Origin of the sequence: Clostridium acetobutylicum ATCC 824 (assembly GCF_000008765.1) — a bacterium.
Classification (GTDB): domain Bacteria; phylum Bacillota; class Clostridia; order Clostridiales; family Clostridiaceae; genus Clostridium_S; species Clostridium_S acetobutylicum.
Window position 1 is genome coordinate 115,343 of the sequence record NC_001988.2, and the last position, 57,671, is coordinate 173,013.

Consider the following 57,671-nt stretch of genomic DNA (forward strand, 5'->3'; position numbering starts at 1 on the left):
GGTCTTGCTGCTGCTAGTGGACCAACACTTGGTGGTATATTAACACAATTTTTTAATTGGAGATATATCTTCTTTATTAATGTACCTATAGGATGCCTTTGCATATTTTTAACTATTAAATTCATAAAAGAATCTTATGATCAGGCTGCAAGCAAAAGTATAGACTTTGGAGGAAACATAACAATCTCAGCTGCTATGTTTTTCTTAACCTTTGCACTAATAAAGGTTAATGAAAAAGGCTGGACTTCAAGCTTTACACTCTCTTTATTTGCTGCTTCAGCTATAACTCTTATAATATTTATAATTATCGAGCTAAAAGTTAATGAGCCTATGCTTTCTCTTAGTCTATTTAAATCTTTACAATTTACAAACGGATCTATTTCTCTATTTTTACTTGGGCTTGGTATGATGTGTGGCTCCTATTTTTTGTCCTTTTTTCTAACGCAGATTAAAGGATTAAATGAACTGTCAGCAGGCCTTATCATTTCAACTATGTCCCTAAGTTCAATGTTTTTTTCAATAGTAGCTGCTATCTTAACAAAAAAGGTTGGAAAGCGATTTATTAGCGCATTTGGCATTTTTCTTTTATGCTTCTCTTGCTACTTAAATAGCTCTCTTACTCAAAACTCTTCAAATATAGATGTCATTTTAAGATTAATTATTACTGGTGCTGGTACAGGCTTAAGTATGGCTACACTATTAAGTTCTACAATTGCTAATGTCCCTATAAATAAAATAGGAATAGCTTCTGGAATAGATAACATGACACGAACACTTGGAACTGTGCTTGGAGTTGCACTATTTTTGACTATATTTACATCAAATATGGCTATTCAGATAACTGATGCAAAAAAAGCTGTTATCCAAACAATACATAGTGACACTGTTTTTGATGATAAAACCAAGCTTAAGATGATTTCTTCGATAAAAGTATCTAGTGAACAAACCGTTAGTCTTTTAAAAATATTAAACACAATTGACAAAAAAGAAACCTCTGTATTAGCATCTTCTCCTTCCATGTATAAAGATAAAATCAAGGCAGGTTTTGAAACTCAAAAGAAAGAAATAAAAAAAGTAGTTCCTACTATACAGCATGTTTTTTTATCGTATACTGTTAAAGCTTTTAGTTTTACATTTGAAGCTGGAGCTATAATTCTTTTCCCAGGTGTACTTTTTGCATTGTTCAGTGATAAAAGAAGAGAAAAAAGTAATTAATATTATGAAATCCGTGCATGATTATTTGATGCACGGAAAATCACAATATGTAAGCTTGTGCATGTTCTACACTATCGAAGCCGTGAGTTACTTGTAAATATATATATATAACCTTATAATAGTGTTACATTTGTTTAAGGTATTGTGCTTTATATATTAATAAAATGTGATTACAAATAAGAAAAGGGGTGTGTTTTTATGAAAATTACTTATACAGAGGAAAAAAAATTCACGCAGAAAGAAATTCAGAATTTATTCTTATCTGTTGGCTGGGTGTCTGGCAATTATCCAAGTCGATTGTATAAAGCCTTGATAAATTCTTCTACTGTTTTAACCGCTTGGGATGGAGATAAGCTTGTGGGTCTTGTACGAGTACTGGATGACAGTGAAATGGTAGCCTTCCTGCATTATGTTTTGGTTAACCCTAACTATCAAGGGCAGAGAATTGCTGGGACAATGATTGAGATTATTAAAGAAAAATATAAAGATTATCTGTACCTTGAAATTATGCCTGAGGAAAGTAAAAATGCAGCCTTTTATGAAAAATTCGGATTTAAAATAATGCCAGATGGTGTAGCAATGCAGCTTTGCAATTTTAATAATCAAAACTAATAAATACATAAAAGATTAGTCTTAAATTTTTTGCTCCCTTAATATATTTAAACAAAAGGAGATTAACATAATGAATATTAAAATAAGAAAAGTATCCATAGAGGATTTAAATAAAGTAATAGAAGTTGAAGCAAGGTGTTTTCCAGAAGCAGAAGCTGCTAAAAAAGCATCATTAGAACAAAGAATTAAGACATTTCCTGAAAGCTTTCTTTTAGCAGAAATTGATGGAGAAGTAATTGGTTTTATAAATGGCTGTATAATTAATGAAACCACTATTTATGATGAATTATTTAATAACGCTGCACTCCATATTCCAAATGGAGATTATCAAACTATCTTTGGACTTGATGTAATACCAGAATATCGTAACCAAGGAATTGCAGCCGAGTTAATGAATCATTTTATAGAGATATCAAGATTATCTGGCCGCAAGGGTGTTATTTTAACCTGCAAGGAAAAGCTCATTCACTACTACTCAAAGTTTGGCTTTGAAAATAAAGGTATTTCAGAATCTAAGCACGGTGGTTCTGAATGGTATGATATGCTTTTAGAGTTTTAAAATATTATTCTATAATCAATCAAAGCCTTTTTTACTGAAATTTTTGAAGAATATAAAAACTTTTGATTGCCGTAATGATAACCAAAAGCACTCGCTGTAAATAGCAAGTGCTTTTTAGCCCATAAGAATAGTCCTATCAAACTATTATGGAAATATTATCGATAATTGCATGTGTTTAGCAAAAATGTCCTGAACCATAAACATAGAAGTATTTACCTTGAACAAATACATAGTACCATCCATTTCCGTAATACTGATACGATACCTCTGTCTTTTGAGCTACACTTCCAGCATATGTATCAGAATATGGCTGGTAGTATAACTCAGTATCGGCATAGATATGACCATTATGCCAGCTATCTCTTGGAGATACTGAAAGTTTAGTTGTTTTAGTGTTATTAATTTTAGCAGCTGATGAATTTACTGCTGGTATTAAAGTTAATGCAATAGCTCCTGTCATTACCAGACTTAATAACTTTTTACGCATGTTATCATCCCTCCTCAAATTTAGCTTGTACTATTTTAAACGCAACAAGCCTTATGTAATATTTTACATAAAATTATAGTTTTTTTCCTAATTCATCCTGCTGCCATATTATGGTAATATCCGTAATTAATTGCCATTTAAAGCGTTTAATTGTTATATGTATATTTTTGTAATTAATTACTTTAATTTACTCGCGTTTTTGCCTTTTATAACAATAATTATTCATAAAATTGTCTTAGCCCGATTTAATAAGTCAAATAAATTTAAAAATATTATGTACTAAGTCACTAACTATATAGGCTTTTCATCATTATTATAATCCTTAATTAAGTAAAACCGTCTATTTTATTAAATACCCTTATGACTAAAACCACCCATCCCCTTATATCCTTAAACTAATCTATTACTACTGATTTATTGTTAATATCAAGAGTTGAAATTTTGCAGTTTCCACCCAAATTATCCTGTACTGTTTTTGCTAAAGTATCTAGAGCATCTTCAAATTCCTTTACTCTTGTTTCATCAATTAGCTCAATGCATAAAAATGCGTTCTTTGTATTTTCCGTAAGCATTGTCCTTACTGATTCACGCCAATTAAAACACCTGCAAATTGCTCCCTCATTATCCTTATATACTATTTCACCTTCATACGGTGGCTCATTTTTATCTGTTCCTAATGTAACAAAACTTTCGTTTCCTACTGCCTTAGTTAATCTTATATCTCCAGCAAAGGCATCTATATCTTCTCCTCCGCAAGGCATGGCGTATCTTAAAGAAATAGAATTATAAATATCAACTAATGGATTAATGGTTCCTATATGATTTCCTTTATGGACCCTTTTTAATAATGCCTCAATAGAAGATCTTGCACCTTTCTTTGTTTTGAATTTTTGAAAAGCTTCTCTCCACACTTTTATGACTTCATTACTGCTAAACTCTTCATTTTTTAAATATGATAAAGCTTCTTCTTCCGAATTGGAAATCATGTCTTTATACTGATTTTCATCTTTTATAGAGTTATCTATGCTGTGGCAAATAACAACTCCAATCTTTGCGTTAGGAAATAAGCTCCAAAACTCATCCTCAATTACAAAACTTTTCATTTAAAAAACCTCCTTAAAATTATAATATCTTATTCAACTATTATACTCCATAAATGAGCAATAAACCCATTATATATAATAAAACACCTAAAAAATTTATGGTAGCTGTTAAGTCAATTATATATTTTAGCTCTAAATTAGCATATTAAAAGTCACATATTAGAAGGCAATTCCAATATGTGACCTCTTTATCTATGCTATCTTAATTATATCCTAAAGCAGATAAGTTTACTAAAATGAACTAAACTTGAAATAATCAAAGTCTGCATAACCACTGGTATCAGAACCTGTAGTGTAATTGAATAAAGCAAATCTATACCCTACAAACCATAATTTATAAAAGAAATCCATTTTTAAAGTGCTTCCAAGCTGTGTCCAGCTGTTACCATTGTAACTATAATAGAATTTTGCAGTTTGCGCATTACAATCAGTACTTACCTTAAGATACACTATATTATTAGTAAGATTAATAGCAGTTTCTGATCCTGTAACATTGTATTGAACAAGCTTCTTTGTTCCATTATCGTTTCTAACTCCTATATATCCATATTTACTATGGAAAGCAGATAATCCTGAAATCTGACCAGGTTTGATGTTAGTTGTATCTAGCTTAACCCAACCTGAAGAAGCTGGTCCTTGTATCCTCTGTGTAAGAGTATTTCTTGCTTGAAGAAAATCCTTAGAATAGCTTGTTTTAAGTCTCATCCAACCTGGACGTTCAGAGGTAGTCCATTTTGAATTATCTGGATTGTGATTCCACTGCCACTGAGAAAGTACATACCCCTGAGAGGTAAAGTCATCATCAGTTCCAGGCGATTTTATCCCATTTCCTGCTGCAGGTTTATTATATATATTTGGTACTGTGGCACTTCCATTTACACCTATCATAGGCCAATTGTTTACCCAAGTAACTGGAGCAAGCTTTGGTATACGACCAACTGCCCCTTTATCCTCAAATAACATTGCCCAATTGTAGCTGCCATCATCAACCACACAAACTTGATGATTTGCACCATCATCTAAAATTATAGTTTGCTCATAAGGGCCTGTAAGACTTTTTGATCTCCAAGCCTTTTCTATACGCTGATAAGCTCCATTTCCCTTTATAGGTGTTGAAAGTATATAATAGTATCCATTTTTCTTAAAAATTCTATTTCCATCATGACTAGGACCACCATCAAAAATTTTCTGATTTATTCCTCCATATTTAACAGACTTACAATCTGGAGTTAGTTCTGTTACATTACACCCTCCATTTATAAGATATACTCTTCCATCAGTATCAAAGAAAAGATCTGCATCATGAGCATAGCCTATACCTGAAATTGCTGTAAAAGTCCAACCACCAAAGCCCATTGGACCAGTTTTTGTACATACAAATGTTTTTCCTAAATCAAGAGAGGCAAATGTAGCGTAAAAAGTACCGTTATGATACTTTAAACTTGGAGCCCAACAGCCTTTTGAGTATACGTTTTCTCCACCTACTAAATTGTAGGCATCTGCATGTGTTTTATCAATTCCACTCATTCCTGTATCTATACGATCAAAGGCATAAGAACAAATTTCCCAGTTTACAAGATCCTGTGATTTTAGAATAGGCAGGCCTGGCATATAATTTATACTAGAACATGCCATATAATAGGTTGAACCTACTTTAATAACAGAATTATCTGGATAATCTGCATACATAACAGGATTTTGATAAGTTCCATTGCCTAAATCTGAAGTGTAGGCTTTAGCTAAAAATGATTTTGCTGCTACTGCCATACATATTAATACTGCTATACAACCTAATTTCTTAAATGAAAATTTTCTTTTTTTTAACATAATAATCTACTCACTCTCCTTTAAAAATAAAAGCTCATACTCAAAGTATTCTTATCTAGTTGATACAGTTTTTGTACCATTAAACTTCCACCAATTAACATTAAATAAATAACCATTTCCTCCAGTAAATTTTAGATATAAATCATGTATACCTTTCGCTCCGCTTACATTACAAGAATTAGTAACCCAAGATTGCCAACCACCAGTACTATTAACATGGCAAGTTCCAATAAGTGTTCCTGATGGACTATCAAGATGAAGTTCAATGTTTCCTCCATTAGTTGCTGAAGCTACTCTTGCATTAAAGGAAGCTGCACCAGAATCAAAGTTTACACCTTTTACTTTTATCCAGCTGTTATTTTGTATATTACATACATCCATTCCACCTTCACTGCACTTTTCAGTCTTAACATTTGATTCCCAGCAAATTGTTTCAGCTTCATTTTGGGTGTATGGATTTAAATTACCAATACCAGAAACACCTGTAGTCGTCATATTTATTGTAGGAAACGTACCATCGGCATTATATTTAAATTGCTCAATACACACTGAACGTGTAAATCCACTACCTCCAGGCAAAGCACCATTATGATAAAAGAAATAAGAATTCCCTTTAAAATCGATTACACCTGGATGATTTGTAAAACTGCGACCCTGAGAAGGCATAATTACTCCTTTATAATACCATGGTCCAGTAGGACTTTTGCTTGTGGAATAAGAAATATATTCAGGTATACCGCCAGCTGCATACACCATATAGTACATTCCATTTCGCTTATAAAACCATGGACCTTCTTCATATAAAGTTGGCCTACTAGAATTTCCTTTACGCACTCCAAAGCCTGCTGTAGTTAAAGGCACTTGTACAATCTTTCCTGAATATGAAATCATATCTTGATTTAGTTTAACATAATAAAGATTAGGGTTGCCCCAATATAAATAAGCTTGACCATCATTATCTATAAACACTGTAGGATCAATATCTCCTGTACCAGTATAAGCTAAAGGATGTCCAAGAGCATCAACAAAAGGTCCAGTAGGACTATTTGATACTGCAACACCTATTGCCATTCCACCACTTTTTTGAGTTACCGGAACATAATAGTAGAACTTTCCATTCCTAGGAATACACTGACCAGCCCATGCATCACCTTTTGCCCAGCTAAATGTATTGTAAGCTAATGGTGAGCCATTATCCGTCCAATTAACCATGTCTGTTGAGGAATAACATCGCCAATCTTTCATAGTGTACCAAGTTGACCCATCTTCATCATGACCAGTGTACAAATAACAAGTACCGTTATATACCATTGGAGCAGGATCAGTAGTATAAAGAGTTTGCACTACTGGGTTATCTGCATGACATGCTACTGGAGAAACTAGAGCGAAAGCAAGTGAAAAGGCCATTATATAAGACGCTTTTTTCATATAATTCCCTCCTTAAAGTTTTACTTATACATTAAGGGGTACAAAGTTTAAAAAAACAATGACCCCTTAATTTCATAACATTACTTTATATTGTATATTGATTAATGACTAGCTAAATAAGATCTTAACCATTTAAGAGCTGGACGTTCAGTACCATTTGAATTAACTAAATAAGTACCACTATTCCAAGTTTGACCTTGCATATATCCCCATATAGTTACACCTTTTACATTAGGGTTTTGATATAAAACAGGGAATTTTTGTTGATATCTAGCAAGCTGAGTAGCATCATTACCTGTCATATCAAGTTCTGATACGTATATTGGTAAACCTGTTTTAGATAAAGTGCTTAAAACAGAGTTCATTGTACCTACAGAAACGTTATCCATATTGAAGTAATGACATTGAATTCCTATTCCATCAATTAAACCTTTGCTTTTAAGAACATTTATGATTTTAACATAATTAGCTGCTGCATTAGGATCGCCTATTATGCCATATTCATTAATTAAAAGTTTTGAATGAGGGAAGGCTTTTCTTGCCTGCTGATAAGACCATACAATCCAGTCATAACCAGTAGAACCACTTCCGCCTAAGGCATTTTTATAAGAAGGTTGAGTGTGCAGTGGTTCATTTACAACATCAACAAAAGCTGAACCAGAATATCTTTTACCTGCAGCTGCAATCCATTTTGATACTTCAGATCTTTGATCTTGAGGTGAAAGATTTGACATCCAATTAGGCTGCTGACTTCCCCATACTAAATTATGAAATTTGAATGGCATGTTTTTACTTCTGGCATAATTATAAATAAGATCTGCACTTCCCCAGTTATAATTGCCACGACTATATTCAATTGCACCCCACTTAGTTGCATTTTCTGGTGTAACCTGGTTCCAGTAGTTACTAAAATTATTTGGAACATTACCTGCTATAATATTTCCTACAAATTTGCTGTGTGACATTGCAGCTTTAGCAGTTCCCACACCTGAAATTGAAAGGGCAAGACCTAAAGCTAAGACTCCTGTACATATTTTTGCTAACTTTGATTTTAACATATTATCACTCCTTAACATTTTTTTAATTTTAAATATTACACGGCTGTTAGAAAGTCTAAGCCGCCTGCGTTACTAAGTGTTAACGTGATACATAAACACGATATCCACTGGTATTGTTTGTTCCTGGTATTGATACGTTAATGGTTCCATTAGATACAGTATATCTTTTTGAGAAAACTGTATTTGTACCATTTACAGGAGTATCCTTACCATTCCAATCTACCTTTTCTACTTTGACAGTGGCACTAGAACCAATAAAGGCTGGGATATTTTTAATATTTACATTAACAGTTCCATCATTAACTCCACCTAAAAGTACGCTTATATATTTCGCATTTGAATCAACACAAGCAAAACCATCTGCTAGATTGCTATTATCATTTTGAGGTATTACATTAACCATGTTACCTGTCATATCACCATACCATTTATAAAACCACCATCCAGCACCCTTTTGAGTGTCAGATGCCATAAGACTTCCAAGTCTTCCCGGTGCATTTGTCCACCACCAAGAAATGCAAGCAGAATCTACTTTGTTACGTTCGAATTTTGCAATAAAAGGTGCTGATGCGCCTGGTTGTCCTTCTGCATAATGATTGCTATCAGAATATTCATTTATTGCAATCTTCCTTTCTGGTATTCCTAGTGATCTTTCTAATGTTTTCAAATCTCTAATGTTCCCAGAAATATTTTGACTTCCTCCAAGTTCATGCCAGCAAATTACATCGGGGAGGCAGTTATTTGCTCTGCAGAAATTAAGAAAAGCATTCATATTATAATGATTATAGTAAGAATAAGATGGTCCTATAATCTGAGAGTTCGGATCTAAACGGCGTATTAATTTATAAGTTTGAAGCCACATATCATTAAAGCTAACATTATTATTTTTAAAGGTACCATCTGGTTCGTTCCATATTTCATAGCCATAAAAATTCGAATATCCGGAAGCCTTTTTTTGATTGATTACACTAGTAACTTTACCAAGCCAATCATTCATATTTGTAAAACCATACGGCCACCTAGGAAATATATCTGCTAACCTAATCATAACTTTTCCGGTGGTATTTTTAAGTCTTCCAGCTGTAGGAATAGCAGCACCAATAGGTTGCTGATGGTTAAAACCTGCCAAAGCTGGATTTGTGAAAACATTTGGTTTTAGTGGTGCAACAAATTGGTTAATATCAAATGGCTTACTTTCTGTAACTCCATAAAGAGAACCACTAGCACAATGTGTTACCCCTCTAAGCGTAGCCCTACAATCCACAGTCAAAGTAGTTGCTGCAAATGCTTTAGATTGAAACGCTCCGCTTAATGATAAAATAGTTGTTAAGATTAATGTACTACTAATAAATCTTTTTTTCATAATTAAACCTTCTCCTTCTGCTTGTGAATGGTAAATAATCATAGAAAATGCAACTACAGATAAAACTATTTTTTTAATCTTTAAGCCACCTTAGTTGTTAGTAGGCTCAAATACCCATAATTGATTAGCATTTCCTCCATAAGTCCACTGACATACATTAGTGCCATCAGCAGTTCCAAAGTTATAATCATCTAATACCTTAGATCCATTACTACTCTTAGTTGCAACAGAATATTGACCATTTTTAGAAGAAGCTTTTACAGCAAATTTTTGTGAATCTCCGCTGTATGCATTAAAAATTTGAATATTACTTCCATCCTTATTTTCACCATAGCTAACATCCAGCATATAGTTACCTAAAGCATTTTTTAAAGTAATATAACCATCTCCTGTATTTGTTAAATACCATTTTTGTCCAGCAACTCCTGAACCTGAACCAAGCTCAACATTTTGTCCTGCTTTTCCTGTATTATTTGCAACTTGAAGGTATTTTTGAGCATTAATATTTTTAATGTAGTACCATCCATTATTTAAAGTTACAGTACTTCCAGGAGTAGGATTAGTTGTAGGGTTAGTTGTAGGCTTAGTAGAATTTAAATCTGCTACAAATGTAGTTACACTTTGAGCTGGAAGTGATGCATTGAATCTTCCATTAGCTGCATTTATATTAGAATTTGTTTTAGCCATATTTAATGTTCCTGAAGTTACCCATGAAGACACATTAGATACCGTACTATTTTGTATATTAAAGCTTTGATTTACTGGATATGTTCCTTTGTTTATTGCAACAATAACCACTTTATTATTTCCTGTGTAGGCTGACACATAAACATTACCTACTGGATTTTTTGTTGCATCAACTCTTACATATCCAGGACGAACAAACTTGGAGAAATGGGCCATCATGTAGCCACGTTTACTTATAGCACCATTCTCTTTGATCAATCCATAGGATCTTCTTATATACCACCATACATACGCTTGGAAATCGCCTTCTACCATAGCATTGTTTATATGATTTGCAACCTCTAACGCTTCAGGCCAGCGATCTGCTGAATTAGCATCACTGTTTGGAACATACACTTCTGTCATCCAAAGATCTTTTCCTGCTGCTTTTTGTTTAAAAAGTGGATAAGGAAAATCTTTAACTTGAGTACCATAAGTGTGAGTCCCAAGGATATCCATGTTCGCAAGAGCTTTTGGATCATTTAATATAGGATCGTACATGTTTTTTTGATAAGAAAATGACTCAGGTGACATTACCCTGCAGTTAATACTTCCTGCATAGTCTCTCATAAAACGAAGTACTTCCTGTGGTGTCCACCAAGTCCAATCGCGCCCATAATCAGGCTCATTTTGTACAGAAATAGCATACAAATTAACACCATTATTCTTCATATATGATACAAAATCATTAAGATATTTAGCATAGTCACCATATTTATCATATCTAAGGCGTTTTGCTTTTTCACCATTTCTATTAAAGGTTTCTGTCATAGAACTTGGAGGGTTCCAAGGCGTAGCAAAGACTATCGATCCATGTGCAATAGCACTTTTAGCTGTTGGTAACTCTTTATACCAATTGTTCTTATTATCATCTACAAATATTCTTACTACAGAAAGACCTAGTTGATTATTTCCATTTCCAAAGGCTGTTTCTCTTTGAGCTGCTGTCAAATCACCAGCCCAAGCTACAGAATTCATTCCTCCAAAACCACGAATTACTTGCTTTTTTGAGGCTAAATTAACCATAACATTTGAAGCTGCTTTAATGGATGTAAATCCATCTGTAAATGGTAAACAAATCATAGAAAATGTAACTACAGATAAAACTATTTTTTTTATTTTGTTTTTCAAGCTTTAAGCCCTCCCTTTAGTTGTTAGTAGGCTCAAATGCCCATAATTGATTAGCATTTCCTCCATAAGTCCACTGACATACATTAGTGCCATCAGCAGTTCCAAAGTTATAGTCATCTAATACCTTAGTTCCATTACTGCTCTTAGTTGAAACAAAATATTGACCATCTTTAGAAGAAGCTTTTACAGAAAATTTTTGTGCATCTCCGCTGTATGCATTAAAGATTTGAATATTACTTCCATCCTTATTTTCACCATAGCTAACATCAAGCATATAGTTACCTAAAGCACTTTTTAAAGTAACATAACCATCTCCTGTATTTGTTAAATACCATTTTTGTCCAGCAGCTCCTGAACCTGAACCAAGCTCAACATTTTGTCCTGCTTTTCCTGTATTACTTGCAACTTGAAGATATTTTTGTGCATTAATATTTTTAATGTAGTACCATCCATTATTTAAAGTTACAGTACTTCCAGGAGTAGGATTAGTTGTAGGGTCAGTTGTAGGATTAGTAGAATTTAAATCTGCTACAAATGTAGTTACACTTTGAGCTGGAAGTGATGCATTGAATCTTCCATTAGCTGCACTTATATTAGAATTTGTTTTAGCCATATTTAATGTTCCTGAACTTACCCATGAAGACACGTTAGACACTGTACTATTTTGTACATTAAAGCTTTGATTTACTGGGTATGTTCCTTGATTTATTGCAACGATAACTACTTTATTATTTCCTGTATATGCTGATACATAGACATTTGATTGAGGACTATTTGTAGCATCAACTCTAGAGTAACCATTTCCGATGAATTTTGAGAACTGACCCATTACATATGTTTTCTTATAAGTCTCATTAGTTCTAGTATTATATAATCCATTTTGATCTCCAGATATCCACCAATATACATAAGCATTCATATTTCCAATTGTCATGCAATCATGAATTTCTTTAGCTAATTTTACACATGTACCTGGATCATTGCCTTCAAGATAGTGTTCAGTCATCCAGATGTCTTTTCCCTTATTACGTGCTAAAGGGTAATCTCTAATAGGAGATCCATATAGATGTCCTCCAATGATTGAAACATACTGAGCAGTAGTAGGATCATTAAGAGTTGGATCTGACATTGCTGGGTTAAAACCTAATGATTCAGGCATAATTATTTTAATAGTACTAGATAAGCTAGCTCCATATTGTTTAAGGAAATCATGGAACTGTTGTGCTGTCCAAGTACAAGCATCATAATCAGGTGCCCAATCTGGCTCATTTTGAAGAGATAATGCATATAAAGGTGCTCCATTATCAGACATATATTTCACGAAAGTTTTTAAATAAGCTGCATAAGCTGCATAGGAAGAAGGCTTTAAGGATCCTTTATTAGCACCTGTTGTTGTATTATTAGTCTTCATTGAAGCTGGTGGTGTCCATGGAGTTGCAAAAACAATACCTCCTCTTGCACGTACTTTTTTTGCATTAGAAAGCTCATCAGCCCATGCCCTATAATCTCCTCTGTTCCAGCCTTCATTTGGAGCAATACGTACTCTCAAAATATCGAGACCTGCATTTTTATAAAGGGTATCCATGCAAGTATCGCTAAGAGCTCCGCACCATGCACTTGATGCACCAAATCCTCTAATAGTTTGATGTTTAGCTGCTACATTTATTGTTGCATCATTTGATGCTGCTTTAACAGAAGAGCCTGTACCTACAAAAGGCAAGCATGTCATAGAAAAAGCCACCAAAGATATTAACGTTCTTTTTAATTTAATATTCATTTTTAATCCTCCGTATTTTAATTATTAGTAGGTTCAAATACCCACATTTGATTGTTATTTCCTCCATAAGTCCACTGACATACATTAGTACCATCAGCAGTTCCAAAGTTGTAATCATCTAATACCTTAGATCCATTACTACTCTTAGTTGCAACAGAATATTGACCATTTTTAGAAGAAGCTTTTACAGAAAATTTTTGTGAATCTCCGCTGTATGCATTAAAAATTTGAATATTGCTTCCATCCTTATTTTCACCATAGCTAACGTCTAGCATATAGTTACCTAAGGCACTTTTTAAAGTAACATACCCATCTTCTGTATTTGTTAAATACCACTTTTGTCCGGCAGCTCCCGAGCCTGAACCAAGCTCAACATTTTGTCTTGCCTTTCCTGTATTGCTTGCAACTTGAAGATACTTTTGAGCATTTACATTTTTAATGTAATACCAGCCATTATTTAAAGTTACAGTACTTCCAGGCGTAGGATTAGTTGTAGGGTCAGTTGTAGGATTAGTAGGATTAGTACCATTAGCGCTAAACTGCCAATAGTCAAAATTAAATAAATTTTTACTACTATTTCCTGTAAACTTAAAGAAGATATTGTGAACACCGCTAACGCTCTTTACGTTACATTGCATCTCTTTCCACTGCTGCTCCCCACCTGTAGGGCTTACGTTGAGTGTACCAATGAGTTGTCCATCCGCACTATCTAGATGTATTTCTATCTTACCTCCTACAGTTGATGCAACATTTGCTTTAAAGGATGCGGCTCCACTTCCAAAATCAGCTTTTGATACAGCAAGCCAATCTCCATTGTTTATACTTGTAACATCAAGATTATTACTGCTCACCATACTTCCTGGTGCAGTACATTTTTGAGTCGAAATACCTCCATTCCAACCAATTGTTTCTGCTTCAGTTCTCTTATATGGATTAAGATTAGCCACTTGAGCTACACCCTGCATATCCTCTATAACGTTATTCATAAGCCCATTTGGAGAATATGAAACTTTGTTAATCATAGGAGAACGATATCCTTTTGTAATTCCCATAGCTTTTCCAAGAGTTTGAGCATGGTACACTACATACCACTGATTGTTAAATTGGAAAACAGCATGATGATTATTACCACCTACTCCAAAGTAAGTTCCTGGGTTCTTAAGAAAAGTACCCTTATAAGTAAATGGTCCCATAGGACTGTTACTTGTCATGTAAGCAATATCACCTTGAGGTGGAGTTCCATTTGGATGATTTCCTGAGAAATTAGAACAATAGGAATAATAGTATTTACCATTGTATTTATGGATACCCGAATCTTCAAACATAAATGGAGAATCGATTGTAGCTGCACTTCCAGTAGTATGAATCATATCACCATTTAATTTCATAACTCTAGCTGTTTTAGGATTTGCAATTTGGCCCTGTGATGGATTATTACCTCCTGGTATACCTCCACCAAAATACAAGTATCCTGTTCCATCGTCGTCTACTAGTACTGCAGGATCAAATAGCCAAGCAACACCGTTAACTCCAGGGGTACTTCCTGTGATCATAGGTTTGCCAAGAGGATCTATCCATGGTCCTACTGGACTGTCTGCTGTTAAGACACCAATACTTCCTGCATTGTTTGCAAAATAAAGGAAGAACTTATCTCTACCATTTATAACCTTATGTGTAACTGATGGCGCCCAAGAATTAGTTGCCCATTTTGCCGCACCATTTGGACCTGCTACTGGGATTTCACCATTATCAGTCCAGTTAACCATATCATCAGAAGATATAACACTTATTGTCTTAATATTGCTATAGTCATTGTTAATTATATTTCCTCTGTTATCATACTCAAAGGCGTCACTTGACATATAAACATATACCCTGCCGTTATAAACCATAGCAAATGGATCTGCTCCAAACTTCTGTGTAATAAGTGGATTAGAATATCCCGGAACCTTTGCAAGAGCATTTGTAACACCAGTTGATTGGGCTAAAACATCATTTACATTGAAATTTAGTAGATTCGATTTTGTGTGTGCTCCATTTGTTTTAATTACACTTGCATATACATTAGACTTAGCAAATCCAATACCGCAAATTAGTGCAAACGTTAACAGAAATGCATTTGACTTTTTAAACATTATTTTTTCCCCCTTTTATAAATTAATGTTTTATGAAGTCTACCTAAAAGACTTGTAATTATAATCATAGTTATCAATAAATTTTCATCTTTCGGTTTTTATTTCAAGTATTTCTCATATTATGATATCTTTACTTAAAAAATTTCTTTTACCATTTTTTTGTGTTATTATATATGTTAACCATGATTATATATATTATGTTAAATCTAAAAGGTTTCAATCGCAATGTGCATGTACTTAAACTAAAACTTTTAATATTTATGCATGTGCACAAAAGTATAAAGAACAATTATTATGAATTGTTAAAACAGGAGGTAACCTATGGGTATATTAATTAATAGCATTATAGATAAACTCAAACAATATAAACCCAAAAGTTATATTAACAACAAAAATATAACAACTATTGAATCTGTAAAATATCTAGATAACAATATTAAGTATTTTCACTCAAACACACTGTATGTTGGTGAATTATCAAAGTTCGCAGTAAGTAATCTAATCTTGCACCAAACTAATTTCTTAATTATTTCTAAACTTCAAATGCCATTTCCTATTAAAACCAATAAGAACATAAACATAGTTCTTATAAATGAAGATTTTACATTATCTATGTTCAACAAGATTCTAGATATTTTTTTTCAATATCAAAATATAGATACTAATTCTTTAAGACTACTAGAGGTACTTTCCAAAAACACTGGTTTACAAAACATTATTAATAGTGCCTCAAAGCTTCTTGGAAATCCTGCTTATATCAGCAACACAAACTTTAAAATTCTATCATTTACAGAAGGCATTAAATTAGATCACCCCTTATGGCAAGACGTTGCATTAAAGGGCTATCAGCAATATGAAAGTTTGCAAAGTCTTCTAACTGATGCAATATTAGATGCAAAAATACCAATTTATTTTAAATCAACAAACAATAAAAATAGATATACTATTGATTATAGTAATAATAGAGAAGGTAAGTTAAGACCAAATTCTAAATCTATTATATATAAAGAAAATAATAAATTTACTATATCTCGAATATGGTCAAACATATATGCGGGCAACAAGCTTTTAGGTCAATTTATAGTACTTGAAGCCTTTAAGCCATTTACAGAGAGTGATATAAGGTTAATCAAACTTTTAAGTAATGCAATTTCAATAGAACTTCAAAAACATAAATACTATGAGAGCACAAATATAACCAATGAAGAATTGCTACTATTACAACTACTTGATGGTAAAATAGTTAACCGTGAAGCTCTTGATGAAAACATTAAATTTGCACATTGTACCTTTAAATATCCTCTTAACCTTATAGGAATCATTAATAAAAATTCTATCTCATACATTCAGTTCAGCTACATAAAAACCTTTTTTAAAAAGATATTTCATGATTCTATCTGTGTTTTGTATAAAGGAAATATAGTTATAGTCGCTAGCTATGTCCAGGATAAAACCTTGTATGAGACTTGCTTTAAAAAATTAAATAAGGTTTTAAAAGATCTAGACATGCTTTGTGGAATTAGTCGTCCATTCTATAATTTACTTGACATTAATAAATACTATAATCAGTCACTTAAATCAATAGAACTCGGACGTCATTTAACTAATAATAAATTTATTTTTTTCTATGATTCCTATATTTTGCAGCATATCTTTTCTCTATGCTCCAGTGAAGAATCCCTTAAAGATTTTTGTCACCCTTCAATCTTTAAACTTATCACCTATGATAGTGTGTATAAAACAGATTACCTAAAGAACCTATATTTATATGTAATGAATTTTAAAAACCAGTCAAAGCTTGCAGAATTAATGCATGTACATAGAAATACTCTACACTACAGAATTTCTAAAATAGAAGAAATAATGAATGTGGACTTAAATAATGTAGATGAATTTTTTAGCATTTATTTATCCCTAAAGATACTAGAATACCTTGGTGAATGCTTAATATGAGTTGAATAACAAAAATAGTGCCCTCTAATTAAGAAGGCACTATTCTTCAGTAACATTTTATTACATTACTTTTTCTATAAAAACCTTTAATGCATCTTTCCAATACCTCATATCATCTCCAACTGCTAAACTTAAATTTTTATTTTCTAAAGATGAATAGGATGGTCTTTTAGCTTGTCTTTTATATTCATTTGAAGAGCATGGCTTTATAACACTAGGTATATTACTTAATTTTATTATTTCACATGCAAAATCGTACCATGAACACTCTCCATGCCCCGAACAATTGTAAACTCCATACTTATCTGTAACTATCAATTTTAATATATGATAAACTATATCCTCAACATTTGTTGGATTTCCTCTTTGATCATTCACAACAGTTACAACTTCTTTTTCTTTCGCCAGCTCCATTATTGTGTACACAAAATTTTTACCCTTATACCCATATACCCAAGCTGGCCTTACTATGAAATATTTTGAAGAAAACTCTTTTACAAAATCATCACCCATTTTTTTACTTTTACCATAGACACTTTGAGGCGATGCTTTGTCCTCATCCTTAAAAGGTGTATTTCCTTCACCGCTGAAAACATAATCTGATGAAATATGTACTAATTTAGCTCCTATCTCTTCTGCTGCAATAGCCAAATTTTTAGCTCCAAAAGCATTTACCTCAAACGCTTTCTTTTCGTTTGTTTCACAGGCATCTACATTTGTGTAGGCAGCAGCATTTACAACTACGTCAGGTCTAATTTTACTTATAACACTTTTTACCACATAAAAAATACTAAAACAAATATAAGCACCTAAAGATTCACTTTTAATACTTACAAATAATGGTTAATTACAATTCATTATTCAATAACATATTTATATTACAACCTTTTCAATGTAAAATTAATACCCTCATTACATAATTGACCTATTATTACATTTAATGTACTATTTATATAACAAATAACTTACTTTGGAGGATTATATAATGAAAATACATTTAAAACGATTAATACCTATAATTTGTTTTTTTATAATATGCTTGGTAATATTTTTAAAATTTATTTATAGTAATTCACCCGAAAAAGCAGTATCCCTTTATAATAAAAAATACAATTATAACAACAATAAAATCCTAAAAAAATCAACTATAAATGAACATTCAAAATTATTTATTTCAATTGATAATACAACTATATACATAGATATTATAAATAGTAATTTTTTAAATCATTGGAAGGTAACTACTAGATTCAGCATTAATGATATATATAATCATCAAATTAACAGATGTGAATGGGATACATTAAGATACAGTCCTCAAGTAGGATATAAAGGAATTTACTTTGGTATAATTAATGATAATCATGTAAAGAGGGTGACTATAAACAATAAGAACTGTACAGTAGAAAAATTAAAGCCTAATTTATATTTATGGTATCGCTTTGATAATCCTACTGGTTTCAAACTTAAAATTACAAATTAATACTATGTATACAAAAAGTACACAGCCATTTAAGTAGCTATGTACTTTTGAAATTTTCAAATTAATTTGATTTAACAGTTGTTCCGCTTTTAGTAATGTTATATTTAAGTACTATATCAAGTTAAATCACTGTATATTAGAAATATAATTTATTATTTAACAATAATACCTTACATATTAACCGAGAATATAAATGTACTAAAACCCTACAATATTAATTAAGCTTTATCTTTAATGTAATAAGACTAATTACTACTATAAAACTAGCAAAAACAATCCAAATGGCCTCATAACCATCTATAGAAAGTAGCCAACCGGAAAATAAGCTGCCAAGACCTCCACCTCCAAAAAGCCCCAAGCCTATTAAACCTGATGGTAAACCAGTATTTTCTGGATTAACATCAAAAGCCAAGGTAGCTAGAGTAGACTGAATACATATATACCCAAATCCAAGAAAAACCGTTGCAACTAAGGCAATTTCCCAATAATGAAAAAAGTATAAGGATAATGCTGTTATAAGTGCAAAACCTTCTCCTAAAAGTATTATGTTTTTTTTGCCATATCTCTTACTAAGCTTTCCTACCTTTGTTCCTCCAATAAGACAAGCAAATCCATAAAACATTATTAATACTCCACACTCTAAATAATCTAAATGCATAACATCATGCAGAAATGACCCTAAATAGGAATATAGTCCAAGTAGTAAAAATCCTGATATTAAGGCTAAGGGAAATATTTTCCTTCCTGCAGGTGTGCATATTGCAATTTTAGTTTGAAGAAAAAAGTTATTCTGTTTGCAATTAAATGATATCTTCTTTGAATCACTAGATAAGCCTTTTATTAAAATTATATCCGAAATAGCTGCAACCACAGCAAAAAAAACGAATGCACCTCGCCAACTAATGTATTTAGTTATTAATCCGCCTAAACCTGCGCTCAAGCCTTGTCCTAAAAAAACAATTCCCATAAATCTTCCCACATATATTTGTCTCTCTAGTTTTGGAATTGTATCTCCAATTAGACCTAAAGATACTGCAATAATGCCTGCAGCAAAAAAGCCTGTTATTATACGGAATAAGCATAACAGTGGTAGGGCCCTAACAAACGCACTTCCCGCAGTTCCTATAGCTAATCCTCCTACTATAATTTTCAGCACACTTGCCTTGCTCCATCTGTCACTAAAAAATCCATAAACCGGTTGCATAACTCCATAAGGAATCATATACGAAGTCAATATAATTCCAGCAGTGGAAACTGATATGCTTAATTCTGATGCAATTGGTTGAAGCGCTGGTGAAACAAACCAATTATCAGCAGCTGATACAAACCCTGCAAGCCCCAATATTAAAATCAAATTATTGTACTTTAGATTACTGTTGTTTATAGTTGTATTCATTTTAAAACTCCCTTTTAAATTTATATACATTTAAACAAGTAACTTCAATTACCATTATGGTATCACATTCTATATAAATAGAACAATATTTAACTCTATTAAAACAACCATATAAAAGGAGCTGTAGCACTAAAAATTAGTACCACAGCCCCTTTTATATTAAAAATCCGTATAATCATCATCCATATCTTCTTTTGAAATATGACTTTCAACTTCTTTGAAATCAACAATCTTACCCTCTTTTAAAAGATCATCTTCACTATCTAAAGATTCTTTTACTAACTTAATATTATCTAATTTGGATAATATTAAGTTAACATTATCTGATAGTAAGTCTAATTTAGATACAATTTTTTGGTTACTTAAATCCTTTTTTACAAGTTCAATAATATATGGCGTAAGCCTTCTGGATTTAGCCTTTTCATTTAATAAATCATATATTTCCTTTGGCATTGCTTCGGCATTTAATACCATACGTGGTTTTCTTTTATCATTACTCATTTTTTTCACTAGATTTATTTTTAGTAACTTCTGAAATAGAAAGAAGTTCTAATGCTGTAAGATTAATTGTTCTAGAGGTAGGTTTAAATACTTCTGAAGTATCATTTTCAAGCAAATCATCTAGAAATATATGGTTCTCTTCTGCCACTTTTTCGGTAACAAATTTTAGTAGTGTTTTTTTAATATATGGCTTTAATACCGGTGACTCTCCTCCAAAATACACAAACTTTAAAAGTCTATCAGTTTCTTTAAATGTATTAAATATTACTGGTACAAGTTTATCCGAGTAATCTTGAAGCATTTCAGTAAACTTCGAAGTAAAATCATAACTTTTTCCTGTATTAGGATCTTCTAAAATGTATTTTTGTTTTTTATAATTGTTTATTAAAAATTTTTCAATTTGCTTAATACTATAAAAATATTGCAAAACCTTCTCTTTTCTAAAAGTTTCAAGCCAACCTAAGAATGGTTCTATATCGATAACCTTAAAACTATCCCTCGCTTTAGGAGGCGTAAGTCCTTCACCTAGTTTAACACAGTCAATTGAACCTCCTCCAAAATCACAAAGGACAGTCTCGCATTTTGTAAATTTATCACTCAAATTAGCTCTAGGCAATATTTTTATAATCTTATCTTCTTGAACCATCTTATACTTTATAGCATATCGAGCAACTTCACTCTCAATTTTACATACAGAATTATTAACTTTAATTTTAATAATTCTTTCCATTCCCATGGTAAGTACTTTTACTGTATGTTCACCCAAAAAACGTGCTGCCATTTGGTTTTGTGCTACACTAAATTTAGATGCTTTTTTTAGAATCCAAATAGGAAGCATCATTTTCATGTTGTCTATTTCAACATTTATTTCTTTTTCTTCACTAGGATTTTTTAAAATAGCATAGTATGCCACAGCTCCAAGAAAATTGGCATATGGAATTATACTTGTTAATTTATCATTCATTTGATTTACATGAGTTTTAATTTCATGACCTTGGGCAAATTCTCCTACAAGATAAAATTTCTCATTTTCCTTTTCGCCAGTAGAAATCATAAGTCTATCTAGTAATTCATTTTTTTCTGTTATTGGAGAAACAAACATACCTTCAGCTTTTTTCGAAGAAATTTCAACTATATTTGTAGGAATTTCAAAGTAATATCCATCTATTAAAAAGTTTCCAGTACTATTTCCAAAATCCGCATTAAATCTTTTTATATTCATAAACTAACTCCTTTATATTGAAATAAGTTATACTTAAGTATCAGTTAATTTAATATTATCATAGTTTTTAGTAAACGTAAATAAAATTACTCTTATTAAGTGTTACTTAAGTAACATTTAATAATGATATATAAAAAAAGAGCATCGCTCATGATTAAATTTTGATTAATTTTAATCATGATTAGCACCCTCTTATAATCTATATTGTAATCTCTATTCCATTTAAAATTACCATAAGAAACTTTGAAAAAGAACTTTCGAAATCTTTAACATTAGATGGAATTCCACTTAATTCACTGGCCTTTTTTTGCACATCGTTAATAATTGTTGCTGGATACACTCCAACTGCATATTTCATTTGATATTCTATAAAAAACTTCAATTGCTCTTTACTCATAAAAGGGAAAAACCTTTTAACTACTTTTTTGGTTCTCGTAAAATCTTTATGTATTTGCTTTTTAAATGCTGCTAATTTTTCTGCTGACACGTTCCTTGCAATTATGGTATTTAAAATACAAAAAAGTTCTATTATTCTTTTGTGCCTATATAAAAGCTCTGACCAAAGCTTACAAAACTCCTCAGCACTTAATGCATCATACTTATCGAAAAACTTCACTACTTCCTTAGACCAGTTTTCTATATCTCCTGAAATTATTAATAAAAAAATTTCTTCTTTTGTAGACACGTATTTATATAAATTAGCACGACTAAAGCTTAGCTGTTTAGCTATTAATGCGAGTGTAATTTTATCATATTGAAGGCTTTCATATAAATTTATTGTAGCATTTACGATTTCACTCATTCTGATATTCTTTTGCTTATCGCTGCGTGCACGTTGAAATTGCATATTATGCTCCTCACTTTTATTTTTTTATTAAATATATCAAATTTATGTTATATTGACAAGTGACACAGTGTAATTTATAATAAAATAAGTTGCGCTGTGTTACTTATTTTTTAATTTAATATTCTAACTACAGTCATAGTAATGGATTTATTAGAGTTACTATGTTTTTTTAACGCAAAAAATGAATGGAGGATAATGGATGGAAGAAACAAACAAAACTTCGTACTGGCCAATGATGATTGCAATATTTCTAGGATCTTTTTTAGTTAGTTTAGGTACTAGTACTATTAACCTAGCTTTACCGTTTTTAATGAAATCTTTTAGCGCAAACTTAGATACTGTAAAATGGACACTTACTGGCTTCATGCTAGCTATGGGAACTATGGCTCCCCTGACCGCCTATTTAGGAGAGCGTTTTAGCTATAAAAGAGTTTATTTAACTTCTATTGTTGGTTTCATACTCGCTTCAATACTATGTATATTTTCAATAAATATAACAACACTTATTATTTCACGTATTATTCAAGGCGCTTTTAGTGGTGTGATTGTGCCTGCAACCATGGCTATAATCTATCAAGCTGTTCCAAAGAAAAGACAAGTATCTGCAACCAGTCTTTGGAGTATGGCATCAATGCTTGCACCCGCTATCGGCCCTACTTTAAGTGGTTTTTTAATACAATATTTTAGTTGGCAGTCAATATTTATAATAAACATACCTATAGGACTTATTATTTTAATTTTAGGTTTAAAATATATACCATACTTCAAGTTAAATGTTCCAGAGTCTTTTGATTTCAAAGGTTTTGGCTTTATTGTTTTAGGAAGCTTGGCTCTTCTAATAGCCTTTAGTGAAGGTGGTGTTTTGGGCTGGACATCGTTACCTATAATATTTTCCTTAGCTATTGGAGTAATACTTCTTGGAATCTTTGTTTATAGATCATTATCCATGGATTCCTCAATTCTTGATTTATGTGTATTTAAATATAAAAAGTATAGTTTTAGTGTAGTTGTATATTCAATTGTAATGATGAGCCTTTATGCTGGAACTCTTTTAACACCTATTTTCTTGCAAAATCTTCAGCACATGTCTGCTTTAGATTCAGGAATAATTTTGCTTCCAGCATCTTTGTGTATGGCACTGGCAATGCCTATTGTAGGAAAATTATATAATAAAATAAATTCACGTATAATAATTATGACTGGAATATTATTAATAGCTCTAGGCTCCTTTGAACTTACACATTTGACAGTTACTACTTCTAAAGCCTTTATAATAGTTTGGATGATAGTTAGAAACGTGGGAATCTCATTTTGTACAATGCCTGTGACCTATTCAGGAATGACAGTACTTCCAAAGGCCATATCTGGACATGGTTCTTCAGTTAACAATTGGCTAGCCAGACTTGTGAGTTCACTTTCTATGGCAATATTTGCTTCCCTGCTTACCTCAAGAGCTTCCATGCACGTTACCTCACTTATAAAATCAGGTAAAGCACATATAGTAGCTCAAAGTACGGGGTACGTAATGGGAATAAACGATGTGTACTTTGTTTCTTTTATAATAATACTTATTGCATTACCTTTTAGCTATTTTTTAAATAATAGAAAAGTAAAAACTAGAGAAACTAGTAAAGAAGTAGCTTAAAGTTTAAAACCACATTTCTAAAGTAAGTTAACAACTTTAGAAATGTGGTTTTGTTAAATTCAGGGTATCCTTTAATTTACATAAAAAATAAAAGATAGACCACATTTTATATATGATCTATCTTTTATTTTTTTAAAAGTTAACAGTATAGTTGGAGCCAAAGTTGTTATCCCAATATTGTACTCCATTTACCTCATATACCACAGCAAATTGAACTTGCTTTGTACCTTGTGGTACCGGTTGACTTATGCCAAATTCAGTTTTTTCGTTATTATGATTAGCAACTACATCAGTATAGGTTTTCCAATTATCTGTAGTATAACGTACCTTTACTACTCTATCACCATCAATATTTTTCACATCTACATTTGTTGCAAAATAATTGTTGCTGCTATTGATATTTCTGTAGGTTTTTACATCATGCACATAAACAGATGATAGTCCATAAGCACCATCAACATAGTTCTTTCCATTATTATTATCCCAATATGTTTGTCCATTTACTTCGTATTTAAAACAATATGTTATAGGTGGTCCAAACGATTCAGAACTTGAAGGAGTTTTAAATTTCCAAACCTCGTAGTTATCACTCGGATTTGTTTTTACATAAGCGGCAGGAGAATCACTCCAGTTTTTACCACCATCAAGAGAATAGTGCACGTACACATTTTTTTCAAAAGCTAAATTTCGAACTGCAAGATAACCCTCAACATGACCTATGGAATACTCGTCATCTGTAATTCGCTGAGAATAATAAAGTTGGATTGGATTAGTATCAGCTTTTGCGTTAGGCACTACACCAATATTAATGATGAAAAAGGCAGCAACAAAAGCAATAAGAGTAATAATTTTTCCTGCTGATTTGTTTAACTTCATAGCATAACCTCCTAAAATTTATTATAGGTGTCTGCAACTATTTTAACCGTTGATTCACCTATAGTCTCATGTTCAAATACAGTATGACACTACACAAAATCATTTTCAATTTACATAATAAACCAAATCTCCCAATGTAAAGGTGTACATTTACATTTTTTTAGTTTTATGTATTTTTTTCACATCACTATTTACGACTTTAAAACTCAATACTACATAAAAATCCCCCATAGAAGGAGGCTTGTTCTATAGGGGAAAGCATTGTTCTATAACTTATTAATCTTGTTCTACATCTTGTCCATTGGAATTACTAGATGAACTCCAAAGGATTATATCATAGGTGTATCCAAACGCAACCAAATGAGCATATAACTTTAAAGCATTGATGTCAAAAATTATTGAAGCTCCAACAATTTGATCAATACTAGCTTCTAATCTAGTATTATTTTTATCTATTCTTCCATTAATTATATCAACACTGCCTACAAATGGTATTTGAACACTAACTCTTAGCTGAAAATAGGAGTTCAATATAGTTTGAGGATCAATATAGAAACTAACTTCTATTTTAAAAGGACCTATATCTATACTTTGTTTTACAGGATTGCTTGTCCAATTGGTAGAATATATATCCTCTAAAAAATCCTCATTAGCTAGGTTATACAAACTTGATACGTTTTTAGAAATAGCGTACTCCATAATAAATCTCCTTTTATCCTTAGTGAATAGTATATAGCTTGTACACTACATACCCAATACATATACTATTCTAATTGCCTGCAATATGTGAACAAAATATATTAATAATTAAGTTATAGTAAAATTGTAGAAGAAATAATAAAGTGGATATAAAAGTTTCAATTGGTGTTTTCTTTTATGGTTCTCTGTGTTAACATAATAGTATTTGCATTAATTAAGAAGGCAGGTGACACAAATGAATTCTAGAAAGAAAAGCATTATTGCCTCACTAATGGTTGCCATGTTCTTAGGTGCTATTGAGGGAACGGTCGTAACAACAGCTATGCCAACCATTGTTAGGGATTTAAATGGTTTTGATAAAATCAGTTTGGTATTTTCTGTGTATTTATTAACTTCAGCAATTTCTACGCCAATCTACGGCAAAATAGCTGACTTATATGGACGAAAAAGAGCTTTATCTACAGGAATTATAATATTTTTACTTGGAAGTGCTTTATGTGGTATTTCCTCAAATATGTACGAGCTTATTTTATTCAGAGCTCTTCAAGGTATAGGTGCAGGTTCTATATTTACTGTTTCATATACAATAGTTGGAGATGTGTTTTCCTTAGAAGAAAGAGGAAAAGTTCAAGGCTGGATAAGTTCCGTATGGGGTATTGCAAGTTTACTTGGTCCTTTCATAGGAGGCTTTTTTATTGACTATATGTCTTGGAACTGGATATTCTACATAAACCTTCCTTTTGGCATATTTTCTTTAGTACTTCTTGAAAAAAATCTAAAGGAAAAAGTTGAAAAAAAGAAAACCCCTATGGATTATCTTGGTATAGTGACCTTAACTTTAACCATAGTAATATTTTTACTCACTATTTTAGGTATAAATGAAAATACAAAAATTTCTTCAGCTAAAATAATATTACCTATGCTTGTTACTGTTCTTTTATTGTTTGTATTTTACTTTATTGAAAAAAGAGCTAAGGAACCACTAATTCCTTTTGACATATTTTCTAAGCAGAGTAATATTGTAAATATAATAAGCTTTCTCGTGTCTGGAATCCTTATAGGAACAGATGTATATTTACCTATATACATACAGAACGTTTTGGGCTATAGTGCTACAATTTCAGGGCTTTCCCTTGCATCAATGTCTATATCCTGGATACTATCTTCTTTTGTGCTTTCAAAAGCCATCCAAAAGTATGGAGAACGTCCTGTGGTATTTATTTCAACCCTCATTACCTTAGTAAGTACAGTACTTTTTTACACGTTAACTGGTAATTCTCCTCTTATTTTAGTCATTATATACGGCTTTATAATTGGCTTTGGCTATGGAGGAACCTTAACCACTCTCACAATAGTAATTCAGGAAGCTGTTTCTAAGGATAAGAGAGGTGCTGCAACAGGGGCAAATTCACTGTTGAGAACCATGGGTCAGACTATTGGTGTAGCAATTTTCGGAGTTATTTTTAACTTGAATATTGCAAAATATTTATACAAACTTGGAATTAGAGGAATAAACGTAAACAGCCTATACGGCTCAGGAAACGTACATACCGGTATTCCATTGGATAAAGTTAAGGCATCTCTTAATTTTGGAGTCCATACCCTATTTTTTATACTGATACTAATATCGGTTATATGTACTATTATGTCTGTGATGCTTTCAAACTCACTAAATAAGAAGAAAAATATGAGGTGATTTTATGTTTAAGGACAATAGATTTGTGGGTACTGTTTTAACCTGCATTCTAATAGCCTTTTTGCTCTCTATTACAATTAAAAGATTCTTTATAACTAAAGATCCTCTTACGTTTTTTTACATAGGAGTTTTACTCGTAGTACTTACAGCTAATATTCTTTACTATAAATGTGATGTATAAAAAACTGCTTTATAAGGTATTGTATCTTATAAAGCAGTTTTTTTATCATAGCCTTATATTTTATTTAAAAACTCACTGATGACTTCATTAACTCTCTCTGGTTTATCCTGATTTGAATTATGAGCTGCATTAGCTATAATCTTCAAAGTACAATTACTATCTTCTCTTTCCCACTTTCTCATAATCTTTTTAATGTTCCCAAGCCTATCATCTTCTCCGCAAATTAAAAGCACAGGAACACTCATCTTAAACTTGCAATCTTCATGAAGACACTTAATAAGTTCTGTCATAATATCAATAAATTGCCCTTTACTAATATTTTTAAAGCATTCCACAATATAATCTTTTGTAGACGCCTCATTGCCAGATGCTAAAGAACTTGCTTTTATAAGTAGTTTCCATGGGTATAATTTAAATAAGATTCCAGAAGTCTTCAAAGACAATTTTTCTATAGTTTTTAGCTTTGCTGTATTTTGACTACAATCAATTAATATAAGACCATACACCATATTAGGATAACGATAAACTATTTCCTGAGCGAGATTTCCTCCCATTGATTGTCCTATGAGAATCGCCTTATCAATATTGTTAACCTCATACAATTTTTTAACATCACTAATCACATCCTCCATTACAAACTTTCTTCCGTTTTTTAACTTGGAGGCACCGTGACCACGTACATCTAAAAGTATTACGTTATAACTAGCTGGTACTACTTTAAGCTGAGCCTTAAACATATTATGATCAAGCCCTGCACCATGAAAAAATATTACCCACTTATTTTCTTGCCCTTGTATATACCAGTAATGAACTCCACAATCCAAATTGTAAAATGTCAACTCTTTCATTATTTATCTCCTAGATTTAAATTTATAAATTAAATTCACTTTATCATTTTAAATAAGTCTTTTAGTCTATACATTCCGTTTTAGCTTAAAATTATTCGTACTTACAAAAAACACTGCTAATACTTAAAGATTTAAAATCTTCCCCTAATGCAATTAAAGATATTTTATCACCTTCCATAAACTTAGCTGAATTAATCATATCCTTTAAGTTACGTATAGTATCAACATCTTCTATATGACCACCATAATAGTTTTTATATAGTGTTCCCAGATTACCTAAATACTCTTTTTCAAGTTTCTCATTAACACTCTGGCCTATTATAAATTTTGAATTTTTAAACCATGGTTCATATTTCTTAAAGTGTTTAATTAGTTGATTAAAAGACTTATACATAATTAAACGTATTTTCATTTCATCATATTTATTTCTTTTAGCTTTATTAAAGTTTTCATAACAATACCAACTAGTATATCCTCCAGAGATTGAAAAAGTATCAACTATTTTAAATCCCTCCCCCTTATTGTCGTCACCTATCAGCATTATAGCTGCTCCATCTCCAACTATAGTAAAGCCAGTATACCTATCTTTACTTTTATCTAAAAAGGCTGGAGAAATAATAAGAGAGTATGCTCCTTTTTCAGTTCTATTTATACAATCTGCCATTCTTATAGCTTGAAGCGTACTAGCACATTGTTGGTTCAAAACCATTACAGCTGCATTAGATAACTTATATTTTTCTTGTAAGTAATACGGTACACTAACATAATCATTATAATTGTAATTGTCATAACTTGTATAGAAAATATTTCTTATCTTGCAAGGGGCTACATCTATTTTTTCAAACATCTTAGAAAGCATAGCTGAAAATATATTTATAATATCATAATCTTTTTCAACAGCAATTTCACTCAACTTAGTATCCCTTATATATTTATTTGCAGCTTCAATAACATCTGATGAGGAATTTTCTAATAAGAAACTCTCTGAGTTTAAAAGTATATCTTTTGCAGAAATTATATTAGAAGGTATGTAATAATCAGCGTAAAGAATTTTAGACATAAAATCACCCTTTCCTTAGCTATACCTGGCATGTTCATATATCTCTTCCATAATATTTACACGTTCATAAGATTGTCTTAAATACATATTATATATATCCTCTTTACTTCCATTAATAGCTTCCATAAAAAATCTTAACTGATTTACATAGTAATTCTGTGGATCAAAGGAATACTTCTTAATTGAGCCATCTTCCTTAACCTCAATTGAAAACTTAATTTTATAATTTCCTAAACAAGCTCTAAAAAAATCATGTACTTTTACAGTTGCCTTTTCAAATTTTAATATATGTTCAACCTTATACGGTAATTCAAAGGAGGCAATAAAACTACTTTTCAAGCCCGATTTATATTCTGCATTAGCATTAAATGTCCAATCACAATTATTAGGTCCATCAAATTTTGAACTTCCCTTATAGCTTTCAGGTTTAGCTCCTGTTATAAACTGCAAAAATTGCAGCCAGTAACAACCTAAATCATAGAACGCACCGCCGCCCCTTTCCGGAAATCTTCTATAATTATTTTCATTACTGTTTTTTAATATGATACATATATCAGTTTTAACTTCCTGAAGCTTTCCATATTCAGCTGAACTAACCATATCCTTAATAGCTAATTGCCATGGGTGATGCTGTATAGCTAGTCCCTCTAATATTTTAATATTCTTTTTTTCATATTCTTTAAGTATTAAATCAAATTCATCTGATTTTAAGCACATAGGTTTTTCTACAAGGACATGCTTATTTGCATTTATAGCCTTTAATACCCATTCAATATGCAGATCATTTGGTAAAGCAATATATACACAATGGATATCTTCACAATTCAATAAATCTTCATAGCTATCAAACACTCTATCTATTTTATATTTTTTAGCATATTCATCAGCTTTAGACCTTTTCCTGCTGGCAATACCGTAAATACATAGATTATCTATTGCCTTTGCTGGCCCTATTATTGCTCTTGGCAGAATAGTTGAACAACCTATGATTCCCATATTTATAGTTTTAATAATTTTCACTCCCTTTTATTTGCCGTTTAAGTATAAAAGATTACATTTTGAACAAATTGGGCTTATTCCTGAATTTACAACTTCCCTAATGCGTCCATACTGTTCACTGTGCCATATTTCTGAAATACTTCCATCTTTAATGTTTCCAATAGTAAACTCTGAAAAATATTTGCAAGATGAAACAGAACCATCCGCAAGAATATCCATCCTAGTTGATACCGCTAAACAATTTCTACATTTTAAGCTTTCAACTTCAGCTCCAAAGACAAAACTTTTAATATCCTCAATATCTAAATCTGGTTGAAATCTCACTCTTATATTCCAAACCTTACTGCATACTTTCTTAACTTGTTCTTTTAGATTTTCTAAACTTTCTGGACTAATCTTATATTTAAAACAGTGCCAACTTTTATTCTTCTTTTTATTTGCTTCTTCTAGCCAATAAAAGTTATCCTTGAAGTACTTGTCCATTTTACATGCTGTTTCTTCTGATATATACCAAGGATAAGCCAAAAATACCATGTCTACTCCCAAACCTTCAAAAAACTCTACTAGTTCATAAAGCCTGTCACAAATATTGTCGTTAATTACTGAATGAATAGAAATCTTTCCCTTATAAATACCTTTTCTCTTTAAATCTATAAGCAGTTTTACTGATTCAACTACCTTTTTAAAATTCCCTTTTCCTCTTATTAAATCATGAGCTTCTTCAAAACCCTCAATAGGAATAAGGAGCTCTAAATTATCAGATATCTTTATTAATGAGTCTAAGTTATTATCAAACATTAAGGTATTAGTACAGATAGCAATTTCCCTTGGATCTTGTACAAGCATATCGGCTATTTTATCAAATTGCTTGTGACATAAAGGTTCTCCTCCCCACAAATATAATCTCGACTTTAATTCTTTTGTCTCGTTAAGAATTTTTTCAAACAGCTTTAAATCTATATCCCTTTGCTGTTCTTCTTTATCCATATTCATGTGATAACCTTTTTTGCCCCATTCGTAACAATGTTTGCACCTTAAATTACAATTATTTGTGATCTTAATCCCTACAATATCAGGTAATTTTGTTGCATATCGTGGATTGTTTTTTCTTTCTTTTAACGGAACCGATATGTTTCTTATTGTTCTTTTTAAGGTATTTAAATCTTTAGCCTCATAACTCACTCTTGTCTTTGGCTGCATAATTTATTTCACCTGACTTTCTGCTTTTCCTATTAGTCTATCTAGATAATCGTCAACATAATTAACAGCATTATTTCTCTGCTTCACCAAATTATCATGCATAACTTTTAATATATCTAATTTAAATCCAAATTCCTTCCATGCTTCATACCTTATCCCAAGTCCTAAATGTTCCCATAGGTCTGCATTAACTTTTTCATGATGACCAAATGGTTCAAGTAAAATAATAGGTGTTGCTGCGGCTAGTGAATCTATAAGTGTTCCACCTCCTGGCTTACTAATTACTGCCTTAGCATTTCTTAAAACATCAAAGGATGAATGATATTCTTCTTTGCTCTCAAACCTTTTAGGCACATTGGGCTTTACCTCTGAAAATGGTGGAAATATAAAGTTATTGCCTTCCCAAGCTCTCCAAGATGGGTCCATCATAAAATATCTATGTTTATTTTTCCCATCTTCAATCTCATCTTCACTGTATGCTGCAATATCAAGCTTTAAATTATTTTCTTCTAACTCATGTATCTTTTCTTGATAAGTTCCCATTCCCCAACCACCACCATGAATCATAAACCTATTCTCTCTTTTTTCAAAAGGTATAGTTTCTCTTGATCCTACAGGTAGATAGTATGGTATTTCTTTTTTCCTTGCATCAAACAGGAATACTTCGTCATAATTTTCTGAATAATTAGCATTGTATTTATTAAGCCCTTTCCACGATGGTGAAGGTTCTGAATCTATATATAATATTTCTGCATTAATGGGTTTATTATTTATCCTTTTTCTATATTCATCTAAAATATATATCCAATGACCAGACATTACAATGAAATTTCTTCTCTCTTCTCTTTTCCAAGTATCTAATAATTGTTCTATCCTATCACTATCAATACTTTTTCTTATATCCCAAGGCATCCTTTGAGCAACAAGTGCTACAGAAAAATTTTTATGATAAGTCTGCTTACTTAATAAAATCTTATCGCGCTTATCTTTAATGATGTAGCTTTCAAATACTGCTACCTCTGAATCTACTCCTCTATTTTTCAGACTGTAATTAATTATTAGTCCAGGAACATAAAATCCTAATCCAAAACCTGAACATAATATTGTAACTTTATTACTCATAGTACCACCACCCTTTCAATTTAAAACATTTATTCCACTTTTATTTAGTAATTGAACTAAAGCATTAAGCGTGTCTTCCTTTTCTTCTTCATTTTTATATATAACAGCTAAATACAATCTTCCCTTATAATTTTTTATCCTTTGATTTTTATCTAAATATCTATTAATAAACAATGTATTTGAACTTAAAGGAATCACTCCCTTACTACTGCCGGGTTTAAAAAGCAATGCCTTCTCTTTCATTTTACTAATGATTTGTTCATAGGATATATCAGTTGAAAAAGTTACATTATAAAATGTAAAGGCGCATTGAAGTTTAAAATTAGAAACATACTTGTCAATGTTATGTTTTATAAGACTCATTGATTTTCTTGCATTTATTTCAACTATAGGAACAATATTACCACTTTTTAGAAGCATAGAATCAACACAAACATCACCATAATATCCATCGTTGTATAACCTTTTAGATACTTCTTTAAGAATAGAAAAATACCCCTTTTTGCTAATGAATTCAATAAATTCTTTACTAGGAGTATACGAACCATGATATGAGCTTCCTATATTTCTTACCTCTTGTATAGATAATAGCTCCATATCACCAGACCTATGAATAAAAAATTGGCACGAAAAATCTTGTTTCTTTTCTAAAAAAGGTTCAACTATAAATTCTACTGATTTCCCTAACCTTTCTTGTGATTTTATATATTTAGCTATCCTCTGAAGAATCCCTTCACTAGAAATTACTAAATTTCCTTTCCCTGATACCCCAAAGGAATCTTTTATAATAATTGGGGACTTTCTTAAATACTTTGCTCCTACCTCGTTTAGTTCTTCTGATGAATTAATTATTTCAAAAGAATATTCTCTATTTAATTCCCTATTTATATTGGAAGAATATATTTTTGAATTTACTCTCCTTATAATATTAATTTTGGGAGAATCAAATGCTAGTCCATATTTTTCGCTTATTTCATTTGATTCAGGAAGAACTGCAAATGCAGACAATTCTGAACTTTTCTTTAATAACTCTTTTACACCTGAACAATCATAACTTTCCAGTAAGAGCTTACAAATATTTTTATTTCTCTCTTCCTTCAAGACATCATTTGTTAAATTCATATAATTGCATGAAAAGGAAAATCCTATACTTTTTAAATATTCTCTTTGTACTAGATCTATTTTATACCTTGTTATTAAAGTATCTCCTGTGGAGCATAAAACAAAAAGCAGTTCATCCATTGATTTAATTATGTTTTCCGCTTGATTATCAGGGATTTGTGGCAGTTTTGCTAAAGCATTATTTCTCCAATATTTTTCTGCATTAAATTCTCCATAATAAACGCATTTTTTCACCTGCCATCACCTCTTTGAATTGATGTACTTAGCTAGTGAATCTATTGATTTTAAACTATCCATATCAAATTCATCAAAGTCAATTTGAACATCTAATTCATCCTCAATTTTTAAAATTATATTAATCAATTGCAATGAATCAATATCTATTTCATTAAGTAAATCTTTAGATTTTTCAATTTTTTCTTTTAATGAATCATCCTCTTTAACCTGACAAATTATTTTTATTAGTTTCTCTCTCATAATATTTTCTCCTCTCATTTTGATAAATTGTATACTTACACAACTTTCAACTTATACCTCCTTTAAAACAATTTTACAACTTTAAGCCCACCACAAGTCAATGTATTTTTTGTATTTTAATGAATTATTTTACAATATTAACATGCTATTCACACCATGTACATTATTTATACATATTAATAACAATAAATAGTAACGATTCATTTATAAAATACAATAAAATAAGGAGCTACCGTTAGAAAAAAACTCCAATAAACTAACAAAATAGCCCCTTTATATTAATATTTAATCAATTCAACTTTTAATAATCATATACCTTCATAGAATTAAATTTTTTTGTATATTTAAATCTTACTTACACAAAATAATCCTAATTATGTCTAAGTCTAATAGGAGGTAATCCCTTGTTTTTATCATTAATTCCTGCACTAATTACAATAATTTTAACTTTTAAAACAAAAAAATTAATTATATCCTTATTTGCAGGTGTTTTATCTGGAACAATTATACATAATGGGCTAATTGGAGGAATTACAGCTATAGGTGAATACACCATGCGAGCAATAAGTGATAAAGAAAGTGCTTACACTCTATCCTTTTTCATTGCATTTGGTTCTTTAGCCGATTTAATACAAATGGCAGGAGGAATTTCAGGTTTTAGCGATATAGTTGGAAAGTGGATTAAAAATGAAAAAAGTCTTTTATTATGGGCTTGGCTTTTAAGTCTAATAACCTTCTTTCACAGTTCTTTTCATACCATTGCTGTAGGTACTGTCTTAACGCCTTCTTTAAAAAAGCTAAAACTCTCTGGCGAAAAGCTTGCTTTCATACTTTCAGTTACAAGCACTCAACTAATCTTGCTTATTCCCATTGCAACCTCTTACCTAGGCTATATGGTGACACTAGTTACAAATAATATAAAGCATAAAGGCATAAGTGAAAAAGCCTATTCCATATTAGTAAAAAGCATCGCTTGGAACTTTTTCCCTTGGGCAATGCTTATTATAGGTATCGGTATAACTCTATTTGGTCTTGGCTTTGGCAAACTTAAACTAGGAAAAACAGATGAAAATAATACAGAACTTACAAAAGGCCATATTGAAAAGGAAAAAGCCTACAATACCTCTATTGAAGAATATCCTGAAGACAGCAAAAATTTAATCATTCCCATAATAATACTTCTCTCAAGTACTATCTTCTTTTTTTGGTGGACCGGAAGACCATATGCAAAAGGCTTTATAAATGCTTTAGCCTTTGCTAAATTCAATGTTTCCATATTTTCTGGAATTATGCTTACTTTACTTTTAACTAGCTTATACTATATGTACCAAAAAATTAGTATTGCAGAAATAGAAGCGCACATTATACGCGGAGGAGAAAAGGTTCTTTCTTTGGTTATGATATTAATCTTAAGCTGGGCATTGACATCCATAACACAGGATTTAGGAATTAATAGCTTAATAAATGGACCTTTTATTAGAAGCGTACCCAAATTTTTAATGCCTGCCGTGCTTTTTATAATTAGCGGACTTGTAGCTTACGCCATGGGATCTTCCTGGGCAACCTGGGCTCTTATGATGCCTTTAGCTATAAATTTTTCTATTAATTCCTCCATATCAGTTCCTCTTATGGTAGGTACTGTTTGGTCTGGAGGCGCAGTTGCTGATGTTATTTCTCCCTTAGCTGCAAAAATGGCTGACATTTCCTATGGAGAACATTTAACAACATCTTTTCCATATTTAATTTTAGGAATAGCAATTACTATAGTGTCTTATCTTATTGTTGGGCTAAGGATATAGTGCCTATTTTCAAATAAAACATAGTCCCTTTTCTACCTTCTTTCTTCCGTATATTTTCCTTAACTAAAGAATAGATTTAAATATATCTATTTTGTGAGGCTATATATGAAAAATGAAAATCATTGTCCTATGACCGAAGAAAAAAAAGCCACTTCAAAAACCCTTGTAAATGAAGCAATAACACTAATCAAAAATAGAAATGCAAAAAAGCTAAATGCCATATGGCTTGAGGTTACAGGGTGCTCTGGAAATATTATTTCCTTTTTAAATAGTGAAAATCCAGATTTAAATTATGTATTAAATCAGCTTATAAACCTAACTTATAATAACACCTTAATGACTGCTGAAGGAGAAGCTGCTTTTGAGACTTTTCTAAATACCTTAAACACAGAATTTATACTTTTAGTAGATGGAGCTGTTTCTGCCAAAGAAAATGGCCAATATAATATTGTTGCCCACTACAAAGACAAGCGTATTACAGCACTAGAAGCAGTAAAAATGGCAGGAGAAAAAGCAAAATACGTACTAGCTGTAGGCACCTGTGCTTCTTCCGGTGGTATTTCCGCTGCAAAACCTAATCCTTCTTTAAGCAAAAGCATATCGGAGGTCATAAATCACGAAGTTATAAATCTTCCAGGATGTCCTTGTCATCCCGATTGGGTAGTAGGAACACTGGCTCATCTAGTAGCATTTGGAAAGCCTGAACTTGATGCCTACAAACGCCCCATTTTATTTTATGGATCAACTATTCATGACAATTGTACAAGACGAGGATATTTTGACCAAAGAATATTTGCAAAAAAGTTTGGTGAAAAGGGCTGCATGTTTAAATTGGGCTGCCGTGGTCCTGTAACGAAAACAGATTGTCCAAGAAGAAAATGGAATGGCTATGTTAACTGGCCAGTTGAAGACAATACAACCTGTATAGGCTGTGCCAATTTCAATTTTCCAGATGGCATGGAACCATTTATAAGATACTAATTTTTTAGGAGGCTCTCTTGAAAAAAACTATTATAATCGATCCTATAACAAGAATTAGCGGTTTTCTTGAAACCAAAGTAGAAGTTACTGAAAGCGTAATTACAAATGCTGAAACCAGTGGTCTTCTATTTAGAGGCTTTGAAAAGATGCTTAAAACTCGTCAACCACTTGATGCTATTTATTTTACTGAAAGAATTTGCGGAATATGTTCTACTGCCCATGCTATGGCATCAACTTTAGCACTAGAGGATGCCTTAAAGGTTTCGGTCAGCATAAATGACTTATACGTACGTGATTTAATTCACAGCTTTGAATTTATGCAAAATCACATAAGACAGTTTTATAATCTAACAGTTCCAAGCTATGTAAGAATGTCAAAGCTAGATCCTTTATATTCAAACCAATATAGTGATTATAGGCTTCCTAATTATGAAAACGAAATTATTTCTAAGCACAGTTTAGAAAGTATTAATTACAGCCGTCTTGCCCATGAAGGTCTAGCTCTTTTCGGAGGAAAAGCTCCTCACTCCCATGGTATTTTTGTTGGGGGAGTTACAACTAGCATAGATTCCTACAAACTAGTAAAAGCAAAATCCATAATCTCAAGCCTAAAAGTATTTATAAATAACATTATGCTTGAGGATATGAATACCATAGCAAAATACTACTCAGACTACTTTAACATGGGCGAAACCTACAATAACTTCATGAGCTATGGACTTTTTGATCACTATAAAGATCCTGAAATAAGCTATGTATCTCCAAGTGTAATGATTAATTATAAAAAGCAGAGCTTTGACAAAAACAAAATCACAGAAAACATACTTCACAGCTGGTATGTTAGCGATACGGAAAATGAAAAACCTTCAAATGAAAGCGCCGACAATATTGATTTAAATAAAAAACAAGGTTACAGCTTTATAAAATCTCCCAATTACGACGGTTATCCCATGGAGGTTGGACCACTAGCTAGAATGATACTTTCTGGTGATTACAAAGGCAAAAGCTCCTGCATGGATAGAAATGTCGCTCGAGTTTTAGAAGCAAAAAAAATAATCTCTATTATGGAAAAGCTTGCAGATAAAATTGAGCTTCTACCAAACTCCCAAAAGACATACGATATACCAATAAACGCTTTTGGTGCTGGTCTAACTGATACTACACGGGGAGCTTTAGGTCATTGGATTAAGATAGAAAACAAGCTTATAAAGTACTATAACATAATAACTCCAACAGTATGGAATATGAGTCCCAAGAATGAAAAAGGGGCTTTTGGGGTTGGTGAAAAATCCTTGGTTGGAACCAAGCTAAAAAATGTTCAAGAACCAGTAGAAGTTGGGAGAATTATGCGCTCCTTTGATCCCTGCGTTTCCTGTGCTACTCATTTAGTAAGCGATAAATACAGTCCTATAGACATCAAGGTAATAGTATGATAAAGGTTATTGCCCTTGGAAACACACTAATGGAGGATGATGGGATTGGAATTGTGGTTGTAAACAAACTTAAGGAAACGCTTGAGAAAAACAATATTGATGTGATAATTGGAGAAACAGATTTTGACTTTTGTATTTCGCAAATACAAGATGGTGATTTCATATTCTTTGTTGACGCAGCTTTCTATGGCAAGTGTCCTGGAGAAATAACTGTAACACCTTTAAACAAATATAAAAACAAATGCTATTTTCAACATAACATTAGTGCTATTGACATGGTAAAATCACATTTTAAAAATATTAAAGGATACGTTATAGGCATAGAAATTAGCAGCGTTAGCTTTAAATACGGTATAAGTAACTTCCTTAAAAATATTATCCATGTAATTTCAGAAAATGTTCTAAAAGAAATCTTAGGAGGTAAAACTATTGAGGTTTAATGTGGCTACAAAGCTTTATAACCATCAAATGAGAATTAATTACTACACTTTATGCATGAACACAGTGGTATGTCCTCAGATAAAAAAATACTATAAGAATTTAATAGCTGCTGAACTTAAAGAATCAAGAAGACTTGTTATAAGAAGCACTTTTACCAATGAATATAGAGAACCTCGAAGAGAATTCACACTAGAAGAACTTTCAAAATACAATGGTGAAAACGGTAAACCAGCATATGTGGCTGTAAACGGAACTGTTTATGATTTAAGCCTTGCTCCCTCTTGGGGCGGTGGCACCCATTTTGGTCTTTATGCTGGAAAAGATTTATCCAGCGAATTCAACTCTTGCCATAAAGGAATTATGAGCATATTAACCTCTTTGCCTAGGGTTGGAGCCCTAATCAAAGAAAAAATAATTTAGGAGGCACAGCTAATGCACGATACCATATTGTTAAATAAAATATCACAGGGCTTAAGTGAATGTTGCAAAACACAAAAAATATCAAAAATAAATGAACTCACTGTTGCTGTAAATAAAAAGAGTCATGTAAACTCAGAAAATCTAACTGATTATCTAAAAAATTATAATAAGGCTCTAGTCTCTAGTAGTCTTAAAATAAAGGTTGAAATAGAAGATTTACCAGATCAAACCGCTATGATAAGAAGGTTAGAAGGTGAAGTAGCTGAAAACTAATAATATCTGTTTATGCGATAGGTGTCTCAAAAATAAACACAAAAACCCTTTAAATAGGCTATTTCATATAGAAGAAATATGCCTAAAAAACTGTATTCCTCCACTAACTCTAGTAGATAACAAATATAATGCAATAAATTCTTTAAATATAATAGAAAAAGCTTACAAACTACTAAAATCAGCAAATATACTAGCAATAAAGGATACAGGAGGCTTTTATTTAATATGTAATGGAAAAAGTAGAGCTGCTATAAATACCTTAAGACGCAGAAAAATGCGCCAATCAAAACCCTTTGCCGTTATGATGAAGGATATCTATACCGTACGAGAGTTTTGTGAGGTTCATTCAGAAGAAAAAAAGGTCTTGGAAAGCTCTGAAAGACCAATTGTAATTTTGGATAAAAAACCTAGTTTAAATCTTCCTAATAACATATCACCAAATTTAAAAAGTATAGGAGTAATGCTCCCTTTCTCTCCTATCAGTAGACTTATGCTTCAAAAGGATTTAGACGTACTTATTATAACCAAAAGCTCTAATATAGAACTCAAAAATGAAACCGCCTTTAAGAATTTAAAAAATATTGCAGATTACTTCTTAATTCACAATAGAGAAATTTCTGTTCCCTTAAAAACTCCAGTAGTTTACTTAATTAATCATAGTAAATGTGTACTGAATCAAAGCCTATCAAGCCCTAAAAAAGCTCTAAATAACAGTTTTTCAGATAACTTTATTGAAATTATCTACGGCAAAGAAAACACAGAATATAGCAAAAACTTTTTAGGCGGTGAATTTTTTATTAAAACAAATAAAGAGTTTAAAATGGCTGCACATTTTCAGTACGTAACGCTTCAAGGAAAACCAAGTCCACTTAGCTCTGCTATAAGCTATCTTCATTTTTTCAAATACAATCCTGATAGTTTTATAGCTAATACGGGTATCACTACAAATGCTCTAGAAAAAAACTCAAACTCCTGTTTATCAAGTATAGATCATTTTTTTGACTGTATTTCCTCTTTGCTTGATATAGTTCATACAAATACTTATGCTGGAGAAGCAGCTCAAGCGTTAGAAAGTATAGCAGATGCAACTACAAAGGATTATTACAAATATAGAATAAAAAATGAAAACAGCGCCTTTGTTATAGATATTAAAAATATTCTTCGTGGAGTTCTAATAGATATACTTATAAAAAAAGAAAAAAGCATGATTGCTACAAAATTTCACAATACAATTTATCATATCACCTGCCAAATGGCTCTTATACTATCAAAACTTTACGGAATAAATAAAATTATTTTAAGTGGCACTACCTTTCAAAACAAGCGTTTACTTGAAGATGTATCTAAAGGACTAAAGAAGGAGAACCTTAGGGTTTATTTCAATTCAAAGCCATATTTAGATAACACTGAAATCCTCTTGTGAAAACGAAATCATAAAAGAGATATACAAGATAAAAATCTCTTTTATGATTTTAAATTTATTATTAAAACTTCAAAATAGCTTATTTAGTTACAACATACACTTCATTATCTGCCTGCACACCTAGAAAAACTACATTCTTAATATCTTGAATATTTTTTATTTTCAACTGCTCCTTGACCCAAGCCTCATCCTTTTTTATTTGCTGTAGATGATTATAAAGTATAGTACCATCTAAAATTATCTCTACCATCACTCCTGTCTTAGGCTTTTGAATCCCTAAGTCCTCCACTGTTACAGATGATTTTTCGGCCTTTTTTAAAACACTAAGCTTTCCATCTGGCTCTAAAAGAGCTATTTCTACGTCTGTAATGTAAAAGATATCTTTATTTCTAAGCTGCATTAATAAATCTCCCATATTGTATTTTGCCTTTTCCATATTTTTATATATAACTCTCCCCTTATTTATAATAACTAAAGGTTCGCTGTCTATCCATAATCTTAGCCTTATGCTTTTTAAGGTTATAATTGATATTAATATAGTGAAAACACTCCAAACAACAATGGAAAAGCAGCTTTCAAACACATCAATATGTCTATCTACAGATGCTGCCGCCGCAATGGAACCAATGGTTGTTCCCACTATATAATCAAAATACGTAAGCTGTGATAGCTGCTTTTTTCCCATAAATCGTGTGAAAAGCAAAAGAATAATATAAGAAATAGCAGATCTTAAAAATACAATCATGTAATGCTTCACCTTAAGCACTTCCTTAATAGTTAATACTCATATTATTAACCTTTTAACTTTAGCTAAACCATATATCTTTGTTAAGTTTCTATGTTAGTTTTAACCAAAATATAATATACAAAAAAAAGCTTGATTTATTGACATAATATTTCGAATGCCATATACTTTATTTGTGATAATTGTATTAAATTGTAACCACAGGAGGTCTTTCTATGAAAAACGTATTCAAGAAGATTACAACTGCTATAATAGCTTCATCCCTTACTCTTACTTTTTCCTTTACAACCTTTGCTGAAGCCTTACCTCAAAAAACACAAAGTACATATCAAGAGCTTCAAAATACTACGAATAGACGTATCTATGATTTTACAAGCGATGGCGCAAAAGGAACTCATGAATTTATAACTGTACAAGCTATGACTATACTTGGAAACGACAAAGGGAATAATTTTAAAAATCTTATTAAAAACTATGAACCCACACTAAGACAGTACTGTGATAAGCCTGATAAAGATGAAAATCAGTGGGCCTTTGCATATCATTTCTACAATCCTTATACAGGGCTAAACTACCTTCCAAGTATACTTCCTCAGTCTAAAACAACAGCACTTACTAAATTCGAAGAACACGCTGCAAATGCAGTATCCAGCTATAGAACGGATAGAACTTATTCTATGCAAGAATTAGGGCGAGCTTGTCATTTTCTAGAAGATGTAAACGTACCTTACCATTCTGCCAATCTAATAGCAGTATTGTCCACACATTCTCAATATGAACAGTTTGTTCAAGATCATCAAACTAGCTATGCTCTAAATAGCACTGATAAATATGGAAACTACTATTCAGAGAACTTTAATGATTACTGTTACGATATACTAAATGATTGCGCTAAGTACTCTTATTCCTTTAAAGATGAAGTTCAAAAAAGCGAATCTTCTTGGGATTCAGTTGCCAATGTAACAGTTAAATATGCTGAAGGCTATGTAGCAGCTTTCTTTTATAGATTTTTACATGAGGTTGGAGAAATTTAATTATTCAGAACAAAAGAGAGCATGGCTCATGCTTAAATTTTAATCATGAGCCATGCTCTCTTTTTTGATTTCATAATTGTTTATTGTAGATATTCAATTTTCATTCATACTTTAAGTTAACGTTAACGTTTGATGCCTACCATACCCAAAGTGGAAGTCCTGATAAAAGATTTCCATTTAAACCTAAATTAATAGTTAAAACTGCAGCAAGTATACCTGCAATAAATAGTAATTTTTTGTACCTTTTAAAGAACATATTAACAAATCCTTTCTTATATAAATTTTTTACTAAAGCTAATTATATCTCTAAGAGCATTTATATCTTTCATATCTAAATAAAAATCTATTAACTTATACATAACCTTTGTATTTATTTTGCTTTCCTTACCCGTTAAGATAAAAAATTCATTCATTATATCTAGTATTTTTTTACGATTATTTTGCTCACCATATAAATCAATTAGCTCACATAAGATATCACCTTCTAAGTAATACCTCATATTCTTTTTAGCATAAGTTAAAGCTTTTTCATAGTATTCTTCAGCTAACTTCAAATCCACTAATTCCTTACCTATTTTACCTATTTCAAAATATATTTCAGATAAATAAACAAAGTTTTCATTTAAGTATTTTTTTGTTTCAAGAATCAGTGTTAACTTTTCTTTAATTTTATCATTATCCCCAATTTTTATATATATTTCCACTAGATTTATTAAAACAGCTATATACTTCTCATATCTTTTTTCACCCATAGAATCTATTATTTTGTAGTATAATTCTAAACTTTCATCATATCTTTTTAGCTCACCTAAGCAAGTAGCAATTTGAATACATACATCATAATACTTATCCGCACTTATGCTCTTTGTTGTTTCCTTAATTTTTTTAAAGCCTTCTAATGCTATATCATACTGTTTTAAATTCATATAACAAGAAGACATATTGTAAATAAAAATACAGTAGTATTCCTCACTAATGTTATTAAAGTGGTTTATAGCAAAGTTACAACACTTTATATCATCCTCATACTTTCCCATATAATAATAGACCATTGACAATTTTCTAAGTATAGAAAGCATAATATCACTGTGTATATCTCCATCCATTATTGCCTTAGCCTTTTCATAATATAGTGAACTGTTGTAAAAATCACTTATGTTACAATAGTAATCTCCTGCCAATTCAAATACAGCTATCTTTTTATCTTTAATATCCCATTTAGCTAAAAATTCTTCAACTTCTGATAGCTTACTTAGAAATATACCATCCCTATATATACTTAAATCTCTAAGTTCTCTAATATATCTATCAAGTACCTTATTTGCTTGAGTTTCTTCACTTTCTAATAAATAATCTATACTTTCATCAATTACTGTGGTCTTTTTTTCGCAAATTTTCTTTAAATTGTCAAGCATTATCTTTGCTGCACTTCTAGTAAGGTTTGCTTTATTGTGCTCTATCTGGCTTATGAGGTTTCTAGTTATCACATTTCCTGCCAGATCTTCTTGACTTAGATTATATTTTTTTCTTAAGTTTCTAAGCTTGTCTCCAATAGACATTATCTCATAAGTGCCCATATAGATTCTCCTAACTGTAATTAATTCACTATTATAAGTATACCATACATTTAATCATATATCATCATATTTTGCCATAAAGTTAATACTTAATAATATATCTAATTATTATTATTATTAAATAGCCCTTACCTCTATTTTTCTTCAAAATATATACAAATCAACTAATTTTATTAAATATTTTTACTTTACATAATTATACCAAGCATTCTTCCCTATATATTAAAAGCTATTATTCAATACTATAAAGCTATTAATTTCTCTCCTTGCTTACAATAATTGTAAAAACATATAAATATATGCTATTATATATTTGGTATATTTTTACAATTGGAAATGAGGTGTAAGATTGAAACGCTCATCTGTAAATAAAAAAATACAATTATCAAAAAAACTCTTTCATGTTTTCTTTTTTTTAGTAGCAGTTTTCTTTCTAATAATATTCAAACTCGCTTACATAATGATAGATAAGTCCGATGACTACAAGGCATATTCAATAAAACAATGGAAGAACGAAATAACCATTGCCCCAAAAAGAGGAGACATCCTCGATTGTAATGGAGATAATCTAGCCACAAGCTTAAGTGATTATAGAATAGATGTAGACATGAACACACTTCTCTCTTCTTTAAAAAGCAACAAAATGACACTAAAAACTCTTTCTACTAAGCTTGGAAAAATATTAGGGGAATCTTCTGACGACGTTTACTATACGCTGTCATCAAAATCTTCAAATGGAGTTCCCTTAAGGTTTGTAAATCTTGTAAGGCAAATTAATAAGGAAAAAATAGATAGAGTAAAAGCTTTAAAAATAACTGGATTTATTTATTCTGATGATTTTCTTCGAGAATATCCAAACAATAATTTTCTTTCTAGTGTACTTGGCTACCTAAATTCCGATGGTAATGGAGCTTCAGGCGTAGAGCTCTCCTATAATAAAATACTTTCAGGAACTCCTGGTCATAAAATCGTAGAAACAGATGTTATGAGAAATCAGCTTCCCTACGGGAATTCCGAATATACAGCTCCTAAAGCCGGTAAGGATATAGTTCTAACCATAGATAAAAATATTCAACTAATTGCTGAACAAGCTGCTGAAAAAGCATTGTCTGATAATAAAGCTAAATCTGTTACAATCACAGTTATGAACCCTAATAATGGTGAAATACTAGCCATGGTGTCCAAGCCTGATTTTAACCCTAATATCCCAAATAAGGGTAGCACAAATTCTAATGTTAACGTATATAAAAATACTGCTGTTGAAAACACCTTCGAACCTGGCTCTATATTTAAAGTAATTACGTCCTATGCTGCCTTAGCTGAAAAGGTAGTTAACGATAATACTATCTTCACCTGCAATGGAAGCCTAGAAATCAATAAAAAAACTATTCATTGTTGGGAACCACAAGGTCACGGCAGAGAACATTTCGTTGATATCATCAAAAATTCCTGCAACGTTGGCTTTATGGAATTAGGCGTTAATCTTCTTGGAAAAAATAAATTATACAAGTACGAAAAATTGTTTGGTTTTGGTGAAAAGACAGGAGTAGATCTTCCAGATGAAGCAGCAGGTATAGTAAGACCACCTTCCGAAACTAGCCCTGTGGACTTAGCTAACAATTCTTTTGGACAAGGTGTTTCCGTAACCTCTGTTGAATATTTAGCAGCTTTTAACGCCATAGCAAATGGTGGAACCTGGATACGCCCTCATGTGATGAAGGAGATTGTCCATAGCGATGATAAAAATAGCAAAGTTATAGATGAACAATACTCCGATTATGATAAAAAAATGATATTAGACCCAGCTGTGGCAAGCAATTTAAGAAAATATCTAATCCATGTAGTTAACGATCCAACTGGTGTTGGAAAAAAAGCTGCAATACCTGGATATGATATAGCAGGAAAAACCGGAACAGCTCAAAAGGCAGATCCTAAAACTGGTGGCTATGAAACCGACAAATATATAGCTTCCTTTGCGGGCATGGCTCCAGCAAATAAACCTCGAATTACACTTTTAATTTCAGTTGATGAGCCTGATGCGGCTACAAATTACTACGCTTCTACTGTTGCTGCACCTGTGGCAAAAGATCTTTACATTAAAATATTTGACTATTTAGCTCTAGAGGGCATATATAATATATCCTCTAAAAAGTAAAAGAGCCGAAACCTTCTTCTCCTTTGCAACTATATATTTATATATAGTACTCTGTAAATTAATTGCTCAACAAAAAAATATTATATTTTTAGTCTTAATTGTACTTTATTGAGCTTTTTACCTTAAGTATCCAAAAAAACGACCGATAATAAGCTGTTTAATTGGATATTTTATAATAATACATCCAACTAAACAGCATAATTACCTTAAATATCAAATAGTTAAGGGGGTGTTAATATACAGAAGAGCAAAAACATCATATTTATGTTGTTTTTGGGATTACTATTTGCTTATATGTCTAAATGTAACATTTATGCTGATACTAAAAGTATAACTCTAAATCCAAGTGTCGCTACAACTCTGGGCAAAACTGATAATACTTGGACTTTTCAAGTTGGAGATTACAATAATGATGGTGTACCTGATTTATACGGTATAAGTAAACAAGGAACAAATTCTACCGAAGTACACGTTTTAGATGGTAAATCCAATTATCGAAAATTTTTACTTCAAACTGCTATACCAATAGAAAAGACTGGTGATAATTACGACTTTAAATTAGGCGATTATAATAATGATGGAGTGCCTGATTTATATTGTATCAAAAAAAATGGTTCAAACGGAAAAACCGAAGTACACATTTTAAATGGTAAAGATAATTTTCATTCCTTTCTTGCTGAGGTAGCAACGGCTTTGCCAGCAACTGATAACAATTGGAGTTTTAGTATTGGAGATTACAATCATGATGGAACACCTGATTTATACTGTATTAAGAAAAATGGTGCCAATGGAAAAACTGAATTGCATATTTTAAACGGTAAAAATAACTTCCAATCCTTTCTCTATGAGGTAGGTACAACTTTACCTCAGACAGACAACAATTGGGATTTTGGTGTTAGTGATTATAATGCCGATGGAGCACTTGATTTATATTGTATAAAAAAGAACGGATCTGGAGCGACAGAAGTGCATATTTTAGATGGTAAAAGTAATTTTAAATCTTTTGCTTTTGAAATAGGAACACCTATGACCCCAACTGATGAAAATACACAATTTATATTGGGACAAGGTTCTATGAATATATATGCTATTAAAAAGCAAGGTGCAACAGCTACTGAAGTTCAGCAGCTTGGATATAAAGATACACCAAATACTTCTAATGACTCTAATTCTAATACTTCTACAAAAGTAAATACTGCTCCAATAAACACTAATGGTATCAACTGGAAATCACATTTTTCTACTGCATTAGGTAAAACTGATGATACTTGGACATTTCAGATGGGCGATTACAATCGTGATGGCGTGCTTGATCTATACGGAATTAGGAAACAAGGTACAACATCTACTGAGGTACACGTCTTAGATGGTAAATCCAATTATCGAAAGTTTTTGCTTCAAACTGTTATACCAATAGAAAAGACTGGTGATAATTACGACTTTAAATTAAGCGATTATAATAATGATGGTATACCTGATTTATACTGTATTAAGAAAAATGGTGCAAACGGAAGAACTGAAGTGCACGTTTTAAATGGTAAGGATAATTTTCATTCCTTCTTTTCCGAGGTATCAACAGCTCTACCAAGTACCGATAATAATTGGGACTTTTGCATTGGAAACTACAATAATGATGAGAAGCCTGATTTATACTGCATTAAAAAGAATGGCGCCAATGGAAAAACTGAGGTACATATTTTAAATGGTAAGACTAATTTTCAGTCATTTCTCTTGGAGATAGGAACTTCTCTGTCAAACACAGATGACAATTGGAACTTTGGATTAAATGACTACAATAATGATGGACTTATTGATTTATATTGTATTAAAAGAAATGGCAGCGGAGCAACAGAAATCCATATTTTAAATGGTAAGAATAATTTTTCTTCCTTTAATTTTGAGTCAGCAACACCTATGGAGCCAACTGATAAGAATACACAATTTATAGTTTCTAATGATGGAGCCTTAAATGTATATCCAATAAAAAAGCAAGGTGCAACATCTACTGAGGTTCATGAATTCGGAACTAAAAGCCAAGATCATGATAAAAATTATAATAATAGTAGTAACTTAATAACCTTTATAGGTCAATATGAATCTTTTTCTCCTGTGCCATATAGAGGAGCAGACTATCAAAATAGAACTATTGGATATGGTCACGTAATTCAACCAGGAGAAAACCTATCATATCTTACAGATGAACAAGCAAGAGATTTACTACAAAGGGATATTCAAAATACTACTAATGCAGTTTCGTCAATAACTTCAGGGTTAAAATTAACACAAAATCAGTTTGATTCTTTAGTAGACTTCGCTTATAACTGCGGAATTAGTGCACTAGAATCTTCTATTCTCCTAAAGAATATAAAGGCAGGAAATACTTCAGCAGATACTCTTAAAACAAACTTTATTTCTTGGTCTTACTGCAATGGAGAAGAGCTTTTAGGGCTTTGGAGGCGTAGAATGGACGAATGGCAAATGTATGAATATAGTGATTATAATAGGGACTATCCTAACTGGTAATTTTATTTGTAATTAAGGGAGATATACAATGAAGAAGAAATTATTTTTGGTATCAATTGTACTGATATTAGGCATAGCTTCTACTACTATGTACTTAAAACATAAAAGTAAAGCCAAAGTATCACTTAACAATAAAACCATAACAAATAAAAATATAAATACTTCTAAAGAAAACCTCAATAATGATGTATCTTCACAGGAATCTGTGGGGAATAAAGATAACACTACAACTTCTTTTAATTACGCAGATTATTTTGGTGAGTGGACCATAAAAAAATCTATTGGTTCAATACCTGTATCTCAAATGTCTAATAATGACGCTTCAGGTTATATTGGTAAAAAGATAGCTATTTCATCTACTCAATTCAATGATGTAGATAATATAGTTATTAAAAGCCCAATTTATGAACAAAGAAACATTTCAAACAAAGATTTTTTTGCTGCTAGTCAAAGAGAGTTAAACTATATTGGAGTTAACTTAGACTCTATTAATGAAATTCAAATAATCAGCAATGGAAGTCTCTATAGCACCATATATGTAATCGACAAAAACAATATATTATATATGATAAATGGAATATTTTTTAAATTACAAAAATAACTTATTTATAAAAAGAGTAAACATAGGTGTATCCTAATTGTTTACTCTTTTTTTCTATTTACAATTTATCTATTATGTTATACAATATAGTTAAACTAACTTGCATAACATAATAGCGAGGTGATTTTATTGAATGATAAATCTCAATTTCTAAAAGGTACTCTAGAGGGATGTATTCTAAAAATAATTAATGATGCTGGTGAAGTTTATGGATATGAAATAGCTGAAAAATTAAAGGATTATGGCTTGAATAATGTAAGTGAAGGAACAATTTATCCACTTCTTTTAAGGCTGGAAAAATCAGAACTTCTGAATTCAATAAAAAAAGAATCCCCCTATGGTCCTAAGAGAAAGTATTATACCCTATCCTCTAAAGGAAAAGAAGAGCTGAAAGACTTCTATGAAAACTGGCTTAATCTTAAGGCAAGCATAGATAAAATATTTTTAGATTATGGAGATGATAATAATGATGAATGAATTAGATGCGATGATTAAGAAAAATTATGAAATGAGCAAAAAATTAAATGAAGCTAATGACAAAGTTTATACTAACATTTTATGCTATATTAGGGTAAGCTCTCTTGATGCAAAGGAAAAGGAAGAAATTATCTCTGATATTCTCGAAATGTTTTTACGCTGTCAAGCAGAAGAAAAATCTATTGATGAACTAATTGGCAATGATTATAAAAGCTTTTGTGATTCAATTATAGAATCTGCTGGTGAAAACAAGTTTTCTAAAGAAAATATTAAAGAAACTTTATATATAATTATAAATGGTATTTTTATATTATTAAGTATCAACTTTATATTTGATTATGTGCCAAGAGCAATTAAATATAGAAGCATAGTAAACTATAAGCTTGGAGTATCTTTTCTCTTAACAACCACAATGATTTTATTAATTGCCTTTGGTATAGTAAAATATATAGGAAAAACCAGCTTCAATGATAACAACATAAGCGATTCTAAAAAAGCAAAGATTCTTTTTATAATTTTCTATGTAGTAATTACTGTCATCTTGGGACTTATAGGCTATATACTTAGAACCTATACTTTGTTTTCAGCTAACCCTTATGTAATGTTAGCTATACTTGCTGTTTACTGGATATATAAATTATTAGAAAGATTTAGAAAAGAGGCTTAATTAGCTCTTTTCTATTTATCTAAGATTGGGCGCAATAAAATACGTAGCAAACCCCACTATAATAAAAAGAACACATGAAAAAAAGTACAAAAGCATGTACTTTTTATCCTCACTTATAGTTGTTTCCGTGAAATATATAAAAAAAATTATACCAAACAATAGAAACTTCTGATACCAAAAAGCATTTACAAAAAACAATAAAGGAACGGCCTTCAATAGATTTATGGCTACTGTTTTTGATTTTAATGTTTCCATTTGTCCTCCCTCTAAAAACGAGTTTCTACCTATTATAAATATGCTACATCTAACCTATAAATTCATAAGTTTTATTTTTAATAGCATTAATTTGAATATAAAAAGTATAATGTTATACCCTATATTATTGTAATGTAAAAATATATAATAAGGTGGGTATTTGACTATGTACAAGAAACTTTTGGTAGGCGCTTTAATACTGTTAAATGTAGTCTTTTATGGATGCAGCAATAAATCTTCAAATAAAATCTCAAAATCATATGCCGCAAGTTCAGTAAATATAACTTCTTCAAAAAAACCTCCTCAAAATAACAAAAACTCCATAAGAACCAAAACACTTATAGAAGCCTTAACAAATAATTCTATAATAAGCTTAACTGGAAATATAGCCGGGGCACCTATCCACATGAATCTTATCAAGGACCCTAATGCTTCTTTTCCCAATTACTTTAAGGATGCTGATAAATATAGTGACACAATAATAGCAGTAGATCATACTAAATATGCTAAATCAGGCGTGAAAAAAGCTGCCTCCTTTAAAGGCTCTTACTATTACGACAAAATAAAGCAAAACATAAATATAATCGCTACACTCTATCAAGGTGGTCTTTTTGAAATAATAGAATATGATTCATCTCAAAATATAAATGGTTATTTTAAAGGCTTTGTACAAAATAATAAAATAACTGGAGGCTGGATTTCAGCAAAAGCTTCAAAAGACTATCCCTACAAAGTAAAGGAATATCCCTTTTACTTAACTAATGGAAACACTTCCTCTAATAATAACTCTCTTCAAGGTTATTACAAAAATCAATTTAATGAAGCAGAATCTTCTAACATGGTAATATTTAATGAAGATTCCTCAGGGTTTCAATTTGCAATAGATGGCAGACATTCTTCAAATGTTGGCATTAATATCGGAAGTATTTCCGGAAAAGCAACCTTTACTGATGCCTCAAAAAAACGGGCTAAATACATAAATAATAGCAATGGTCTTGAAATGATTTTTGATTTTCAAGATAAAACTACTATAATCGTAAATGCAAATGCAGTAATTCAACAGTATGGAGGCATAGGTGTTAATCTTACTGGAAAATTTAATAAAACACTTTATAAATAAGATAAGTCATAATGGCTTATCTTATTTAATTCTAAGTTCATTTGCCAGCTTTTTTTTAACCTTTAGCCTAGCACGATTTATTGTAGCCCTACATACCCCATATTTATTAGCTATATCTGCATCCGTACTTTTATTTATATAATGTTCTTTAATTATACTTCTCTCAAAAGAATTTAAGCATTTAAAAATTTCGTTTCCTGTTCTACCCTCTATCCAATTATCATCTAGTAATTCATTATCTTCAAAAAAACTTATACTATTATCATAAACTAATATACTATCCAGGTATTCACTATTATTACTTCTCGAAATGGTATCCTTTACAAGAGAACTTAAGCGGCGATAAATTTCATAATGAAAACATTTATACACGTAATTATGGAAACTAGGTTTATCATAGTCTCTATATTTTTTTGCCATTATTAATAAAGCTGCAATAAGTTCATTCTGTATTTCACTTTCATTATATTTAGAGAACATATTTTTTATTTTTTTTGAGACATTCTCAAGCTTTAAATTAACTTCCTCCCTATTAACTTCCTTTAGTTCCTGTACTTTTATATACAAACGTATAAATTTGTTTATTGAATAATCTTTTGGCTTGTAAGCTCCATACATAATAAGATTTAAGTAGTTTAATAAAAAGTTTTTAAAACATTCTATTAATTCCTGAGCGGCATATGTGCTGCCATTTTGATAATCAAGAACGTAATTGTATATTCTTTTGTAATCTTCAAGTTTGCATTCTGGCATTTTAATTCCTCCTGCTTATATACTTATTAGCCAAAACCTTCCCATGACTATAAACTGGCTATTCAATCTTTATTTAATTTAAGTTATATGTCAATCTCACAAAATAACTTAAATTAAATTTCACTTTTATTTTTCAAAAAATTTATAAACAAAGTTACAAATTATTGTACGGCACAGTATATAAGTTTAATGAGTTTTGAGGAACTTAAAAAATAAATTAATTTTTACAAGGAGGAATTATTATGTCATTAATTAAAAGTAAACAAATCAGATCTTTAGATGCTATACAGGTGAATCAAACTGATGATATGCAGTTTGTATCAGCAAGTGACAAAGCTAACTTTTCTGACAAATATACTAAAAAGGAGGTTGATGATAAGTTAACTGATGCCAGAGGCGATGTGTCAAAGCAAATTACTGATATAACCACTTCAATCACTAACGTTAACACTAAAATAGACGAGGATGTTAAGACTATTAATGCTACTACTGTTGATCTTCAAAATCAGATAAATACAAACAACACCACTATAACAAATGAAATTACTGATATAAACACTTCAATAACCAAGGTTGATACTAAAATAGACGACGATGTTAAAACTATTAATGCTACTACCTCTGACCTTCAAAATCAAATAAATGTAAACAACACTAATATAACAAAACAAATTACTGATATAAACACCTCAATCACTAATGTTGACACTAAAGTAGATGAAGATATTAAAACTATTAATGCTACTACTACCGATTTGCAAAACCAAATAAATGTAAACAACACCAATATAACAAAACAAATTACTGATATAAACACCTCAATCACTAATGTTGACACTAAAGTAGATGAAGATATTAAAACTATTAATGCTACTACTACCGATTTGCAAAACCAAATAAATGTAAACAACACTACTATAACAAATCAAATTACTGACATAAACACTTCAATCACCAAGGTTGACACTAAAATAGACGAGGATGTTAAAGCAATTAACTCTACTACTGCCGATTTACAGAGTCAAATTACTGTAAATAACAACACTCTTACAAATGAAATTCAGACAGTTAATACAAGCCTTCAGAATCAAATTACATCAGCAATTCAAGGCTTATCTTGGAAATCTCCAGTTGACACTTTTGCCGATATAGCAAAAGTATATCCAAATCCTGCAGAAGGTTGGGTTTTAACTGTAGATGATACTAACAAAGTATACAGATATGATGCTCCAACTTCTAAATGGGTAGAGTTTCCTATACAAGCTCCAACAACTTATGTTAAGACAATTACAATAAATCCTTCTATTGACAATCAAACCTCCATAGATACTGGAATAAGAAATGATAATACAGGTATTTATAAAACTGGTCACAGCGATGTAGTACTAAAGGTAAATGGCTGTGCTCAAATTTACGGTGCAGACAAAGATTACACTGCAGATTTTGTTAACAATGATCTTATAATAACTTGGACTAACAGACAATTCAGCCTAGAAACCTCTGATGAGCTTGATATAACTTATACTCACTTTGAATTAGTATAAAATATTTATAATTTAAATTACTTATATCAGTGGAGATAACCTTCTTCACTGATATTTTAATAACGAGGTGTATTATGTCAAAAATAAAAGACAAACAAATAGAATCAATAAGCGCTAAAAAAATTACTGACTTAAATAACAAAAACTTTGTATCTACTGACATTTTAGCTATCATAAACAATTTTAGTTTAAATGAAAATGGTAAGCTATTATTTAATGGCAGCGCTTTAGGAGTTCCTGATTTAAAAGAGTTAAAAGAAAATTTTATTTTAGACCCGTTACAAACTAAACAACTTTTACTGCCGGTTCAATTTTCAAAATACGATATTAGAACCCTCTATTGCAATTGTACAGGCTCTGTGACAGTTGACATATACGATAACTCAAAAAATGGATTTTTAGTTTATAGCTTTAATTCGTGTCATTCAAACTATTCTATAGTTAATGTTCCTTTGGAAGATAAAAGCGGAAAAAACAATTTAAATCTTGTTATTACAAATCATGATTTGTTTAGTGTATGTGGTACTTTAACTATCAAAATAACCTCATTATGTTAGGCATAAAAGTAAACATAAGAAAAAAAGTAAAAAACATTGATGCTTTCCAATGCTTTTTACTTTTTTAATTTGTAAGCTAAACTATACTTCTTACTATTTAGCTCCTTCTACTATAATAGTTTTACTCAAAGGATCACTCCAAAGTTCAGGCAAACCAACTGGACTATCTTTAACTTTAAGCGTTATGGTATAACTTCCATTTAAGTTACTTAAATCAGGTAATTTATTTTCAGTTTGCAAAACAACCTTTCCCTTATCATCTGTTACCGTCCAATCCTTCTCTGTTATTTTATCTCCATCTGGATCTGTTGAATCTTCTGTTATTTTTATATCCGCTGGCACTTTAGATGTATTATCGACTTCAAATTTTGCTACTGGTTTATGATTTATTGGAACTAATTTTAATTGAAGTGTGTATGAATCTGATGTAAGCATCGCTCCAACCTTAGGTGTAGGTCCATCATCACAGGTAAGTGTAACATTATAGGTTCCAAGTGGTTTACCTACAAATACTGAAGCCTTAGGCATAGAAGTGCTATCATATATTGTATTTCCATTGTTATCTGTTACTATCCAATGCTCTCTTATACTATCTCCATTTGCATCATAGCTTTCATCTGTAAAGATTGCATCCATTCCAACAGAAGCGTCATTATTTAGCTGATCTACTGGCATTTCTTCCGCACTTTCAGTAAACTGTGCATGTGGAGCAACATTAGAATTTCTAGTTGTTATATATTTTACTAAAGGATTACTCCACTGTCCCTCAAGATCCTGAACCTCTAATTTTACAATAAAGTCCTTGTTAGAATCTTGTCCGGATGGCAATTTTCCATCATGCCAAGTGTCATTAACCCCTTGAGTTACTTCCTTCCATTGGAATTTTGAATTTACAATTCCTTTTCTATCTCCATCGCTATTTTCATGATCTATATCATATGACTTATCTTCATCCTTAATAACTACATCATACTTTCCACTAACAGCATCTTGAGCAGTATAAGCTGTAAATATAGGCGTAGGCTTTCTATTAACATTTACTGTTTCATTAACTATAGCATTATCCTTAAACTTATATGCTATAGTATATTTTCCAGGCTTTTTAAATTCATTTATTTCATTATTAACCCACTGACCATTTGCAAAGTCTGATATACCTAAGTCATTATCCAAGGCTATATCGCCTGTCTTACTACAATTCACAAAATCATTATCATAATTTAAATGCTTGCAATCTTGAGTATATGACCAAGAGACATCTTCACTTGAACTTTCATTATAATTTATATAATCATCTGTTAAAAACATGTTTGAATTCTGTTCCTCTTTATTAAGTACAGTCATTATATAGTCTCCAGCCTTACTTAATGCTCCATCTAAATCTGAGTTATCTATAAACATACCGCGTCCATCGTTTTTATTTATAAAAGAATTTAAAGTATCCTTATTGTTATTATTTCCAATTAAAGTTACATATGCTTTATTACTTTCAAGCTCAGCTAGAGTTTGAGCCATGCTATTTTCTTTAACATCATTTGCTAGAGTATCGCCCAAATTTATAACAAACTTTTCAGAGTTTTCTCTCCAAGTTGGTTTCTTTAAAATATCTGAAAATGATCTGCCCAATGTTTTTTGAATAGTATACTTTATCTCATTATCTAAGTAAGGCGACAAATCACCACTATTAGTAGCATAAAATTCAGCAGTGGTTGTTTGAGCAAAAACTAATCCATCTCCATATCTGTATTCTAAAATGGTTGGCAAATTCTTATTACCAACTGCAAATATAATTGAATTACTTGGATAACTAGTAAATTGAGAGTGTGCTGCATAATTCCCTGTTATAGTTGTTTTAAGGTTAGCTGTAAGTATTGGATCTTGTTTTACTATTGTTATTGTAGGCTGAAAATCACTTGGCGTGTGAGTAAGACCTAGAAAGCTGCCTTGCCATTGTCCTGAATGATGTCCCTCATCTGCTGCATTAAAGATTAGTATTCCACCACCTTTAGTCCAAGCCTCTAGCTTTGAGTAGTTTTGATTTAATTCATCATAAAAGCTTTGAGCTTGATCTGATGGAATATATATATGAGAATATTGAGTTAATTCTGTACTTGATATTTGATTAGCTGTAATTACATCCGAGGT

General features: G+C 31.2%; 52 protein-coding genes (2 of these 52 running past the window's edge). 24 read left to right on the forward strand and 28 right to left on the reverse strand.

Going from position 1 to position 57,671, the window contains the following annotated elements; translation table 11 throughout:
- From CA_RS19755 to CA_RS19765, 3 genes are all read left to right on the forward strand, one after another.
- Positions 1 to 1,215: the 3' portion of an MFS transporter gene (locus tag CA_RS19755; protein ID WP_010890793.1), read on the forward strand. 423 nt of this gene lie to the left of the window's left edge; only the last 1,215 of its 1,638 coding nucleotides appear in the window; its start codon lies beyond the left edge, outside the window; its stop codon occupies positions 1,213 to 1,215.
- Positions 1,216 to 1,413: 198 nt separating this feature from the next.
- Complete coding sequence (locus CA_RS19760; protein WP_010890794.1) at positions 1,414 to 1,827, forward strand: GNAT family N-acetyltransferase; 414 nt, start codon at positions 1,414 to 1,416, stop codon at positions 1,825 to 1,827.
- 70 nt (positions 1,828 to 1,897) lie between these two features.
- Positions 1,898 to 2,386, forward strand: a complete 489-nt coding sequence (locus CA_RS19765; RefSeq protein WP_010890795.1) for a GNAT family N-acetyltransferase — start codon at positions 1,898 to 1,900, stop codon at positions 2,384 to 2,386.
- Positions 2,387 to 2,561: 175 nt separating this feature from the next.
- Here CA_RS19765 and CA_RS19770 read toward each other — a convergent pair whose 3' ends face one another.
- The 9 genes from CA_RS19770 to CA_RS19810 form a co-directional block, all read right to left on the reverse strand.
- Positions 2,562 to 2,873 (reverse strand): hypothetical protein, encoded by a 312-nt coding sequence (locus tag CA_RS19770; RefSeq protein ID WP_010890796.1) that lies wholly within the window; start codon positions 2,871 to 2,873, stop codon positions 2,562 to 2,564.
- Positions 2,874 to 3,268: 395 nt separating this feature from the next.
- Positions 3,269 to 3,976 carry a B3/B4 domain-containing protein gene (locus tag CA_RS19775; protein ID WP_010890797.1) on the reverse strand — a complete coding sequence of 236 codons (708 nt, stop codon included), beginning with the start codon at positions 3,974 to 3,976 and terminating at the stop codon, positions 3,269 to 3,271.
- A 231-nt stretch (positions 3,977 to 4,207) separates the two neighbouring features.
- The gene (locus CA_RS19780) at positions 4,208 to 5,803 is read right to left on the reverse strand and encodes a glycoside hydrolase family 43 protein (RefSeq protein ID WP_010890798.1); all 1,596 of its coding nucleotides are present in this window, start codon (positions 5,801 to 5,803) and stop codon (positions 4,208 to 4,210) included.
- Between the two features lie 51 nt (positions 5,804 to 5,854).
- A complete protein-coding gene (locus tag CA_RS19785) occupies positions 5,855 to 7,231 on the reverse strand; it encodes a glycoside hydrolase family 43 protein (RefSeq protein ID WP_010890799.1) in 1,377 nt (458 codons plus the stop codon).
- A gap of 101 nt (positions 7,232 to 7,332) precedes the next feature.
- On the reverse strand, positions 7,333 to 8,289 hold the full coding sequence (locus tag CA_RS19790) for an endo-1,4-beta-xylanase (protein WP_010890800.1): 957 nt from the start codon (positions 8,287 to 8,289) through the stop codon (positions 7,333 to 7,335).
- 79 nt (positions 8,290 to 8,368) lie between these two features.
- Positions 8,369 to 9,652, reverse strand: a complete 1,284-nt coding sequence (locus CA_RS19795) for a beta-xylosidase (RefSeq protein WP_010890801.1) — start codon at positions 9,650 to 9,652, stop codon at positions 8,369 to 8,371.
- Positions 9,653 to 9,742: 90 nt separating this feature from the next.
- On the reverse strand, positions 9,743 to 11,509 hold the full coding sequence (locus CA_RS19800) for an RICIN domain-containing protein (RefSeq protein WP_010890802.1): 1,767 nt from the start codon (positions 11,507 to 11,509) through the stop codon (positions 9,743 to 9,745).
- 16 nt (positions 11,510 to 11,525) lie between these two features.
- Positions 11,526 to 13,286, reverse strand: coding sequence for an RICIN domain-containing protein (locus CA_RS19805; protein WP_010890803.1), 1,761 nt, complete (start codon positions 13,284 to 13,286; stop codon positions 11,526 to 11,528).
- Between the two features lie 17 nt (positions 13,287 to 13,303).
- Positions 13,304 to 15,421 (reverse strand): carbohydrate-binding protein, encoded by a 2,118-nt coding sequence (locus CA_RS19810; RefSeq protein ID WP_010890804.1) that lies wholly within the window; start codon positions 15,419 to 15,421, stop codon positions 13,304 to 13,306.
- 321 nt (positions 15,422 to 15,742) lie between these two features.
- On the opposite strand from CA_RS19810, the gene CA_RS19815 reads away from it, so the two are divergent.
- Positions 15,743 to 17,374, forward strand: coding sequence for a PucR family transcriptional regulator (locus CA_RS19815; protein ID WP_010890805.1), 1,632 nt, complete (start codon positions 15,743 to 15,745; stop codon positions 17,372 to 17,374).
- 60 nt (positions 17,375 to 17,434) lie between these two features.
- Here CA_RS19815 and rfbD read toward each other — a convergent pair whose 3' ends face one another.
- Positions 17,435 to 18,154: a dTDP-4-dehydrorhamnose reductase gene (rfbD, locus tag CA_RS19820; protein WP_010890806.1), complete on the reverse strand. Its 720-nt coding sequence runs from the start codon at positions 18,152 to 18,154 to the stop codon at positions 17,435 to 17,437.
- Positions 18,155 to 18,359: 205 nt separating this feature from the next.
- On the opposite strand from rfbD, the gene CA_RS19825 reads away from it, so the two are divergent.
- Complete coding sequence (locus CA_RS19825) at positions 18,360 to 18,857, forward strand: hypothetical protein (protein ID WP_010890807.1); 498 nt, start codon at positions 18,360 to 18,362, stop codon at positions 18,855 to 18,857.
- Positions 18,858 to 19,071: 214 nt separating this feature from the next.
- On the opposite strand, the gene CA_RS19830 is transcribed toward CA_RS19825, so the two are convergent.
- From CA_RS19830 to CA_RS19845, 4 genes are all read right to left on the reverse strand, one after another.
- A complete protein-coding gene (locus CA_RS19830) occupies positions 19,072 to 20,253 on the reverse strand; it encodes an MFS transporter (protein WP_010890808.1) in 1,182 nt (393 codons plus the stop codon).
- A 159-nt stretch (positions 20,254 to 20,412) separates the two neighbouring features.
- Positions 20,413 to 20,754: a hypothetical protein gene (locus tag CA_RS19835; RefSeq protein ID WP_010890809.1), complete on the reverse strand. Its 342-nt coding sequence runs from the start codon at positions 20,752 to 20,754 to the stop codon at positions 20,413 to 20,415.
- Complete coding sequence (locus CA_RS19840) at positions 20,747 to 21,976, reverse strand: ParM/StbA family protein (protein ID WP_010890810.1); 1,230 nt, start codon at positions 21,974 to 21,976, stop codon at positions 20,747 to 20,749. Before CA_RS19840 ends, CA_RS19835 begins: the two co-directional genes overlap by 8 nt.
- A 199-nt stretch (positions 21,977 to 22,175) precedes the next feature.
- Positions 22,176 to 22,823, reverse strand: a complete 648-nt coding sequence (locus CA_RS19845) for a TetR/AcrR family transcriptional regulator (protein ID WP_010890811.1) — start codon at positions 22,821 to 22,823, stop codon at positions 22,176 to 22,178.
- A 199-nt stretch (positions 22,824 to 23,022) separates the two neighbouring features.
- On the opposite strand from CA_RS19845, the gene CA_RS19850 reads away from it, so the two are divergent.
- Positions 23,023 to 24,468 carry an MDR family MFS transporter gene (locus CA_RS19850; protein WP_010890812.1) on the forward strand — a complete coding sequence of 482 codons (1,446 nt, stop codon included), beginning with the start codon at positions 23,023 to 23,025 and terminating at the stop codon, positions 24,466 to 24,468.
- Between the two features lie 132 nt (positions 24,469 to 24,600).
- Here the strand turns inward: CA_RS19850 and CA_RS19855 are convergent, their stop codons facing one another.
- Both CA_RS19855 and CA_RS19860 read right to left on the reverse strand, forming a co-directional pair.
- Positions 24,601 to 25,344, reverse strand: a complete 744-nt coding sequence (locus CA_RS19855; RefSeq protein WP_010890813.1) for a carbohydrate-binding protein — start codon at positions 25,342 to 25,344, stop codon at positions 24,601 to 24,603.
- Between the two features lie 276 nt (positions 25,345 to 25,620).
- Positions 25,621 to 26,043, reverse strand: a complete 423-nt coding sequence (locus tag CA_RS19860) for a hypothetical protein (protein ID WP_010890814.1) — start codon at positions 26,041 to 26,043, stop codon at positions 25,621 to 25,623.
- A 235-nt stretch (positions 26,044 to 26,278) separates the two neighbouring features.
- Here CA_RS19860 and CA_RS19865 point away from each other — a divergent pair, with 235 nt between their 5' ends.
- A complete protein-coding gene (locus tag CA_RS19865) occupies positions 26,279 to 27,739 on the forward strand; it encodes an MDR family MFS transporter (protein WP_014519112.1) in 1,461 nt (486 codons plus the stop codon).
- Positions 27,740 to 27,743: 4 nt separating this feature from the next.
- Positions 27,744 to 27,920 (forward strand): hypothetical protein, encoded by a 177-nt coding sequence (locus CA_RS19870; protein WP_010890816.1) that lies wholly within the window; start codon positions 27,744 to 27,746, stop codon positions 27,918 to 27,920.
- Between the two features lie 53 nt (positions 27,921 to 27,973).
- On the opposite strand, the gene CA_RS19875 is transcribed toward CA_RS19870, so the two are convergent.
- The 7 genes from CA_RS19875 to CA_RS19905 form a co-directional block, all read right to left on the reverse strand.
- A complete protein-coding gene (locus CA_RS19875) occupies positions 27,974 to 28,768 on the reverse strand; it encodes an alpha/beta fold hydrolase (protein WP_010890817.1) in 795 nt (264 codons plus the stop codon).
- A 91-nt stretch (positions 28,769 to 28,859) separates the two neighbouring features.
- Positions 28,860 to 29,828, reverse strand: coding sequence for a hypothetical protein (locus tag CA_RS19880; RefSeq protein WP_010890818.1), 969 nt, complete (start codon positions 29,826 to 29,828; stop codon positions 28,860 to 28,862).
- A gap of 15 nt (positions 29,829 to 29,843) precedes the next feature.
- Positions 29,844 to 30,848, reverse strand: coding sequence for a Gfo/Idh/MocA family protein (locus tag CA_RS19885; RefSeq protein ID WP_010890819.1), 1,005 nt, complete (start codon positions 30,846 to 30,848; stop codon positions 29,844 to 29,846).
- Positions 30,849 to 30,854: 6 nt separating this feature from the next.
- Complete coding sequence (locus CA_RS19890; RefSeq protein WP_010890820.1) at positions 30,855 to 32,027, reverse strand: radical SAM protein; 1,173 nt, start codon at positions 32,025 to 32,027, stop codon at positions 30,855 to 30,857.
- Positions 32,028 to 32,030: 3 nt separating this feature from the next.
- Entirely contained in the window at positions 32,031 to 33,149 is a 1,119-nt protein-coding gene (locus CA_RS19895) for a hypothetical protein (RefSeq protein ID WP_010890821.1), read from the reverse strand.
- A gap of 15 nt (positions 33,150 to 33,164) precedes the next feature.
- Positions 33,165 to 34,505, reverse strand: a complete 1,341-nt coding sequence (locus tag CA_RS19900) for an ATP-grasp domain-containing protein (RefSeq protein WP_010890822.1) — start codon at positions 34,503 to 34,505, stop codon at positions 33,165 to 33,167.
- A gap of 6 nt (positions 34,506 to 34,511) precedes the next feature.
- Entirely contained in the window at positions 34,512 to 34,748 is a 237-nt protein-coding gene (locus tag CA_RS19905) for an acyl carrier protein (RefSeq protein WP_010890823.1), read from the reverse strand.
- A gap of 404 nt (positions 34,749 to 35,152) precedes the next feature.
- Here CA_RS19905 and CA_RS19910 point away from each other — a divergent pair, with 404 nt between their 5' ends.
- The 7 genes from CA_RS19910 to CA_RS19940 all read left to right on the forward strand — a co-directional run bounded on the left by CA_RS19910 (position 35,153) and on the right by CA_RS19940 (position 41,518).
- Positions 35,153 to 36,547, forward strand: a complete 1,395-nt coding sequence (locus CA_RS19910; RefSeq protein ID WP_010890824.1) for a Na+/H+ antiporter NhaC family protein — start codon at positions 35,153 to 35,155, stop codon at positions 36,545 to 36,547.
- Positions 36,548 to 36,652: 105 nt separating this feature from the next.
- Positions 36,653 to 37,528, forward strand: coding sequence for a hydrogenase small subunit (locus CA_RS19915; RefSeq protein ID WP_010890825.1), 876 nt, complete (start codon positions 36,653 to 36,655; stop codon positions 37,526 to 37,528).
- 17 nt (positions 37,529 to 37,545) lie between these two features.
- Positions 37,546 to 38,961 carry a nickel-dependent hydrogenase large subunit gene (locus CA_RS19920; RefSeq protein WP_010890826.1) on the forward strand — a complete coding sequence of 472 codons (1,416 nt, stop codon included), beginning with the start codon at positions 37,546 to 37,548 and terminating at the stop codon, positions 38,959 to 38,961.
- Positions 38,958 to 39,401, forward strand: a complete 444-nt coding sequence (locus CA_RS19925) for a hydrogenase maturation protease (protein WP_010890827.1) — start codon at positions 38,958 to 38,960, stop codon at positions 39,399 to 39,401. The genes CA_RS19920 and CA_RS19925 overlap by 4 nt, the downstream gene beginning before the upstream one ends.
- Positions 39,391 to 39,822 carry a cytochrome b5 domain-containing protein gene (locus CA_RS19930; protein WP_010890828.1) on the forward strand — a complete coding sequence of 144 codons (432 nt, stop codon included), beginning with the start codon at positions 39,391 to 39,393 and terminating at the stop codon, positions 39,820 to 39,822. Before CA_RS19925 ends, CA_RS19930 begins: the two co-directional genes overlap by 11 nt.
- A gap of 12 nt (positions 39,823 to 39,834) precedes the next feature.
- On the forward strand, positions 39,835 to 40,095 hold the full coding sequence (locus CA_RS19935) for a hypothetical protein (RefSeq protein ID WP_010890829.1): 261 nt from the start codon (positions 39,835 to 39,837) through the stop codon (positions 40,093 to 40,095).
- Between the two features lie 4 nt (positions 40,096 to 40,099).
- Complete coding sequence (locus CA_RS19940) at positions 40,100 to 41,518, forward strand: Sua5/YciO/YrdC/YwlC family protein (RefSeq protein WP_242663070.1); 1,419 nt, start codon at positions 40,100 to 40,102, stop codon at positions 41,516 to 41,518.
- A gap of 79 nt (positions 41,519 to 41,597) precedes the next feature.
- Here the strand turns inward: CA_RS19940 and CA_RS19945 are convergent, their stop codons facing one another.
- Complete coding sequence (locus tag CA_RS19945) at positions 41,598 to 42,263, reverse strand: DUF421 domain-containing protein (protein ID WP_014519115.1); 666 nt, start codon at positions 42,261 to 42,263, stop codon at positions 41,598 to 41,600.
- A gap of 215 nt (positions 42,264 to 42,478) precedes the next feature.
- Here CA_RS19945 and CA_RS19950 point away from each other — a divergent pair, with 215 nt between their 5' ends.
- Positions 42,479 to 43,297, forward strand: a complete 819-nt coding sequence (locus tag CA_RS19950; RefSeq protein WP_010890832.1) for a phospholipase C — start codon at positions 42,479 to 42,481, stop codon at positions 43,295 to 43,297.
- A gap of 272 nt (positions 43,298 to 43,569) precedes the next feature.
- Here the strand turns inward: CA_RS19950 and CA_RS19955 are convergent, their stop codons facing one another.
- Positions 43,570 to 44,874 (reverse strand): helix-turn-helix domain-containing protein, encoded by a 1,305-nt coding sequence (locus CA_RS19955; RefSeq protein ID WP_010890833.1) that lies wholly within the window; start codon positions 44,872 to 44,874, stop codon positions 43,570 to 43,572.
- A gap of 349 nt (positions 44,875 to 45,223) precedes the next feature.
- Between CA_RS19955 and CA_RS19960 the strand changes: the two genes are divergently transcribed.
- The 5 genes from CA_RS19960 (at position 45,224) to CA_RS19980 (ending at position 51,297) form a co-directional block, all read left to right on the forward strand.
- Positions 45,224 to 47,029, forward strand: a complete 1,806-nt coding sequence (locus CA_RS19960; protein WP_010890834.1) for a penicillin-binding transpeptidase domain-containing protein — start codon at positions 45,224 to 45,226, stop codon at positions 47,027 to 47,029.
- A gap of 294 nt (positions 47,030 to 47,323) precedes the next feature.
- Complete coding sequence (locus tag CA_RS19965; RefSeq protein WP_014519117.1) at positions 47,324 to 49,552, forward strand: FG-GAP-like repeat-containing protein; 2,229 nt, start codon at positions 47,324 to 47,326, stop codon at positions 49,550 to 49,552.
- Positions 49,553 to 49,580: 28 nt separating this feature from the next.
- Positions 49,581 to 50,153: a hypothetical protein gene (locus CA_RS19970; RefSeq protein WP_010890836.1), complete on the forward strand. Its 573-nt coding sequence runs from the start codon at positions 49,581 to 49,583 to the stop codon at positions 50,151 to 50,153.
- Between the two features lie 129 nt (positions 50,154 to 50,282).
- The gene (locus CA_RS19975) at positions 50,283 to 50,630 is read left to right on the forward strand and encodes a PadR family transcriptional regulator (protein ID WP_010890837.1); all 348 of its coding nucleotides are present in this window, start codon (positions 50,283 to 50,285) and stop codon (positions 50,628 to 50,630) included.
- Positions 50,620 to 51,297 (forward strand): DUF1048 domain-containing protein, encoded by a 678-nt coding sequence (locus CA_RS19980; protein WP_010890838.1) that lies wholly within the window; start codon positions 50,620 to 50,622, stop codon positions 51,295 to 51,297. The genes CA_RS19975 and CA_RS19980 overlap by 11 nt, the downstream gene beginning before the upstream one ends.
- Positions 51,298 to 51,312: 15 nt before the next feature.
- On the opposite strand, the gene CA_RS19985 is transcribed toward CA_RS19980, so the two are convergent.
- Positions 51,313 to 51,552, reverse strand: coding sequence for a hypothetical protein (locus CA_RS19985; protein ID WP_010890839.1), 240 nt, complete (start codon positions 51,550 to 51,552; stop codon positions 51,313 to 51,315).
- 166 nt (positions 51,553 to 51,718) lie between these two features.
- On the opposite strand from CA_RS19985, the gene CA_RS19990 reads away from it, so the two are divergent.
- Positions 51,719 to 52,672, forward strand: coding sequence for a hypothetical protein (locus CA_RS19990; protein ID WP_010890840.1), 954 nt, complete (start codon positions 51,719 to 51,721; stop codon positions 52,670 to 52,672).
- Positions 52,673 to 52,693: 21 nt separating this feature from the next.
- Here CA_RS19990 and CA_RS19995 read toward each other — a convergent pair whose 3' ends face one another.
- Positions 52,694 to 53,425, reverse strand: a complete 732-nt coding sequence (locus CA_RS19995) for a sigma-70 family RNA polymerase sigma factor (protein ID WP_010890841.1) — start codon at positions 53,423 to 53,425, stop codon at positions 52,694 to 52,696.
- 242 nt (positions 53,426 to 53,667) lie between these two features.
- Here CA_RS19995 and CA_RS20000 point away from each other — a divergent pair, with 242 nt between their 5' ends.
- Together CA_RS20000 and CA_RS20005 are read left to right on the forward strand one after the other, a co-directional pair.
- Entirely contained in the window at positions 53,668 to 54,969 is a 1,302-nt protein-coding gene (locus CA_RS20000) for a hypothetical protein (RefSeq protein WP_010890842.1), read from the forward strand.
- Positions 54,970 to 55,043: 74 nt separating this feature from the next.
- Positions 55,044 to 55,526, forward strand: a complete 483-nt coding sequence (locus CA_RS20005) for a hypothetical protein (protein ID WP_010890843.1) — start codon at positions 55,044 to 55,046, stop codon at positions 55,524 to 55,526.
- A gap of 93 nt (positions 55,527 to 55,619) precedes the next feature.
- Here the strand turns inward: CA_RS20005 and CA_RS20010 are convergent, their stop codons facing one another.
- Positions 55,620 to 57,671: the 3' portion of an Ig-like domain-containing protein gene (locus CA_RS20010; RefSeq protein ID WP_010890844.1), read on the reverse strand. 852 nt of this gene lie beyond the right edge of the window; only the last 2,052 of its 2,904 coding nucleotides appear in the window; the start codon falls outside the window, past its right edge; it ends in the stop codon at positions 55,620 to 55,622.

Bases quoted from the DNA above. Each gene is read 5' to 3' on its own strand.
- CA_RS19805 (WP_010890803.1), bottom strand. From the start codon at position 13,286: ATGAATATTAAATTAAAAAGAACGTTAATATCTTTGGTGGCTTTTTCT.
- CA_RS19955 (WP_010890833.1), bottom strand. From the start codon at position 44,874: ATGGGCACTTATGAGATAATGTCTATTGGAGACAAGCTTAGAAACTTA.
- CA_RS19835 (WP_010890809.1), bottom strand. From the start codon at position 20,754: ATGAGTAATGATAAAAGAAAACCACGTATGGTATTAAATGCCGAAGCA.
- CA_RS19995 (WP_010890841.1), bottom strand. From the start codon at position 53,425: ATGCCAGAATGCAAACTTGAAGATTACAAAAGAATATACAATTACGTT.
- CA_RS19765 (WP_010890795.1), top strand. From the start codon at position 1,898: ATGAATATTAAAATAAGAAAAGTATCCATAGAGGATTTAAATAAAGTA.
- CA_RS19865 (WP_014519112.1), top strand. From the start codon at position 26,279: ATGAATTCTAGAAAGAAAAGCATTATTGCCTCACTAATGGTTGCCATG.
- CA_RS19950 (WP_010890832.1), top strand. From the start codon at position 42,479: ATGAAAAACGTATTCAAGAAGATTACAACTGCTATAATAGCTTCATCC.
- CA_RS19790 (WP_010890800.1), bottom strand. From the start codon at position 8,289: ATGTTAAAATCAAAGTTAGCAAAAATATGTACAGGAGTCTTAGCTTTA.
- CA_RS19810 (WP_010890804.1), bottom strand. From the start codon at position 15,421: ATGTTTAAAAAGTCAAATGCATTTCTGTTAACGTTTGCACTAATTTGC.
- CA_RS19905 (WP_010890823.1), bottom strand. From the start codon at position 34,748: ATGAGAGAGAAACTAATAAAAATAATTTGTCAGGTTAAAGAGGATGAT.
- CA_RS19875 (WP_010890817.1), bottom strand. From the start codon at position 28,768: ATGAAAGAGTTGACATTTTACAATTTGGATTGTGGAGTTCATTACTGG.
- CA_RS19990 (WP_010890840.1), top strand. From the start codon at position 51,719: ATGTACAAGAAACTTTTGGTAGGCGCTTTAATACTGTTAAATGTAGTC.
- CA_RS19825 (WP_010890807.1), top strand. From the start codon at position 18,360: ATGAAAATACATTTAAAACGATTAATACCTATAATTTGTTTTTTTATA.
- CA_RS20000 (WP_010890842.1), top strand. From the start codon at position 53,668: ATGTCATTAATTAAAAGTAAACAAATCAGATCTTTAGATGCTATACAG.
- CA_RS19830 (WP_010890808.1), bottom strand. From the start codon at position 20,253: ATGAATACAACTATAAACAACAGTAATCTAAAGTACAATAATTTGATT.
- CA_RS19980 (WP_010890838.1), top strand. From the start codon at position 50,620: ATGATGAATGAATTAGATGCGATGATTAAGAAAAATTATGAAATGAGC.
- CA_RS19965 (WP_014519117.1), top strand. From the start codon at position 47,324: ATGTCTAAATGTAACATTTATGCTGATACTAAAAGTATAACTCTAAAT.
- CA_RS19895 (WP_010890821.1), bottom strand. From the start codon at position 33,149: ATGAGTAATAAAGTTACAATATTATGTTCAGGTTTTGGATTAGGATTT.
- CA_RS19795 (WP_010890801.1), bottom strand. From the start codon at position 9,652: ATGAAAAAAAGATTTATTAGTAGTACATTAATCTTAACAACTATTTTA.
- CA_RS19845 (WP_010890811.1), bottom strand. From the start codon at position 22,823: ATGCAATTTCAACGTGCACGCAGCGATAAGCAAAAGAATATCAGAATG.
- CA_RS19870 (WP_010890816.1), top strand. From the start codon at position 27,744: ATGTTTAAGGACAATAGATTTGTGGGTACTGTTTTAACCTGCATTCTA.
- CA_RS19925 (WP_010890827.1), top strand. From the start codon at position 38,958: ATGATAAAGGTTATTGCCCTTGGAAACACACTAATGGAGGATGATGGG.
- CA_RS19860 (WP_010890814.1), bottom strand. From the start codon at position 26,043: ATGGAGTACGCTATTTCTAAAAACGTATCAAGTTTGTATAACCTAGCT.
- CA_RS19770 (WP_010890796.1), bottom strand. From the start codon at position 2,873: ATGCGTAAAAAGTTATTAAGTCTGGTAATGACAGGAGCTATTGCATTA.
- CA_RS19775 (WP_010890797.1), bottom strand. From the start codon at position 3,976: ATGAAAAGTTTTGTAATTGAGGATGAGTTTTGGAGCTTATTTCCTAAC.
- CA_RS19785 (WP_010890799.1), bottom strand. From the start codon at position 7,231: ATGAAAAAAGCGTCTTATATAATGGCCTTTTCACTTGCTTTCGCTCTA.
- CA_RS19850 (WP_010890812.1), top strand. From the start codon at position 23,023: ATGGAAGAAACAAACAAAACTTCGTACTGGCCAATGATGATTGCAATA.
- CA_RS20005 (WP_010890843.1), top strand. From the start codon at position 55,044: ATGTCAAAAATAAAAGACAAACAAATAGAATCAATAAGCGCTAAAAAA.
- CA_RS19815 (WP_010890805.1), top strand. From the start codon at position 15,743: ATGGGTATATTAATTAATAGCATTATAGATAAACTCAAACAATATAAA.
- CA_RS19970 (WP_010890836.1), top strand. From the start codon at position 49,581: ATGAAGAAGAAATTATTTTTGGTATCAATTGTACTGATATTAGGCATA.
- CA_RS19880 (WP_010890818.1), bottom strand. From the start codon at position 29,828: ATGTCTAAAATTCTTTACGCTGATTATTACATACCTTCTAATATAATT.
- CA_RS19780 (WP_010890798.1), bottom strand. From the start codon at position 5,803: ATGTTAAAAAAAAGAAAATTTTCATTTAAGAAATTAGGTTGTATAGCA.
- CA_RS19760 (WP_010890794.1), top strand. From the start codon at position 1,414: ATGAAAATTACTTATACAGAGGAAAAAAAATTCACGCAGAAAGAAATT.
- CA_RS19985 (WP_010890839.1), bottom strand. From the start codon at position 51,552: ATGGAAACATTAAAATCAAAAACAGTAGCCATAAATCTATTGAAGGCC.
- CA_RS19935 (WP_010890829.1), top strand. From the start codon at position 39,835: ATGCACGATACCATATTGTTAAATAAAATATCACAGGGCTTAAGTGAA.
- CA_RS19915 (WP_010890825.1), top strand. From the start codon at position 36,653: ATGAAAAATGAAAATCATTGTCCTATGACCGAAGAAAAAAAAGCCACT.
- CA_RS19840 (WP_010890810.1), bottom strand. From the start codon at position 21,976: ATGAATATAAAAAGATTTAATGCGGATTTTGGAAATAGTACTGGAAAC.
- CA_RS19945 (WP_014519115.1), bottom strand. From the start codon at position 42,263: ATGATTGTATTTTTAAGATCTGCTATTTCTTATATTATTCTTTTGCTT.
- CA_RS19855 (WP_010890813.1), bottom strand. From the start codon at position 25,344: ATGAAGTTAAACAAATCAGCAGGAAAAATTATTACTCTTATTGCTTTT.
- CA_RS19890 (WP_010890820.1), bottom strand. From the start codon at position 32,027: ATGCAGCCAAAGACAAGAGTGAGTTATGAGGCTAAAGATTTAAATACC.